Source organism: Pleionea sediminis (genome assembly GCF_007570825.1).
Classification (GTDB): domain Bacteria; phylum Pseudomonadota; class Gammaproteobacteria; order Enterobacterales; family Kangiellaceae; genus Pleionea; species Pleionea sediminis.
In genome coordinates, this window is record NZ_SUNB01000006.1 from 172,352 (window position 1) to 221,012 (window position 48,661).

The window sequence follows — 48,661 nt, forward strand, 5'->3', positions numbered from 1 at the left end:
AGCTTAACCATTAAACCCTTTTTGAGATGGGATTCAATGGACAGCGAACGAACGCACTTTGACCTTCGAGAATTTAATTTTCAAACGGTTGGTGATGGCTGGTCGTTAAATATCGGTATTAACAAGGTGTTTTGGGGAGTTGCTGAAACACAACATCTGGTTGACATTATTAATCAAACGGATGCGATCGAAAATATAGATGGCGAAGACAAATTAGGTCAGCCGATGATTAATTTTAATTTTGAAGAGTCGTGGGGAACCTTAAGTCTATTTGCGCTACCTGGATTTCGAGAGCGAACATTTCCTGGCGAAGACGGCCGGCTTCGATTGCTGTTTCCTATCAACACAGATGATGCACTCTACGAATCTTCTGAGGAAGACAGTCGAACAGATTTTGCGGTTCGTTATTCTACATATGTCAGTTTTTGGGATATTGGTGTTGCTCACTTTCGTGGTACGAGCCGTGACCCGTTGTTTGTTTTAAGTCCCATAACGTTTGAATTAACTCCTTACTACCCAACGATAACGCAAACCAGTTTGGACGCTCAGGCAACAATCGATGCCTGGTTACTTAAATTAGAAATGATTTACCGCACTGATTTCGGTTTTGAGAATGATACCAACAAAGATTATGTTGCTGCGGTGACTGGCTTTGAATACACCAGTTACGGTGTTTTTGAAAGTGCCATGGATATCGGCTGGATCCTCGAATATCAATACGATGAACGAGATACGTTTGGCAACGCATTGTTCTCAGTCGAAGTGAGTGACCTAGTACTTGGTGGCGCTCGTTTAACCTTTAACGATGTTGATTCGACGGACTTGTTATTAGGCATTGGTGCTGAAACGGACAATGACGTTCAGTTTTTCTCTATCGAAGGTTCTCGGCGAATTGGTAACGATATGAAGTTAACGATTGAAGGACGAGTCTTCACTGGAATAGATGAAAATGAACCGTCATCAACATTACTTTATTCCTATCGAAATGACGATTTCATCCAATTAACGTTTGAAAAGTTTTTCTAAAAACAGAGTGGCTGGTCACTTAGCGGCAAGTTTCATTATTTTTTAATCGCCATCGTGACCAGTTCTTCGAAATAATTATCATCATTACCTAACAATGAATTGTATATTTGTTGATACGCTAGCACATTTTTAATGTAAGAACGTGTCTCTTTATAGGGCACAACTTCAATCCAAATATCGGCGGGTAATTCGTTGGCATCGGGCAACCATTTGGCGACTTTATGGCGACCTGCATTGTACGAAGCTGTCGCTAGTACTCGGTTTCCATTGTGATAATCCAATAAATATTTAAGGTAGCGAGTGCCTAACTGTAAATTGGTATTGGGATCGCGTAGACGGCTCGATTTGGGAGCTGGCAAATTAGACTTCTTAGCAATGTACTTAGCGGTATAAGGCATTAGTTGCATGAGTCCAACCGCCCCAACCGAAGAGCGTGCGTCGGGCATAAAGGCACTTTCTTTACGTGCAACAGCAAGGCTTAGCGAAAGATCCAGATTGGCTTCTTTGGAGGCTTTTTCCATCAAATTAGGAAAAGCAATTGGGAATCGCATGTCGACGGCATCGTATAAACCTAATTCAGACAACGAATAAATAACTTGTTCATGCCATCCCCATTGATGAGCAACGACCGCTAAATGTTGGCGCTCTCTCTCGTTGCTGCGTGCTTTAAAATAATTCCATTCTCTACGGGCGGAATAATTTTTATTTAACTTCCAAAGCTCAAAGGCACGTAATGCTTCGGGACGCGTTTGTAAGTAATCGATGAGTTTTTGATCGAAAGGAAAATTTATTTTTGCCAAACTGGGGCGCTTATTTAAATGGGCGCTGGCGAGAAAACCATAGTAACTTCGCTTTTCAGACAGCTTTTCCAGTCGCTCGATGCCTGCGGTTTCGTTGCCAAGAGCAAGATCTGCACGAGCTAACCAGTAATTCCAGTCGTTTTCAGCATGATCGGGTGCTGGTGTTTGACTCAGAAAATGTTTGAGCTCTTGCCAGTTTTTATTGCGCAGTTCATGAGCCAATTTCCAACGCAGTAATAATTCGTCCCGTTCATCGTTGGCAATATTGTTAAGCCATTCTGAGGCTCGAGGGTGATTGGATGACGCTAAGGCCAGAGAAACCGCACGTGCGAGTTCGCGTTTTTGTTGATAAGTGAATTGAAAATGTTTAGAGGCTTTATCGATAATTTTCAGCGTCTCACTGGAATTACGCCAGATGTGTTTAACTAGAACGGCATTAGCGACATCGGCGACTTTCTGTTGTTCAAGACCAGCAGGCGGTTTTCTCATCAGGCGGTGTGGATATCGCATCATTTCGTGTGCATAACGACCGTTTGCCTGGACGGATGAAGGCAGCAAGCGAGTTAAGTAACTTACGAGAGAACTTTTTCGGCTTTTAACGGATAAAATTAGCCGTCGCCACACTAAATCTTCAGTTAAGGCATGATCACTTTTCATATGATTGAAAACAGGATTGCACGCATCGGGTCGCGATTTTCCGGCAAGCCAAATCTTCTCTGCCTGATGATAAATGTCTGAGCGATTCTCATCCGTCTTCAACCGAAACTTCAGCCAATGGCATTGCAAAGTGATGCTGTATTGCGGCCGATAATAGGAAAGAAACAAATTGGTTTGATTGTGACGAGCGAGTAACCAAAGAAATTCAGTACGAACACGAGAGGAGACCGGTTCATTGTCGTAACGGTCTAAAAAGCTTTGGATTGCGTGTCGATTCGCCAACGAAATATTTGTCATTAAGTATTCACGCTCAAGATAGGGCGCTAATACATAATCGTGTAATTGAGATTGCAGTTGTTTAAACTGGCTTTTCTTTCCTTGCTTAAGTGCCTTAATGGCATCTTGATAGAGTTTTCTCTGCTCCGCTGTTGCGGTTTGAGTGTCGATCCAGTCTGTTGTGCCGACAGATTCACCAGTAATGGTGTCTAGGCTGAGTGTGTTTGAATCTGCGCGAACCAAACTCAACGAGCTTGCGACGAGTAAAATCCCCAATAATAATCGTGTACTTGCAATACACCTAAATTTCATAGAACACCTACTATCTATGCTGAAAAGGGTAGCCTTCCTGGCGAATAAGAAACTAATTCATTGGAACATATCCAAACTAATTAGTTCCCCTTTATAATATAGCGGATTTGAAACAAAAATTAATACGACTTAGGAAAAAATTAAATGATGATTATACGCGGGGACAAGGTTTCTTTGAGCTTTGGCACCCACATTTTACTTGACCAGGCTTCATTTTCGTTGAATGCCGGTGAAAAGGTCGCAATTGTTGGACGAAATGGCGCGGGAAAATCATCGTTGCTAAAACTGGTTGCTCAGGTCAATGAGCCAGACAGCGGAGTCATTCAACGGCAAAAAAGTGCTCGAGTGAGATATTTAGCACAAGCATTACCTGAACCAACGAACGAAACTATTTTTGAATATGTTTCTCGCGGAGTCTCTGATATTAAAGAAGCGCTCGAGCGTTATCAGTCATTACTGGAAACGGGCGGATCAGAAAGTGAAATAAACGATCTGCACGATCTACTGGATCGCTGTGATGGTTGGCATTGGCAGCAAAAAGTCGAGCAAGTGCTCAGCCGGCTTGAGCTTGACGGCAGTTTATTACTCAATACGTTGTCGGGCGGCTGGCGTCGCCGAGTGTCACTCGCTGAGTGTTTGGCTGCTGAACCGGATCTATTACTTCTAGACGAGCCCACAAACCACCTGGATCTGGAAACTATTGAGTGGTTGGAAACGTCACTTAAGATGTATCGTGGTGCGATGTTGCTTATTTCCCACGACCGACAATTTATTGATGCTGTTGTTGATCAGATCTGGGAAATTGATCGTGGTCATCTCAGTATGTTTCCGGCGCCTTATCAAGCTTACGTGGAATCGAAAGAGAAAAAGCTAGCAGAAGAAGAAAAGGTTAACTCGGAGTTTGATAAAAAACTGGCTCAGGAAGAAAAATGGATTCGACAAGGAATCAAAGCGCGTCGCACGCGTAATGAAGGTCGAGTACGAGCTCTTAAGGCAATGCGGATGAAACACGCCGATCGACGCACTCGCCAGTCAACCGCGCAGCTTGATATTAAAAGTGGCAGTAAATCTGGAAAGTTAGTTGCTGTGATTGAAAACGTGACGTTAACACGTGGTGATAAAACGCTTTTCCACGATTTTTCGACCACCATCTTAAAGGGCGACAAAATCGGTATATTGGGAGCCAATGGTTGCGGAAAGAGTTCCTTGATCAAAATGATTCTTGGCGAACTCAAGGCCGATACCGGCCTTGTTGAGCTGGGAACCCAACTGGATATTGCTTACTTCGATCAAATGCGTTCGTTAATTAATCCCGAGTTGACGATTTTCGATAATGTCGGTGAAGGGCGGGACTTTCTTGAAGTTAATGGCGAGCGCCGTCATGTGATTAGTTACCTGGCCGATTATGGGTTTGGACCTGAGCGAATGAAAACGCCTGCCAGCTCTTTGTCCGGTGGTGAAGTCAGTCGTTTAGTTTTAGCCAAACTGTTTACCCATTCAGCGAATCTTTTGATATTGGATGAGCCGACGAACGATCTTGATATTGAGACACTGGAGTTATTGGAGTCACAACTGGTTAATTTTGCGGGCACGGTGATTGTCATCAGCCATGACAGACGCTTTCTCGATAATGTTGCTGCGGCACTGCTGGTATTCGATCAAACCGATGGAATTGTCGAAATTGAAGGTGGATTTCAGGATTATGATCGTTATCGTAAAGCTAAGGCCACGCAGCTTGCTGCTGCACGAAAAGAAGTATCTTCTGGAAATACGGCAACGGCTAGCAGTCACGGCCAAGCGTCAAATAAAAGTGCTGCAAAACCGCAGAGTGCTAAGAGTAAGCTATCGTACAAGTACCAACGAGAACTGGATGCTTTACCGGCAGAATTGGAAGAGCTAGAAACGCAAATAGAGTCTCTTGAGCAAGAGACTCAAACTGAAAAGTTTTTAACGTCTTCGCCTGATGATATGCAAGTTGTATTTCAGCAACTGGCTGATTTGCAAGGAAAACTTGAAGAGAAGATGGACCGTTGGGAAGAGTTGGAATCGATGAAAGAGGGCAACTGATCCGATGTGTTTGCCGTTGATTTGGAACGACTTCGCTTGCGAAGCCCCCATCAAACGCGGGATAATACAACCCTATTGAAAAGAATAAGAATAAAGGCTTATCCCCATTTTGATCCTGTTTTTCAAGGTGTTAGGTGGTCGAGTGAGCGACATGAAGCAAATTTTAAGAGGTTGATAAGTTTATGGCGAAAGGTACTAAGTACGTAGCGCGGGAAGCCGATGAAAATGGCTTTATACATTACACGGATGAAGAACACTCTGTTTGGGGTGAATTGTTCGATCGTCAAATGAAAGTATTGCCCGGACGAGCATGTAATCAGTATTTGGAAGGTATCGATAAACTGGGATTGTCTCGAGACCGCATTCCTCAGTTAGAAGACGTTAACAAAGTGCTTCGTAAAGAAACGGGGTGGGAAGTGGCTTGGGTTCCGGCATTAATTCCATTCACGAAATTTTTTAATCTGTTAGCCAACAAGAAATTCCCTTGTGCGACATTTATTCGTACTCGTGAGGAAATGGATTACCTGCAAGAGCCTGATGTTTTCCATGAAATCTTTGGCCACTGCGCCATGCTCACCGATCCTTACTTTGCTGAGTTCACTCATACCTATGGTAAGCTTGGAGATGCCGCTGACAAGCAATACCATGTTTGGTTAGCGCGTTTGTACTGGTTTACGGTTGAATTTGGTTTAATGAATACACCAGAAGGGCAACGCATCTATGGCGGAGGTATTTTATCGTCAATTGGCGAAACTCAATATGCTCTAACAAACGAACCGGAGCATCGACCTTTTGATATTATGACAGTGTTAAGAACACCGTACCGAATTGATATTATGCAACCAATTTACTACGTGATTGATGATATGAAGCAACTGTTTGATATTGCTCAAATGGATATCATGTCTTACGTAAAGGAAGCTAAGCAGTTAGGCCTATTTGAACCGACTTTTCCTCCAAAAGAAGAAGAGAGGGCAGCCAGTTAATTTTTAGCTACTGTATGTTAAAAAAGGCGCTTATTGCGCCTTTTTTAATGCCTATCAAGAAGCGAGTTTAATGTCGATGTTCTTTACCGTTATGTTTGTGTTTCTTATCACTTGTTAAACTTTGATAAACTTGGCGAATCATTTTCTCTGTGGTAATAAACTGCCAGTTCCATTTATCGTGATACTGCTTTAGCGGATTTGCGTTAACAGCTTCGTCTTCTGATTTTCCGTCTTTGATCAATTTCTTAATAATTTTCCGTACATCTTTAACCATGGCTAGTGTGTTTTCTAAATCTTTCTTGTTGGCAAGAGGTCCATGGCCGGGAATGATTTTTGTCTTATCATTTGCGAGCGAAATGACGTGCTCTTGTGCTTTAATATAGCCATCAACACTACCGCCGCTTGCGACATCAATGTAGGGATACATCCCATTAAAAAATACATCTCCGGCATGAATGACATTGGCTTTTTTAAAATGAATAATTGCATCACCGTCAGTATGGGCATGCGGTGTATGAATTAAGTTTGCTTCATCACCATTAAGATGGAAACTCATTGAATGAGTGAACGTAATTACAGGTAGAAAAGACTCCGGTGCTTTTTGCATTTTTCCGTTGCCTGTCGGTATCCCTTTTTTGATTAGATGTTCTCGCAAATTTTTATGGGCAACGATGTGTGCGCCATCGTTTGCCATACTCGAATTATTTCCGGTGTGATCGCCATGAACGTGCGTATTAATCAAAAAGTTGACGGGCTTAGTTGTCACTGACTCGATCGCTTTTTTCATGTTATCGAGCATCGGTGGCATTGAATCGTCGATCATGACGACGCCATCTTCTCCAATTGAAAGTCCGATATTTCCGCCAGTAAAGCCACCAACTCCCGATAACATATGAATTCCAGGAGCAACTTCGGTTGCCTTAAAAGTTGGCGTGCTTTCTTCTGCAAATGACGGTGTACCAATTATCATGGCACTAGCGAGAGCGGCTGTGATAAGGCGCTTCATAGTTATTTTCTCCTATTATTCATTAAATTATTGTATACAGTTCTTTCTTTTCCCAACCGCTTGTCATCTAACGCAAGCGGTTTACGGTAGTTACTGTGATGGTGCAGCATGTTTTGGATTTTCCAAAAAGTTTTTGTCTGTCAAAGAACGCAGAAATTCAATGAGATCCGCTTTTTCTTGTTCTGAAATTTCAAATCCTTTCACAAAGGGGCTTTTGTGTGGATTAGCTCTGCCATCACCCTGATTTGGACCGTCTGATATTAGTTGGCCTCCAGCGGCATAAAAATCAATGACTTCTTCAAGTGTTTTGATGGAGCCGTCATGCATGTAAGGGGCGGTAACTTCTATGTTACGTAATGTGGGCGCGCGAAATCTTCCATGATCGGCCGGATCGAGGGTTATTTCAAATAAACCATTGTCTCGCTCAGGGTATGCACCTTGAGCATTAACGTTATACATTCCTGTATTGTGAAATGGTCGGCGATCAATTTGTTGTTTTTCGTGAAATGTAGATTGGGTGAAATTAAATCCACCATGGCAATGGTGACACTCAAACTTTTCTGAAAAGAATAAATTCATACCTCGAATTGCAGATTCTGAAAGCGCATTATCATCTCCGTCATAAGCATAACGATCAAACGGCGAGTTCAGGGAAATTAAACTCCGAACAAAACTTGCGAGGGCTTTATTAATCGTGTTGAAATTTATTTCCTGACCCGGAAATGCATCCTCAAATAATTCTTTATAGTGTTCGGTTTTAAATCGTTCAATGATTGTATCTTCATTTCCTGTGATGCCTAACTCAATGGGGGACTCACCAAACATAGGAATAAGAAGCTGAGTTTCAATGTCTTTAATACCATTGTGCGCCCATGTTAAGGTTTTGTTGTAAGCAACGTTCACTAAAGCAAGAGAGTTTCTTTGAGTAGCTTCCCCAGTTGTACCGAGTGAAAATACTCTGGGATCCGAGAACGCGAGTTCTTGAAAGTGACAATCAGCACAAGCTTGTTTTTGATTGAAAGATAAATTGCGGTCGTAAAATAGATGTCGACCGAGCTCTACTTTCTCTACTGTCATGGGATTCGTTTGTGGAATGGTAGGTTTAGGGAAGCCTTCCCGCAATTGCCAGTCATAGTTTTCTTTGTTTGTATTTTCGGAACAGGCCGCCAACAAACTTAGACAAATCAAAAAGAAAAAATATTTCATAAAGATTTAAATATGGTTGAATTAGAGTTAAGACCCGTTCTTTCGAGTAGGTGTTTGCATAATTCATTTGCAGGTTCTGATTTACAGCTGGATTCGCTGTTTAAATCGATACCTTCGAATAATGGTTTGATATCGATACCAATTGTCTTCAGCTCATTAACGTCAATACGTACGGTGGCAACATTTGGATTTTTACAAGCCTTTGCCGGAGCCCGCACTGCCGATTCAGAATGACATCCAGTGGATCCCAAATGATAAATCCAGTCATTTGTTTCGGATGTTAACTCAAGCCGTAAAAACTTATGACCGGTTTGCCAAACCCAGAACATGTCTGACTGATTTAGTGGACTTTTTTGAGTAAGAGGATTGTTGTGATTAAGTTCGAAAGGAACGCCAATTTTAAATTGAACTGCATCGATATTTTTAGGTGCAACGGGACTCTTGACAGTCATTTTCCAATCAAAATTGGAGTTACAAACTCCACCAATTAATTTTACATGAGGGTCATTATTTTCAGGTACCTCAAAGGTGGCTGGAACCCATTGGCCTTGTGACCGAAATTGCAGGGCATGAATATAGAACTGAAATTGCGATAGTTGCCAGGATTGACCATTAATCTGCATTGCAGTGCCACAAGATATAGAATTTTCACCGTACATTAATTTGAATTGAATGTCGTGAATAACGGGTTCATCAGCGCAACTGGTCAGTAACGCAGAGAACAGACTTATAATCAAAATTCGGATATACATCGCTTTTTTACAATAATTCATTATGACGAGATAGTGCTATAAATTTGCGCCAAGTATCAACTTATTCTGAAATGTTTCGTTAAAATAGCTACCTATGTAACTATTTACGCTTGATTTAAACTCAAAAATAATACACAACGTATAATCAAGTCTAATGATTTAATTTAGGAATCTCGTATGACGAATGTCCGTTACTTCAAAGCATTGGCGCTCACTGCTGCAGTAATTTCTTCTACTGCGGTGCTGTCTCACTCCGAACCAACAAAGCCACGCTTTGTCTCTGAACAGGGTAAAGACACGGGCGACTGTTCGAGTCCTGTACGACCTTGTCAGTCAATTGGCTACGCTATCAAGCAAGCTAATAAGGGTGACCAGGTGTTGGTGAGTAGCGGAACCTATGAAGTTAAGAGCACCGAAGAAGTTTTCTTCTTGAAGAGTCAGGCGGTGCCGGTTTCGGCGGGATACAACCGGTTCGACCATTTTCAGGTACAAAGTCCGGAGCTCAATAAAGTCTATTTGAAGGGTGTTCCCAGCGAGTTTGCCGCTGATTTGAGAAAGTTGGGTTTTAACGTCATTAACGACGGAAAAAGTCGTCTCGATCGTAAGAAGCTCGATAATTTACTCAAATCCTATGAGGCGATTGGTAAGTTTCAGGCTGAAGTGCCGTGTGAAAACGGACAGGCGGGAAGCTTTGCGTGTAACAACATTGATTTAGTGGCTCACGTGCCTTTGTCCAGTTTTAGTTCTAACCCGGCCGATGGTAATGATATTTGGGGACATGTTGATCTCAATACGGGGAACGAATACGCCATCATGGGCGTTCGAAATGGGGCAACTGTATTTGACATTTCAACGCCTGAAAGTCCTGTTGAGGTAGGAACTATCTCTGGTGCCAGTTCTTTGTGGCGAGATATTAAGGTCTATCAACACTATGATAGCGAGAGTGATAGTTGGAAAGCCTACGCTTACGTCACCAATGAAAGCTCAGGTGGAGTGGCGATCATCGATTTGAATGATTTGCCGAACAGTATCTCTTTAGTCACTAATGATTCAAATGTCGATACCGGTCATAATGTTTACATATCCAATGTCGACCATGCGTTAAACATTAAATTAGATGGTACCAACCCTAATCTTCAATTGCTCGGTGCAAATCGATTTAGTGGTTCATTTCACTCCTATTCTCTTGGCAATCCTGAAGCGCTAAATGTTGAGGCCAATCAATCAAGTTTTAATGGCTACACCCATGATGGAGCTTCTGTCACCATTACTGATGCGCGTAAAGATTCCGATTGTTTCAATGGCACTGAGTTCTGCTCAATATTTGTCGATTTTAACGAAAAAGAAATGTTGCTCTGGGACATTACCAATCCCGCTGATACTCGAGAATTGTCTAATGTAACTTACAATGATGTATCCAACTCAGCTAAATACGTACATTCAGGTTGGGTAACAGAAGATAAAAACTTTGTGCTTTTGCATGATGAGTTTGATGAGCAACGTGCTGGTTTAAATTCAACCGTGCGTATTTTCGATATCACTGACCTGAGAAGTCCAACTCAAGTGGGTCAGTGGACTGGGCCAACTCGAGCGATTGATCATAACGGGTTCGTTCGTGGTAATCGCTATTACATGTCGAACTACACACGCGGTTTGACGATTCTTGATATTACCGATCCTGCAAATCCCGTTGAAGTCGGATTTTTTGATACATACAGTCCATCGAACAATGATTCGTTTTTCGGGGCCTGGGGGACTTATCCTTATTTGCCTTCGGGATTAATATTGGTGAGTGATATCGATGGTGGTTTGTATATTTTAAGAGACAACACAAAAACTCAAGTGAGTGGTAGTGCGAGCTTTGCGCAAAGTAATTTAACACTCGGTGGTGGAACTTCAAGCATTGTTGTTGAGAGAGCGGGTATGTCATTTGGCGGAGCTGCTGCAACAGTAGAGTACGAAGTCATAAGCGGTAAAGCCCAACAGGGTAATGACTTCACCTTAGCAAGTGGCACGTTATCTTGGGCGGCAAACGATGATTCCGACAAGTTAATTTCTTTATCAACAATTGGTGCGGTGCCCGCAGACTCAACTAATAATACATTTTACGTTCGACTCTTTAATCCTACTGGTGGAATGACAATTGGCGACAATGGCTATTTAACCGTTAACTTGTCTGGTCCAAGTCAAACCGGTTTTTTGCAGTTTGATAAATCGTCTTATGACATATCTGAAAGCGTGACTGCACTTGAACTCACCGTTCACCGTGTTGGTGGCAGCAGTGGTGCGGCGAGCATTGATTACTCGACGGTCGCTGACAGCGCGACAGCTGGAGAGGACTTTCAAGCAACTTCTGGAACGCTTAACTGGGCTGATGGCGAACTTGATTCCAAAACGGTTCAAATCACTTTAATTGACGATTCCATCGATGAGTCGACAGAATCCTTCTCCATTAATTTGTCTTCTGCATCAGGGGCTTCGTTAGGTGACAAGTCTTCCGTTTTGGTGTCGCTAGGGGATGATGATTCAAACTCGGCGCCTACGTTGACACTAAATGCGACTCAGCAAGCCAGTGTTGGTGAGACAGTTAACCTGGATTCAACCGCCAGCGATGCTGACGGCGATGCGATATCTTTTCAGTGGGAGCAGTTATCTGGCACATCGGTGGCATTGTCGAGCGCTACTGCCGAAGATATATCGTTTACGGCTCCTGATACGGCAGGTCAATTAACCTTCGAATTGACAGTAACCGACATTAAAGGTGCCAGTACTTCTGCTCAAGTCGTGGTAACAGTCGTTGCCGAAGACAGTGGCAATGATGGTGATGATAGTGACAGTGGTGGCAGCATGACATTGCTAACTCTGTTGTTGGTATCTTTAGCGGCTTTCAGAAGACGATATTTTTAGCAGAAGATATTATTAGCGGAACGTTATCCCAAGATAAAAAAATACCCAGGCCCGTACAAGGTCACCTGGGTTAGGGGAATTTGGAAACTGTTACAGTAAAATTAGAACATCGTCTGAGAAATGCAAGCCGAGATAGAAAATTAATCACCAATTGTGAAATTTTCATCATCATTGGCCATTAATCCGTCTTTATTCCAGGGCAGGTCACGGTAATGTGCCTTGTCTGACTCGCCCCAAAAAGGAAATTTAAGAATCTTAAAATAAGGAGAGTAGTCAAAGTCAGCGGGAGTGAAGAGTTTTGCATTACGTTTTATTAATTCAACGCGATCTTTGCCGACTTTCTTAAATTTGGGTAGTACAGGGTAATCAACGGCATTGAAGGCTTCGGCCAGCATCGAAGAGCAGACAGTTCGTGTTGGTTCTCCAGCGCTACTGCGAAATAGGGAAGAGCGCCAGCGTCTTGGGATAATCACCCAAGGGAATAAAAGGCGTGCTAAGTCAACCATTTGGCGAAAGTTATAAGGTGTTCCTAAATGGTTGATGGCGTATTCGATGACGCTGTTGGCATCACCGTGGGAAAGTGCTGAAGGGCGGCAAATGCGAAGATTGTCATTCGAATAATCACTCAATTTGCTCAAAATAGTGCCTTGGCCCAATAATCCCTCAATTAATAGTTGCTCGGAGGGGTCGAAGGAAGAAATTTCAGCAAGTCGTTCTTTAATCTCGGGCTCCTCGATGTCGTGTATACGACCGATGTACAGAGCAGCGTGAGACCAACGACTTTGAGTGATCAGTTTAATAACTTCGGAAACACGCGTACGACCTTCGACCAAAACCACGTCACCAGGTCGTAAGCCATAACGAAGTCGCTCAAAATCAGTAAGCGGAAATGGCGGTGGCGGGCTCTCTCGATTGAGCCAGTTTTCGGTCCATGTTTTTATCTTTTTGAGCATAAATTCATCGAAAAAACAGAGTGTTACTCATACTATAGTTAAACGAATTTGAAAAGAAAGGGGTTTATTACTTGATAATGTAATGAATTCTTGCAAACTATTAGTTGAAGAGGCATAAAGAAGTCTGCTTTATTTACAATTATGAACCTTCAAAGGTATGTTAGGTCAAAGGCTTAGGATACGGAATTCTCTTTTGCCAGAATGATATCGTATTGTTCAAATTTAAAACGAATGTTCGAAATTTTCGTGCAAACAAATTGGGTAGTATATGACTAAAGATTGGTTGAAAAATATCTATGGCTTCAAGTCTGTTGTGGCTACGGTACTTGTTGCTTTTCCACTCGCATTATCGGCGCAAGACGAACCACAGAAACACAATAATTCAGATAAAGCACTTATCGAGGCGCCGATAACACAATCCGAGGATAAAGTATCTCAACTTGATCCGGCGGAGTTGATGCCAAAACCGAGTCATGGAATTGCCAGTCGATACATAGCTAGAATATTTTCTGACCTTCATTATTCGCAACCGAGTATCCGCAATAACGATAATTTATCGGCAGAAATTCTAGAGAAGTACATCGACATTCTCGATAGCAACAAAAGCTATTTCACGCAGAAGGACATCAATGAATTTAACCGTTATCGCACAATGATCGATAACAATATCATTAGTGGGCAACTTAAGCCGGCATATGACATTTACCGAATTTTTCAATCGCGTTGGCAAGAACGTTATGACTACGCGTTGAGTTTATTAGATAAGCCCTTTGATTTCGAAAAAGATGAGACTTACACCTTTGATCGTGAAGATAAAGCATGGCCACAAAATGAGAAAGAGTTAAATGAATTATGGCGCAAACGGGTAAAGGCCGATGCATTAAGTTTAATTTTAGCTGACAAAAGCTGGGACGAAACAAAAGAAGTTCTGACCAAACGTTACAAAATGGCCGAGCGTCGTATGGCACAGAATAAATCAGAAGATGTGTTTGAGTATTTTATGAATGCGTTCGCTTTGACCATTGAACCTCATGCGACTTACTTTTCTCCTCGTGAAGCGGAAAACTTTGATATTGAAATGAAGCTTTCTCTTGAAGGTATCGGAGCGGTGCTTCAGGTGGATGATGTTTACACCAAAATAAATAAACTCGTGACAGGTGCTCCTGCGGCGAAATCTAAGCAGTTAAAAGTGGGCGATAGAATTGTAGGCGTTGGCCAAGAAGACAGTAAGATACAAGATGTGATTGGTTGGCGTTTGGACGATGTAGTCGATCTCATCCGTGGCGAAGCCGGAAGTAAAGTTCGATTACAAATTTTGCCGAAAGAAGAAGTGATTGCCGGTGAAACGAAAGAAGTGGTATTAACTCGTGAAAAAGTAAAACTAGAAGAATTGTCTGCCAAGTCAAAGACGATTGAAATTAACCAGGATGGTAAGACATTAACCTTTGGCGTAATCGATATTCCAAAGTTTTACGTTGATTGGGATGCGAAGTACAACAAGCAGTTACCTGATTACAAAAGCACATCGAAAGACGTTGCCAAATTTATAAGAGAGTTTGATAAGCAAAACCTTGATGGTTTGATCATTGATTTACGAAATAATGGTGGTGGCGCGCTTGATGAAGCGATTGAATTAACGGGACTCTTTATTGACCACGGACCAGTGGTATTGCAGCGAGATTCAAGAAACCGTGTTCGAGTTCACCCTGACGTTGAGCACGGTACAGTCTACGATGGTCCATTGGCGGTTCTGGTTAATGGTGGAAGTGCTTCTGCGTCTGAAATATTTGCTGGGGCAATTCAAGATTATGGCCGCGGATTAATTATAGGCGAGCAAACCTTTGGTAAAGGAACGGTTCAGACGTTGCGTGATCTCAACCATTTTCGAGGATTGCTCGATTCAGAGTTAGGGCAACTTAAATTAACCACATCCAAATTTTATCGAGTATCAGGCGAAACAACTCAGCATCGAGGAGTTGTTCCTGATATCGACTATCCATCTGCTTTTTCTCGCGAAGATTTCGGAGAGAGCAGTTACGATAATGCTTTACCTTGGGATACGATTAAACAAGCTAACTTTACACCGGTAAATGAAGTCAATGGCTTTGTCGAAGCTCTGCGTCAAAAGCATCTGCAACGGCGACAAAAAAGCAAAGAGTTTGAGTATCTTGAAGAAGACATTCAGGTATACATGGATAAGAAAAATGACAAGTCGATTTCTTTGAACAAGAAAAAACGTAAAGCAGAAATTGAAAAGAATAAAGCAAAACGTTTGGCACGAATCAATCAGCGATTAAAAGATCGCGGAATGGAGCCAGTCAAAGACTTGAAAGATTTTGATGAGACCATTTTTGAAGATGATGACTTTAAGTTGGATGAAACGGGTAATATTCTTGCCGACTTCATTAAACTTAAAAACAGCAAAAAGCTTGCTGAGCATAATCAAAAATAAATTTTGTCATTTTATCGATTCATGAAAAAGCTCGCTTGCGAGCTTTTTTTGTGTGGTGAATAATATTTTATATTAACTTATTATTAAAGATGTTTAAGGCATGTTCCGTTTAGGTTTATTGAATTTCTGTTGTGTTCTTTCTGGTTTGTTTTTCTCATTAACTGTCGCTTCGGAAACCTTGGTAAAGCTACAGACAAACTATGGTGATATTTATCTCGAGCTATATGATGAAAAATCACCCATTACCGTAAAAAACTTTTTACGGTATGTTGAAGGCCGCCATTTTGATGGAACTGTGTTTCACCGCATAGCGCCTGATTTTGTTATTCAAGGAGGCGGATTCGATAAAATCTATCAAGCAATCGATACTTTCGAGCCTATTAAAAATGAGGCGACGAATGGACTTAAAAACTTGGAAGGAACTATTGCGATGGCTCGGCATAATGAAAAGCATAGTGCTGATAGTCAATTTTTCATTAATCTAAAGCATAACGATCACCTCGACCGTCGAAATGAAACTAATCGAGGTTATGGCTATGCGGTTTTTGGTAAAGTCGTTCGTGGACTCGATGTAGCTCGTAAAATATCCAATTTACCCAGGGGGAGTATCGAGCATATAGGTGATGAAGTGCCCGCGTATCCAGTCATTTTACAACAAGCCGCTGTGGTTGAAGCTCTACCTTCAGGAAATAAGGATTAGAGCTAATCTGAAGGTGATTTAGCGAGTTCTTCCACCTTTTCCCAGTCAGTTACTTTCTCGGTGAATGACCATGCACTACTTAGGCGTAAATACCACCCTAAGTCCTGAGCGAGTGCTCCAAGCAATACTCCTCCGGCGAGTAAAGCAAAGCTCGCATGTTCACCCCCAGACACTACGGCAGAACCGCACAGTCCAATGAGCACTAAGCGTATAAAAATAAGGACGCCACTCTTTTTCAGCATTTTAGGAAAGGTTAATCCTGATTTACGAGTTTCGAGAAGCTCCTGGCTTCGATATTGGTCATTCATAAATATCTCAAAATATCAGTGTTAATAGAAGGTTGGGGGCCGCTAGGGCGGTGGTCGAGATAGTACCATTTAACTCGGTGAACTCAAGACTGGTTGTTTCAATTTATGTTTTGAATCTCTATACTCAAAACTAATAAAAAGACGAATAGAGTTTAATTATGTTATTTCCAATTGCTGCATTGTACGGCTCCCTTTGTGGAGTTTTGATTTTGGTGTTGGCGTTTCAGGTAGTGCGTCTCAGGCGTCGGCTGAAAGTGGGTATTGGTGATGGTAGCGATCACCAGTTGAAACGCTCGATTCGAGTTCATTCGAATGCTGTAGAGTACATTCCGACAGCTTTGGTGCTATTAGCCTTTTTCGAAGCAAATGGCGGTTTTAAATATTTGGCACACGTCGCGGGAATGCTTTTAGTCCTCGGCAGGGTATTACACGCTCAAGGTTTAGGTAGTAGTCACGGAACCTCTTTTGGTCGTTTTTGGGGAACTTGTTTCACCTGGTTGTCCATTCTTATTTTATCAATTGCTAATTTGGTGATGTTTTTTTAATGGGTAGCGTATTGAACTGCCAAAAGCTTGTATTATGTGAACTGAATCTTCCAATATTTCTTTCATTGGCATGCGCCGTTATTGAGCGGTAGAGGAGGCTGATTGATCGTAAAAACAAATGAAGAAGTAGAGCACCTAAAACACATTGGACAAATCGTCGCTGAATGTGTCCATTATATGGGGCGTCAATTACAACCAGGCATCACCACAAAAGAATTGGATGAGCTAGGAGCTGAGTTTTTACGATCGAAAGGTGCTCTTTCGGCACCTCAGGTGATGTACAATTTTCCGGGTTATACATGTATCAGTGTTAATGAGGAAGCCGCGCATGGTGTGCCTGGAAGTCGAAAATTAAAAGCTGGTGATGTTGTAAACATTGATGTGTCTGCTGAGAAAAATGGTTATTTTGGTGACACGGGTTTTACTTTTTTAATGACGCCTGTTGATCCTAAAAAACAGCACTTGGTTGATTCAACAATGAATGCCTTAAACGAAGCAATTAAAGTTGCAAAGGCTGGCAATAAAATAAACCTAATTGGAAAAACAATTGAAAAAGTCGCGACAAAGTCTGGATATAAAACTCTAAGAGACCTTGCCAGTCATGGTATAGGTAAGTCATTACACGAATACCCCAAATGCATTCCTAATTATTTTGATAAAAACGATACTCGGGTTTTGGAAGAGGGAATGGTAATCACTATAGAGCCTTTTTTGTCAACTCGATCTCAATACACCGAAGCTGCAAGCGATGGTTGGACTTTGGTGTCGGGCAATGGTAATTGGTCTGCACAATTCGAACACACTATGATCATTCGTAAAGAGGGTGCCCAAATATTAACAAAGGTTGAACACTAAGCAGAGAATTGAGTTATGCTCACTGCATTGCTTTTTATATATTTTAATAAACTCGGTGAAAAATGAAAAAGTTAAAAAATGAAAAAGAACTACTGAAAAAGGCATTGGTTGTTGGTGAACGTTATGCACAAAACCGTGGTTATAAAAGCTTTTCTTCAACCATGTCACTCAATCAAAAAATAGAAAGTATTTATCGCTTACTTGTACACGATAACTTAATTCAACCGATGCCGGAAAAAGAAGAAAGCTTGGGAGCGTTTAAGCATCGTCTAGCGGTATGGATATTTAACAAACTTCCGAAGGACGATCCTTTGGCACAGTAGAGTGCAACTCTTTGATATTTAAGCGTATTTTATTTGATGGTTCTAGCTGATAAGGAGCGGCGACTAAGGCAGATTTTTTACTGATCCTTTTTATAAGGTAATTCCGAGAAGCTCAGATATTGATTTTTTATTGGGAGCTTCAACGATATTGTTGAACATGTTACTACTATTCCTTTTTATAAAATGCATGATTTTATGAGTATAACTGGATTCGTTATTTTTATTATTGAAGTTATTTACTTAAAAAGAATAGATTCTTTAAAAGATGTTTTTTATCTATCTGTAAGTTTCCATTGTTAATAGTGATTCTTTTTAATGATTGCCATTCGTTAGCTTCTGTTAATTAAATTAGTTGTATTATCGAATAATTTCTTGTTTTTTCTTTATCGCTTGGATCACTTTAAAGCGCATTCTTTTTCCTATTTAAACTTTAAAGTCGAACTATATGAACTGGGCCAGGTCTATCTCTAGCTTTACTTGAAAGGGTGTTTTTATTTCCTAACTGATTATTGCATATTAGGTTTTTGATAAAAACGTAATTTGATAACTGGTTGAGCCTGTAATGAAAACGTCATAAACCGATTACGGGCCTAGTCAATAGAAAATTTCAGTAAATATTTTAGTTATAAGAGGAGGATAAAAAACTCGAGCTTGGAATCATTCTCAGTAAAACTTCAATTGCTTCTGTTGCATTCTTAACGATTGATATTAACTCCCCCTCCTAACCTATTGACTTTCCTGTATCGAGATATTGGGTTGTTAATACAAGTAGGGAATGGCTTACAGTGTTTTTCGATTATTTCGTGTTGCACTTTGCCGGTTGTCAGACTAAAAATAAAGAGTGGTTCAAAAAAATTACTGGAACGACTAATAATCACTTAGGAAGATTAGGTTTAGGGGTGGTGCATGAATAATTTGATTTCTCCGAAAAATTTGGAATTGTTTCGCCAAAAGCTTACGGAGCGCGAGGAAAAATTTCGTAACCAGTTGCAGCAGCGACTTACAGTATCGAATCGCCCCTCATTTAAGATATTAGCAGATGCTATTATTGAAAATGGCACAATTGATTTTGCTTATTATCTTAATGATGAAGAATACAAGCCCATCAGTTACTTTCTCGAAGAGTTAACATCCATTCGTGCAGCTTTGAATAGAATGGATTTAGATCATTATGGTCGTTGCTTAGATTGCTATGGTGACATAGATGTAACCAGACTCTCTGTTTATCCGACTGTCACGCGTTGTGACGATTGTGAAATGCGACACAATCAAATGGAAAAAAGAGAGGCTTCTGCGTATCTCTAGACGTGGGCTTGTTCTATTGAAATTGTCGGCTCGTTAACCAGTTCTAAATTGAGAAGGCACCAATCTCTGACCGAAAAAGTCCTTTTCATTCCACAAGGGTATTTCACTAACACTCCAGTCAATCGACAAGTCAAAACCTCAAACGTCAAGTCGGAATCTTCGATTCGGTATAGGCGACCTTCTATTGGTTTGAATACTGTCATGTCACTGGCTCCACTGACTTCTCAGATCTAATACGCTTGGTTATAGAGAATAGAGCATGTGTGTTTCGATATATCTAAATATTATTAAAAGGATTTTTTAGATATTTATGCTGGGTAGCTATAGATTATTGGTATGAGATGTTAGCTATTTGGCTAGTGACAGTAAGCTACATATGTCTATACAACTATGTTGATATTGAAGAGATTGTTCAGGTAATCGAGTTCTTCGTCATAAGCGACTTGCTTAAAGCGCTGCATGGCTTTTTTCGAACCGTACCTTAAGCCTTCTTCGTCGCGTGTGAGAAAATTGGAAGCTTCGTGAAGTCGTTCGATTGAATGATAAGGCACGACATAGCTGGCCTGTTGCAAATTGGACTGTGCTTTTTCACCGCGACTTGTCGAGCGAACCCGATAAGTGTTGCGTCTACTTGGTCGATAAACTGTAAATTCTGACTTAATGTCCATAAGCAATGACAAGAATAATCCGTTGAACAAAATACGCTAAATTAGTGGGGAATTTTCTCATGACAATCAAAATATGACAGTGAACTATTCACAAGGAAATCAGCTAATTTGTTGAATGCCTTCGCACTTTTGTCAATCCATGCAACTTTCGCTCACTAAATAAACAGGGTTTAATCAATCAAGATTGATTGTACTCGGTCTAGATAGGTAGATTCATTTTGCACGGTAAAATTAACCGTGTTTCATTAGCTCAAGTGAAGAAGTTTTACACATCGATTGTTTGAATTGAATTTATGAGTAATGTTTATTTAACAGTTCGGTTATAATTACGCGCTTTCATGATCTGTTGTTTCGAGTTTCGCTGTGTCATACGTCATTCTTACCCTTATCGTTTTAGGATTTTTGTCCATTGTTGTTGAAGATATCGTTCATATCAACAAAGCAAAAACGACATTATTTTTTGGCTCTCTCGTTTGGTTACTCTATTACGTGGCTTTACCTCATGGTCATGATGTAAACACCGCGAGTGAAGCTTTAAATGAAAACCTACTGGATATAGCGACTTTATGGTTATTTTTGATGGCAGCCATGACTTTTGTCGCGTATCTATCGAGCAAAGGAATTATCGATGGCGTAATTCAAAGATTATTACCGGAAAAAATGAGTGAGAAAACGTTAATGTTTCTTACTGGATTTTTCGCATTTTTATTCTCTTCGTTGGCTGACAATATCACCTCAACACTTGTATGTGTGAGTATTCTATTAAGTTTGAAACTAGAAACAGCCAAGTTAATTCGCTTTCTTGTTTTGGTTATATTTTCAGTTAATGCCGGTGGGGCTGCACTGATTACTGGCGACGTGACGACCCTGATGATATTTTTAGCAGGTAAAGTTCAAATCATGCATTTGTTTTTGATTGTTTTACCTGCATTAATCGCCGTGTTGTCTCTAGCCACATTATTGTCTTGGTCAATGACAGGTGAGGTTATAGTTTCGAAAACTGAGAGTAACGTGAGTTCTGGTGATAAAATTATCGGTGTCTTATTTTTCTGTACTATCGTGGCGACTTTGGTATTAAACATTTTATTTTCCATCCCACCCGTATTGGTTTTTCTATTTGGTTTATCAACGATGTTTTTAGTCGTGCAGTTTCTTAATCGAGATGAACCGGTATTGGATTATGTCCGTCGAATAGAGTTTGATACATTGCTCTTTTTCCTGGGCGTTTTATTACTCGTCGGTATGATGAAAGAGCAGGGAGTACTTAACTATTTTCCAGAATTGTATCAACATATTCCAGCATTAGGCGCTAATTATGTTATCGGTTTGTTGTCAGCGATGTTCGATAATGTGCCACTTACAGCAGCTTTGTTGAAGTCAGGTGTTGCAATGAGCCTTTCTGAGTGGCTAGTTCTAACCTATTCTGTAGGTGTTGGTGGAGCATTATTGGTCATTGGTTCTGCCGCCGGTGTCGTTGCCATGAGTAAAGTAGAAGGTTTAACATTCATAACTTATCTTAAATTCTTTGGGTATTTACTCATTGCATATTCCATCGGTTTTCTGTTAGTTGTTGTTTTTTCGAGCTTTTTGAACTAGCGGAGAGGTCAAGAAGAGGCCTTTTTTAAAAGTTCACACAAAGATGATGATTAACTAATATGCTGAATTCTTAAAATGTTATCTCACTTTTAACATTTTTTTACACTCTGATATGTAACGACTGACGTAATATGATGACTAGCTCGTTAATATGCAAGAACGCTAAGTAAAAATAGGTGAAAAAATGAAAATAGGATTTAAACCCTTCACGATTGGGATTTTATTGGGATTAGGGCTCGTATCGGGCTGCGGCAATATGGCAACATCTTACGAGGTGACACAATTGACGGATGCTCAAATAAATAAAAGCCCTAACGACGAACGAGCCTACGAATATTTTGTGCTCGATAATGGATTAAGAGCATTAGTTATTTCCGATCCTTCAACCGATAAATCGGCCGCCGCGTTAGACGTTCATGTTGGGCATATGGCCGATCCCAAAGATCGATTAGGATTGGCACATTATCTTGAACATATGCTTTTTCTGGGAACTCAAAAATATCCAGAGGTGGGTGAATACAGTGAGTTTATTAAAAAACATGGTGGAATGAATAACGCAGGAACAGGGCAGCAACACACCACTTACTTTTTTGATATTAAACCTGACTATTTGGAACCCGCTCTCGATCGATTTGCACAATTTTTTATTGCGCCCCTGTTTGACCCTCAATATGTTGAGCGTGAAAAAAATGCGGTCCATTCTGAGTACAAGTTAAAAATAAAAGAAGAAGGTCGTCGCATTCGTGAAGTTTTAAAAGCAACGTCTAATCCAGAGCATCCTGCTTCACAATTTTCAGTAGGCAATCTGGACACTTTGGCAGAGCGAGATGGCGATCCTATTTTACCTGACTTAAAAGCTTTTTATGCAGAACATTATTCCGCTAGCCGCATGACAGTGACTGTTTTGGGCAAAGAGTCGATTGATGAATTAAAGGCATACGTTAAGTCAAAGTTTTCTGATATTAAAAACAATGGCAGTCAACCGCAAAACGTAAAGACACAATTATTTAAAGATGATCAACTGGGTGTTCGAATCAATATTACACCATTGAAAGACGCTCACACGTTATCTTTGCAATTTCCAATGCCATCATCCACGCCCTATTATAAAAAGAAGCCTTTGGGGTATTTGTCCAATCTAATTCGGAATGAGGCAAAAGGAAGCTTATACGACCAGCTAAAGTCGAAAGGTTGGATTGAGTCAATAGCAGCCTACAATTATGGTCCCGATGATACCGAAATATTTTTTATTGAATATGCTTTAACAAAAGAAGGCATGAATCATATCGATTCAATTACTGACGAAACATTCGTATATATCGAAAAAATTCGTCAAGAGGGGATTGAGCAACAACGATTTTTAGAGCGTAAAAAAATTGCAGAGTTAAATTTTCAATTTAAAGAAAAATCGACTCCTGCATCCGAGGTTTCCTCTCTAGCAACGACCATGCAATATGTTGAGCCGCAACACATTTTAAACTACGGATATCTATATAAGGATTTTGATAACGATTTAATTGCTGAGTATGCAAATTACTTGACGCCCTCTAATTTGAGACAAGTTGTGATTGCTCAGGGATTAAGTACTGACAAAGTAGAGCCTCTTTATCAAACGCCTTATAGTATGCAAAAACTGGACGGTGAGCTTTTGAGCGAATGGTCAAAAGTTGACAGTTTAGCGTCTTATAAATTACCTGGTGAAAATAAGTTTATTGCTGAGAATCCAACAGTTAAGTCGGTAAAGCAGGAACAAGAGATACCTGAGTTACATACGGATAAACCCGGTTTCAAACTCTACTATAAGCAAGATAATGAGTTTAAATTGCCAAAAGCGGATGTATTTGTGTCTGTTTATTCTCAGTTGGCTGGAGATGATTCTAGCAATCGCGCGAAGATGCAACTCTACACGGCATTGTTAAATGATAGCTTGGAAAGCTATGCTTATGCAGCTAGAGAAGCCGGGTTGCGATATTCACTTTGGTCAAACAGCCGAGGTTTAACTTATGCGGTGTACGGATACGATCAAAAGCAAGATATGCTAATGAAAGTATTAAATGAGCGTATTATGAACTTGGCGATTGACCCAGAGCGATTTAATATTCATAAAGATCGTTTAATTCGGGCTTGGAAAAACAGTAAGTTTAATCGACCTATTAGTCAGGTTTTTGGTGGTGTTAATCAAACTTTGTTAGAGCGTAGTTATGCACCAGAAGTTCTTGCAGGCTCTCTTAAAAATGTGACTGTTTCAGATATGGAAAGTTACATTAAAGCATTCCACAAAGCTGGTAGTGTTGAGGTTCTCGCTCATGGTAACGTTGATCGACAATATGCAAATCAGTTATCGGCTTTTTTACAAAAAGAATTGATGAAAAGCAAAAGCATTGCAGAAAAGCCTGAAAGTCGAGTCTACGAATTAACTTCTGGTAAGAACATTCTGGAACTTGACATTGATCATAATGATTCAGCGATCGTCGTTCTTTTTCAAGGTGATAAGCCTGATCTAAAATTGACGGCGAAATATCGATTGGCAACTCAGGTTATGTCACAGAGTTATTACAAAACGATGAGAACGGATCAGCAGCTTGGTTATGTTGTGGGTGTGACTTCAAACGAGTTGGCAAAGGTCCCTAACATTTCGTTTTTCGTTCAATCGCCAAAAGTTGGGCCGATTGAATTGGAAAAAAGAATCGATACTTTCGTTCGCCAATTTGTTGAAGAGTTGGACCAAATGAGTGATGTAGATTTTGTTGCTCATAAAGAAGGTTTGATCAACGACATAAAGAAAAATGAGACGCGAATGGTGATGCGTTCAGTTCGATATAACAATGAACTTAGTGAAGGTTACACCGATTTCAATAAGCGGGATCAATTGGTTGAAACCATCCAAAAAGCGTCAAAAGAGGACATAAAAACGTTGATTGTGAATGATATTCTACAAGCCGATCGACGATTTGTTTCTCGAAATGTCGGTCAGGCACACAGAGACAATGACTATCAGTCAGCAAGTAAAGGAAAAAATTTGTGTGGTTCGCCAGAATGTATGGCCAGTAAACTAACAAAGTTTAAATAATCATACCTTGCATACTGAAAAGCCGGACGATAGTTCGGCTTTTTTCTTTAATCAGGACTAACACAATCTCTATAATGTTATAGGATGATTTCAGCTCAGGTTATCGCTATTAAGCTTAAGCTGAATCAGAATTCCTCATGGCAATTTAATGCAATTCCTGTCGTCATCGCAATCTTTGTTAATAAATCTTTACTGGTTACTGAGGTAATCAAACTCTCGAGAACTAGCTATCTTCTTGAATTTTAAATTTAATTTAGTCGGTGCAGCAGAACTTCAGAATTTGCGTTGTAGAATATCTCGTCCTATTCTTTAAGGTATTGATAATTAAATGAAAATGTCCGAGAGGTTAAGTTGGACAAGATTAATATTGCGGATTATGGCTTGAAAGTTGGTTCTAAACTGCCGCTGTCTCTTTATGACCGCAAAGGTAAGCTATTGTATAAACAAGGTCAGGAGATTACTGCTGAAGCTCAAATTGAACGTTTGAAGCGAATGGATCTGTATGGTGTTGCTGAGTCTGCCGGCCGATACTCTGCACAAAGGAAGAGAACCGCCGCTGTTACTGAACAGATTCACCCCTTTGCTCAACTGTCCGCGATAGAGCTTAAGTTGCGCAATATTATGAATGGATTAGATGAGGGGAAAGCTTCAACTAAAGGCTTATTAGAAAAACTATCTAAGGAAGTTTACAGCGTAATAAAGTCTCACCCGGATATTGCGTTAGGATATTGTCACTGGCCATATAACGATAGAGCTGGATTACATCAGGCAATCATTTGTAGCTTGCTCGCTGCTTCTGCTGCTGTAGCGTTAGGAATTGAATCCCAGAAAATTCTTTCCATGATCAGTGGCTCTATGATGCAGAATGCCTCCTCGTGGGACTATCAACTTCAATTAAATGGCTTGAAAGGCCCATTGACTGAAGGACAAAAGAAGGTTTTGCATAAGCACCCTATTGAGTCGGCTGAAAAGCTACAGGCTGCGGGTATTGAAGATCAAGACTTAATTGATACTGTTAAATATCATCATGAACGAATTGATGGTTCGGGTTATCCCTTTGGTTTGGAGGGTGATGATATTCCCACTTTGGCTAAATTAGTGGGAGTTGCCGATACCTACGTGGCGATGACAACAGAGCGAGCTTACCGAGAGCTATTGCCTTCTAAAGTAGCACTGCGTGAAATCTTTATGATGAACAAAGATCCTGACGCGGGTTTGTACGGCAGTTTTATTAAAGCAATGGGAATTTATCCTCCAGGGACTTTTGTACTTTTAAACAATGGAGAAACTGCGGTAGTCGTTGAAAGAAACTTGGAAAGCTCGGTGAAACCCATCGTCAAAGCTGTGGTATCACCAAAAGGAGCTCGATACCCACATCCTCTAAAAAGAAAATTAGCGGAAACCACTGTTGAAGTTTTTCGACCATTAACAATGGGAGAAATTGTCTCTGCGAATTGGTATGAGCTGTGGGATATGAAATGAAACAGCTAATATAATACTGATAATAGGCAAATAAAAAAGCCCCAATGAAGGGGCTTTAATTTAACACATGACTCAAGAGTATTATCGAACAATATCCATTTCTTCAATCAGGTTTTCTGCACCATCGATATGCTTCATAACCCATAACATGTAGCGAGAATCAACATGGATAGAACGGTTTAAAGAAGGATCGTAATCCCAGTCGCCGATAATACTTTCATAAACACCGTCGAACACAAGGCCAACTAATTCGGCTTTGTTGTTCAATGTTGGAGAGCCTGAGTTACCACCTGTAATATCTAGTGTGCCTAAATAATTAACCGGTACCGAACCAATTTTTTTGTCGTAGTATTTGCCATACTTTTTCTCTTCAATCAGTTCTAACTGCTTTTTCGGAGAGTTGAAAGGCCATACACCGGTGTCTTTTTGCGTGATACCTTCAAGAGTCGTGAAAGGAAGTGCTTTAATACCATCGGCAGGTTCATAGCCTTTTACGTTGCCATAAGTGATTCGTAAGGTGCTATTAGCATCAGCATACACAGGGAGCTTTTTCGATTTATTGTAGGCGATAATCGCTTCCATGTACTTGGGTCGTACCGCATTAAACTGACCCGCCTCCTCTTTACTTTGATCTTCAAGAGCTTTGCGAGCTTTAAATGTTTTTACCGCATACTGAATGAAAGGATCATTACTTTTTTCAAAGTCTTCAACTGACTTTTCCATCCAGGCAAGTCGAACTGCTTCATCGTTTAAATCTGTTTTGCTGTACATTTCAGCTAGTTTTGCCTTCAGAGCTTCTGGCTTGTAACCGTCATCTAAACCGAAGAAACGATCGATTGCCGGGACACGTTGTTCTTCTGGTAGGTTGGCATAACGATTCATTAAGTTAAATACCATTGCTTGCTCAACTTTTGGATCGTATCGACGGTTAATGCGTTTCATGCCTTGAGTAAACCGGTTCATGTCGCGTTCTTGGTAACCACGTTCACGGTCCATATCATCTTTTTGCTTTTCAATAGCGAGTCGATGTAAACGAGAGGCAGTTGTCATCATTTGTGACGCCCAACCTGTGTAACCAAGTAAGGTATCGCGAACGGAAGTTTTTTGCGATTGTTTTACCAAAGCATCTAGTTGCTCGATGGCATCGCCAAACTTTTCTTTGCGTTTTTTACTATCGTTTACCCAGTCTCTCAAGTCTTGGCTAAGCTTTACTTTACGTGCTTCTGTGGTGCCTTTATGGTAACTCTCCATCATGCTGCCACGATTTTTTTCATAGTTCGCTAAGCCGGCTAGCATGCTTTCATATTTAATGCGCGCATCGCTGCCTTCCGCTGAGTTGTCTTTGATGTTTTCTATCATCGAACCCATCAACTCTTTCGATAATGGATAGCTTTGTGTAAAGGTGTAAATAACTTCTGATGCAGTTCGATATCGATTGGTGCTTCCTGGATAGCCAAGAACCATGATGTAATCGCCTTCATCAACGCCTTTAGCGTTTACTTTCAAATGGTGCTTAGGCTCGTAAGGAACATTGTCTTCGCTGTAGTCAGCGGGCTTTCCATCTTTACCAACATAGGCACGATAAAATGCATAATCACCAGTATGACGTGGCCACATCCAGTTATCGATATCTCCGCCGTATTTACCAATGCTTTTCGCGGGCGCATGAGCAAGACGCACATCGCGGATGGTGAGTTGCTTGAATAGGTAATATTCTAATCCGCCGTGAAAATTAACTACAGAACAACGATAAGCTTTGTCGCTTTCACACTCGGCGACCAGCTTTTTCGATTGTGTATCAATATGTTGATAACGATCGTTACCCGACATGGAGTCGGTTAAACCTGATTTGATTTGGTTGGTAACATTACTGATGCTTTCTGTCACATAAATACGACTGCCTGGCGCTGCTGGTACTTCCTCATCGTATTTTTTAGCCAGAAATCCTTTTTCAAGCAAATTGTTGTCTTCGGTTGAGTTATATTGAATTGAACCATAAGCGCAGTGGTGGTTGGTCACAACGAGGCCTTTGTCTGAGACAAAAGATGCTGTACAACCGCCTAGAGATACAATGGCTCCCATTGGAAATCCAGTTAAGTCTGTAAGATCTTCAGGATCCAGTTTTAAACCGGCTTTTTTCAATTGTTTGGCAATGGTGGGTAATTGGTGTGGTTGCCACATGCCTTCGTCTGCAATTGCGAGCGACAGAGTCGCTGCAGCAAAGAGTGAGAGTAGTTTTTTCATAGTTGCTTCTTTTTTCTGTCTAACATTTAAGTGAGTAGTAAAAAAAGCAATCGTTTATACGACTGCTTTTAATTAATTTTGTCGTTATAGTGCCATCTCTGGAACATCGCCTTCGACGATCAACTTTCCTGCTGTCTTTTCTTTAATTTCTTCGACTGAAACACCGGGAGCGCGTTCAACCAGATGAAAAGCACCATCTTTGACTTCAAGTACCGCTAAATCGGTGACGATTTTATTAATACAATTAACACCGGTTAAGGGAAGGGTGCACTTTTCTAATATTTTTGATTCGCCATGTTTATTGGCGTGCGTCATGGTGACGATAATATTTTGTGCTCCAGCTACTAAGTCCATCGCACCGCCCATGCCTTTGACCAATTTTCCGGGGATCATGTAACTCGCGATATTTCCTTCTTGATCGACTTCAAAAGCACCAAGTACGGTTAAGTCAACATGCCCACCGCGAATCATGGCAAAGCTTTCCGCTGAATTAAAAATAGCGGCACCAGTAACCGCGGTAACGGTCTCTTTACCGGCATTGATCATATCAGCATCAACTTCATCTTTTGTTGGATAACGCCCCATACCGAGTAAGCCATTTTCCGATTGCAACATGACGGCTCTGCCATCAGGAATGTAATTAGCGCAAAGCGTTGGAATACCGATACCAAGATTAACGTAGTAACCATCTTCCATTTCTTGAGCGACGCGTTTTGCAATTTGTTCTCGCGTTAAAGCCATGGTTTCGTCTCCTTATTCATCACGTAATGTCAGGCGTTCGATGCGTTTCTCGAAAGAACCCTGAATAACTCGTTGAACATAAATGCCGGGTGTATGAATTTCGGTTGGATTCAACTCACCTGGCTCGACGATTTCTTCTGCTTCAACAACGGTAATTTTTCCTGCTGTTGCTGCCATTGGATTAAAGTTCATAGCGGTATCGCGATAAATACAGTTGCCATAACGGTCGGCTTTCCAAGCGCGCACGATAGCAAATTCACCCGTGATTGATTCCTCAAGAACGTAACCACGACCATTAAACTCTCGCGTTTCTTTGCCTTCTGCTACAGGCGTGCCATAGCCGGTTGCTGTGAAAAACGCAGGTATACCTGCGCCACCAGCCCGCATTTTCTCAGCTAATGTACCTTGAGGAGTCAGTTCAACTTCGAGCTCACCGGCTAAAAACTGTCTCTCAAACTCTGCGTTTTCGCCTACATAAGACGACACCATTTTTTTTATTTGCTTGCCTTGCAATAAAATGCCAAGACCAAAGTCGTCAACACCGCAGTTGTTAGAAACAAAAGTTAAATCTTTGGTTTTCATTTTTTGAATTTGGGCAATGAGCCCTTCGGGTATTCCACACAATCCGAAGCCACCGGCGATGACGGTCATACCATCTTCGAGTCCAGCCATTGCTTCTTCATAGGTTTTAACCACTTTGTCAAAACCAGACATATCTGCTCCTTGTACTTTCAGTTATTTAATTATTAAGCACTGAGTGCATTCGTTACTTTTGAAATGGGCGTACGCCCCAGCTTTTTAGAGATAAATTGTCCTACCGAAACCAGCTTGTTCAGGTCGATTCCCGTATCAATTCCCATTCCGTGCAACATATAAACGACATCTTCGGTTGCAACATTTCCAGAAGCGCCTTTAGCATAAGGACAACCGCCCAATCCTGCAACAGAGCTATCAATGGTCTGAACACCCAGCTGTAGGCAAGCCAAGATATTACTCAGGGCCTGTCCGTAGGTGTCATGAAAATGAATCGCTAAATGATCAATGGAAACTTTTTCTGCGACTGTTGCTATCATGGCTTGCGCTTTTAGTGGCGTTCCTACACCAATGGTGTCGCCTAACGAGATTTCATAACAGCCCATATCAAATAATATTTTAGCCACATCAGCCACTGTGTGAGGATCAATCGCTCCTTCATAAGGGCAACCTAAGACGCAAGAAACATAACCGCGAACTTTTATATCGTGTTTAGCCGCTTCGGCCATAATTGGTTCAAAGCGCTTGAGACTGTCTTCGATTGAGCAGTTAATATTTTTTTGTGAAAAAGACTCTGAGGCAGCGCCAAATACCGCAACTTCTTCTGCTCCGGATTCGAGTGCTGCTTCGAACCCCTTCATATTAGGCGTTAAAACAGGGTAGTTTATGCCTGCTTGGCGATTGATACCATTCATCACTTCTCGATTATCGGCCATTTGTGGTACCCACTTGGGAGAGACAAAACTGGTCGCTTCGATAACCGATAAGCCTGTTTCTGATAACTGATTGATCAGCTCAATTTTGTCAGCAGTTTCAATCAGCGATTTTTCATTTTGTAATCCATCGCGTGGACCTACTTCGACAATTTTAACCTGCTCTGGATACTGGATCATAAATCACTCCGCTTCAAACAGAACTAATTCGGCACCTTCATCTACTAAGTCGCCTGTTTGATAAAAGAGTTCCGTGACAATACCATCAGCAGGAGCCTTAATGGTGTGCTCCATTTTCATGGCTTCCATCACTAAAATAGGTTGGCCTGCTTCAACTTTATCTCCGGCATCAACCGCTACCGAAATAATGGTGCCTGGCATTGGTGCAGTCAGGTTAGCATTGGCATCAGTATCATCAGCAGATAGTCCTTCTTGCTTCAATTCCAACTGAAACTCATGACCTTTAATAAATAAACTGAGTAAATGATCTTTTTCGATAACCGTTGCAGTAAATCGTTCACCCTCTAAATTTACTCTGAGTTGATTTTCGGAAAGTTCACCTGAGATTAAGTGTTCGCCGTTTTCCTGTTCAACTAAAAAGGCGCTGTCACGAAAATGAACGGTTGTTAAATATTCCAGCTTACTATTGTTATCAACAAAAGTGACCCGATGGAAGTTGTCTTCATTTAGCCGCCAACCATCAACTTTATCCCAGGGAGAATAAGGGTCGGCTAAGTCTGCGGTATGATGATTGCCATAGTCTTGTTGCTTTAACATCGTATAAAGTGCAGCAACACTAATCACCTGATCGTTAATTGCTGGCTTTTCAACAAAGAGTTCGTCTTGAAAGCGAGCGATAAAGTTTGTATCTAAGTCAGCATTATTGAATCCGTCATGACTGGCCAGCTGAAAAAGAAAATCAAGGTTCGTTTTGAGTCCAACGACCTGATACTCCGACAGTGCGCCACGCAGTCGAGCAAGTGCAGAAGCTCGGTCTTTGTCCCAAACGATTAATTTAGCAATCATGGGATCATAATGAACCGATACTTCGTCATTTTGTTCGATGCCCGTATCAATGCGAACATGTCGATGCGTCGAAGGTGTTGCCAGATGATTAAGGCGGCCAGTTGATGGTAGAAAATCGTTATCGGGATCTTCTGCATAGACACGCGCTTCAAAGGCATGGCCATTGATCAATAATTCGTCTTGAGAGCAGGGTAGAGGTTCGCCATTAGCGACGCGTAATTGCCACTCAACGAGATCTTGTCCGGTGATCATTTCAGTAACCGGATGCTCTACCTGTAAACGTGTATTCATTTCCATAAAGTAAAATGAACCGTCTTCATCTAATAAAAACTCAACGGTTCCTGCGCCTTGGTACCCAATGGCTTTCGCTGCGTTGATAGCAACTTGCCCCATACTATTTCTTAACTCTTCGGTCATTCCTGGAGCTGGGGCTTCTTCAATGACTTTTTGGTGTCTTCTTTGCACGGAGCAATCGCGTTCAAATAAATGGACTGCATTGCTTTGACTGTCAGCAAAAACTTGAATTTCAACATGACGTGGCTTTGTTAAATATTTTTCAATTAATACTTCATCGCTACCAAATGACGATAGGGCTTCTCTTTTGCAAGAGGATAATGCTTCATCGAAATCGTCATGAGACTCGACAATACGCATGCCTTTTCCGCCGCCACCAGCGGTAGCTTTAATTAAAACGGGATAACCAATGCCATAAGCTTGTGTTTTTAAATAATCTGCTTCTTGATGATCGCCGTGATAACCTGGTACCAATGGGACATCAGCCTTTTTCATAATATCTTTGGCCGCACTTTTTGAGCCCATCGCATCAATAGCAGAAGCTGGTGGGCCAATAAAAACGATGTGGTTTTCTTCACACGCTTTAGCAAACGCGGTGTTTTCTGACAAAAAGCCGTAGCCGGGATGTACGGCTTTTGCGCCTGACTTCTTGGCAATATCTATGATCAACTCAGCTTTTAAGTAACTTTCTTTCGCTGGTGCCGGACCCAAGTGCCATGCTTCATCGGCCATTTTTACATGCATAGCGTTTTTGTCGGCATCTGAATAAACCGCGACAGTTTTTACGCCCATTTTGCGTGCTGAACGAATAACACGACAAGCGATTTCACCACGGTTTGCAATTAATATTTTATCAAACATAATGTTCCCAAAGCTTATTGTTCTTGTTGTGTTTTAGTTGCGGCAATCCAATTAGGAGTGCGTTTTTCTAAAAACGCGCTGACGCCTTCTTTTCCTTCTTTCGATGCACGAATGTCAGAAATTTTTTGCGCTGTTTCGCGAATCATTTCTTCTCCGTAAGTATTTTCATCAATAAAGGAAATTAAGTTCTTAGCCGCTTGAATGGCTTCCGGCCCATTTTGTAATGTTGTTTTAATGACTTCGTCGCAATAACTTTCAAAGTTATCGGCAGGAACACATTGTTGAACCAATCCAATCCGAGCAGCCGTTTCTGCATCGAATCTTTCAGCCGTAATAAAGTAACGATTTGCCTGACGTTTACCCATGGCAGCGATAACATAAGGGCTAATAACTGCTGGAATTAAACCCAGTTTTACTTCTGACAAACAAAACTTGGCTTGGTCGCTGGCAATGGCTATGTCACAACATGCAACTAAACCAACACCACCACCAAAAGCAGCGCCTTGAATTAAGCCAATGGTTGGCTTTTTAAATTGATACAGCTTTTGCATTAGAGAGGCGAGGGCTAAAGAGTCTTGATAGTTTTCTGACCAACTGTAGTCGGCCATACGACGCATCCAGTTTAAATCGGCACCGGCAGAAAAACTTTTGCCTTCTGCTTTTAAAACTAACACGCGTACTTTGTCGTGTTGTTCCATTTTTTCGAGTGCTCGAATTAAATCTTTAATGAGTTGATCGTCAAAAGCATTATGAACATCAGGACGATTCATTGTAATGACACCCGCGCCGTCGGCGGTGACTTCGAGTTTCAGCGATTTTGTTTCACTCATAACAATCTCCTTCGACTTACATTCGGAACACACCGAACTGGGTGTCTTCTTGTTCTTTATTTAATGAGACGGATAAACCTAACCCAAGTACCGTTCGTGTATCTGCTGGATCAATAATTCCGTCATCCCATAAACGAGCTGATGCATAGTAAGGATGCCCTTGAGTTTCATATTGCTCCTCAATGGGCGCTTTAAATTTCTTTTCTTCTTCTTCTGACCACTCAATCCCTTTACGATCGAAGTTGTCTCGTTTTACCTGAGCTAAAACATTCGCTGCTTGTTCGCCGCCCATAACGGAGATTCTTGAGTTGGGCCACATCCACAAAAAGCGGGGACTGTAAGCGCGCCCACACATTCCATAATTTCCGGCACCAAAACTGCCACCAACAATGACAGTAAACTTAGGCACTTTGGCACAGGCAACGGCTGTCACCATTTTCGCACCATTTTTCGCAATGCCTGAATTCTCGTATTTTCTACCTACCATAAAGCCAGTGATATTTTGCAAAAACACGAGTGGAATATTGCGTTGGCAACATAATTCGATAAAGTGCGCACCCTTGAGCGCGGACTCGCTAAAAAGAATGCCGTTGTTTGCAATAATGCCAACCGGATAACCCCAAATTTTTGCGAAGCCACAAATTAAGGTGTTGCCATATAAAGGTTTAAATTCATCGAGCTCAGAGTCGTCAACAACGCGAGCAATGATTTCTCGAATATCAAATGGTTTGCGAGAATCTTTCGGCACAACACCGTAGATATCTTCGACAGGGTAGGCGGGTGCTTTGGGTTGACTGATTGCCCATTGCGGCTTTTTCTTATGATTTAAGTTTTTGACCACTTGGCGGCAAATTTTTAATGCATGTTCATCGTCGTTGGCAAAGTGATCGGTAACGCCTGACGTTCGGCAATGAACATCGGCTCCACCTAACTCTTCGGCGGTGACTACTTCACCGGTTGCTGCTTTTACAAGAGGTGGGCCACCAAGGAAGATTGTTCCTTGTTCTTTGACAATAATGCTTTCATCAGCCATCGCTGGAACGTAAGCACCACCGGCAGTACAACTCCCCATCACAACCGCAATTTGCGGAATGCCTTTGGCAGACATATTGGCTTGATTAAAGAAAATTCTTCCGAAATGCTCTTTGTCGGGAAACACTTGATCTTGTTGGGGCAAGTTGGCGCCACCAGAATCTACCAGATAAATACACGGTAAGTGATTTTGCTCAGCAACTTCTTGTGCGCGTAAATGTTTTTTAATGGTTTCGGGGAAATAAGTTCCGCCTTTAACGGTAGCGTCGTTAGCAACGATCATACATTCGATGCCATTGACTCGACCAATACCGGTGATGATTCCTGCGGCAGGAACTTCATTGTCGTACATGTCGTAAGCTGCGAATTGTGACAGTTCGAGAAAAGGTGAACCAACATCCAATAATTTTCTGACGCGGTCGCGTGGTAATAATTTGCCTCGACTTAAATGTTTTTGATTTCTTTCTTCACCACCACCTTGAGCTATGACAGCCATCTTATCTCGCACGTCATCAACAAGACTGGTCATGTATTCGTGGTTAATTTTGAACTCTTCACTTCGAGCATTAATGCTGGATTTTATTCGCGACATGACATTTCCAATTGTTATGTTACTTATTCAGTCATGCCAGATAATCTTGTGCGCATTATCTGGCGAGTCATTGAAATTTATAATTGTTTTAAAATACGATTCACTGAAAAATTGTATTTTTTTGAAAGAGCGTTGTTATTCGTTTTCGAGTGCTCTGGCAATAACCAGCTTTTGTACTTCACTGGTTCCCTCATAAATTTGACAAACACGAACGTCTCTATAATATTTTTCGACTGGGAAATCGGTTAAATATCCGTAACCACCGTGAATTTGAATGGCGTCGGAACAGATTCTTTCCGCAACTTCAGAAGCAAATAATTTTGCCATTGATGCTTCTTTCAAACAGGGTTGTCCTAAATCTTTAAGTTGTGCTGCATGTAACACCATTTGGCGAGCGGCTTCTAATTGTGTTGCCATATCTGCCAATTTAAAAGCAACGGCTTGATGCTTGTTGATTGCTTTGCCGAAAGATGTTCTATCTTTGGAAAATTCATTTGCCGCCTCGAGTGCTGCTCGAGCAATGCCAACACATTGAGCAGCGATGCCAATTCGTCCACCTTCTAAATTGGATAAAGCAATTTTGTAACCTTGTCCCAACTCGCCCAAAAGATTATCTTCTGGAATACGGCAGTCTTCTAGAATTATTTGGCAGGTATCCGATGCGTGTTGTCCCATTTTGTCTTCAACTTTTGCGACGATGTAACCTTTAGTGTCTGTAGGAACGATAAAGGCACTGATTCCTTTTTTTCCTGCATCAGGATCCGTTACGGCAAACACAATGGCAGTATTCGCATTTTTACCTGAAGTAATGTATTGCTTTACGCCATTGAGTATCCATTCATTACCATCTTTCACTGCTTTGGTTTTTAGATCCGAGGCATCGCTTCCGGCATGGGGTTCTGTTAAACAGAATGCACCGAGGTGTTTACCTGAAGCTAAAGGCTTTAAATATTTTTCTTTTTGCGCATCATTTCCAAATTGATAGATGGGCATACTTGCTACAGAGTTGGTGACACTCACAATGGTTGAGCAAGCAGCATCACCTGCTGCAATTTCCTCAAGCACTAACGCAGCCGATGTATAACCAATATCGCAACCGCCAAATTCTTCGGGAATCAACATGCCATAAAAACCTAAATCAGCTAGACCTTGTAAGGCTTCTTTGGGAAATGTTTTTTCCTGATCCCACTTCATGTGATCGGGTTTTATTACATCTTGAACGTATTGTCGCGCGGCGTCGCGGATCATATTTTGTTCTTCGGTTAGTATCATGCGCGTAAACCTGTTTATTGATCAGTTTCTAAATCAAAATAATCTAACAATTACTTTTGCTAAATAGCTTCGGGTTGTCTTAACAACAACCCGATAAAACGATGTTATTTTAACGTTTTGCTTGTTTCGTTTTTATATCAGCTCAATGGCCATAGCCGTTGCTTCTCCACCGCCAATACATAACGATGCTACACCACGTTTTTTACCGTGACGTTTTAGAGCTTCAATTAACGTAACGACGATACGTGTGCCAGAACAACCAATAGGATGGCCGAGTGCACAAGCACCACCATGAACATTCACTTTATCATGATCGAGTTCCAGTTCTTTAATGGCTGCCATCGTGACTACGGCAAATGCTTCATTAATTTCGAACAAATCAACGTCGCTTGAAGACCAACCTGTTTTTTCAAACAACGCTTTCATTGCACCAACAGGAGCCGTTGTAAACTCAGCAGGCGTTCGAGCGTGTGTAGTATGGCCCAAAATTTTGGCAATAGGTTTTAAACCGCGCTTTTCGGCTTCCGATTGACGCATTAACACAGTCGCCGCTGCACCATCAGAAATTGAGCTGGCATTGGCTGCTGTTACCGTACCGTCTTTTTTGAAAGCCGGGCGCAATTGCGGAATCTTATCGAATTTGGCCTTTTGTGGTTGTTCATCGGTATCGATGGCGATGTCACCTTTGCGAGTTTTAATCACAACTGGAGAAATTTCATCTTTGAAAGCGCCATCTTCAATTGCTTTTTGTGCGCGTTTTAGTGAGGTAATTGCGAACTCATCTTGAGCTTCTCGAGTGAAGCCGTATTTTTCCGCTGTATCTTCAGCATAAACACCCATCGCTTGGCCTTCGTAAGCGTCTTCCAGGCCGTCAAATGCCATATGGTCGATCACTTTGCCGTGACCAAATCGATAGCCTGTTCTTGCCTTATCAAGCATGTAAGGCGCATTGGTCATACTTTCCATTCCGCCAGCAACCATGATTTTATTGGTACCTGCGACCAGAAGGTCGTGTGCTAACATCATGGTTTTCATTCCTGAACCACAGACTTTATTGACCGTCGTACAACCAGTAGATTTAGGAATTCCTGCGCCAAGTGCTGCTTGTCGAGCAGGCGCCTGGCCGACTCCGGCAGGAAGAACACAACCCATAATGACTTCTTGTACATCTTCTGTTTTTAGGCCTGCTCGCTCAACAGCGGCAGCGATTGCATTAGCACCAAGCTCAGTCGATTTTACGTCCGACAGTGAACCCATAAATCCGCCCATTGGCGTTCGGGCTGCACCTACGATAACTATTGGATCGTCGTTGCTCATTGTTTATGTCCTTTCAGTTGTCCGTCGATTAAACGACGTGATTCGTTATAGTGATTAATACTGCCATTTGAACATAGCAATATTTTGCAATGCATCAAATCGGATGTTTCACTTTTATCTCAAGTTTTTAAGCGGTTTCGTTAAACAGCTCGCGTCCGATTAACATCCGGCGAATTTCTGAGGTTCCGGCACCAATTTCGTACAGTTTTGCATCACGTAAAAGGCGACCAGTAGGGTATTCGTTGATATAACCATTACCGCCGAGTAATTGGATAGCATCTAATGCCATTTGTGTTGCTTTTTCCGCAGTGTATAGAATAACGCCAGCCGCATCTTTACGGGTTGTTTCACCTCGGTCGCAAGCTTTCGCAACGGTATAAACGTAAGCTTTTGAAGCATTGAGCGTGGTATACATGTCGGCGACTTTACCTTGTACTAATTGAAATTCACCAATGGCTTGGCCGAATTGTTTGCGTTCATGAATGTAAGGAACGACCACGTCCATACACGACTGCATAATTCCGATTGGTCCAGCGGATAGAACAAGGCGTTCAAAGTCGAGTCCGCTCATTAAAACACGAACGCCTTTGTTAAGTTCGCCCAGAATATTTTCTTTTGGCACTTTACAATCTTCAAAAACGAGCTCACAGGTATTTGAGCCTCGCATCCCTAACTTGTCGAGTTTCTGAGCCGTTGAGAAACCAGGGAAATCTTTCTCGATGATAAAAGCAGTAATTCCCTTAGAGCCGCCCTCGGGATCCGTTTTGGCGTAAACGATTAAGACGTCAGCATCGGGTCCGTTGGTGATCCACATTTTATTACCGTTAAGCAAAAAATGATCGCCTTTGTCTTCTGCTTTTAGTCGCATACTAACAACATCGGAGCCTGCATTCGGCTCGCTCATGGCGAGTGCACCGATGAATTCTCCTGAGCAGAGTTTGGGCAAGTATTTTAGTTTTTGCTCGTGAGTTCCGTTTTTACGAAGTTGGTTAACGCAAAGATTGGAATGTGCGCCGTAAGATAAACCGATAGAAGCTGATGCGCGGGAAATCTCTTCCATGGCCACAACGTGCTCGAGGTATCCCATGCCGGAACCACCATATTCTTCTTCGACGGTTAAGCCAAGGAGACCAAGCGCACCAAATTTTGGCCAGAGCTCATTTGGAAAAGCGTTTTCCTGGTCAACTTTTTCGGCAATCGGAGCGATGTGTTTGTCGCAGAAACTTTTAACGGTTTCGCGGAGCATATCTGCTGTTTCGCCCAGATCGTAATTTAAACTTGGGAACATGGTTTTTATCCTCTAAAACTAAAACTGTCGTAACTTTCGACTCTATGTACTAAGTACTTGTGTTCGATGTGCTTGATTTTTTTTGTTGTGTAATTCGTTGTTCGAGATCATCAATTTCTTTCATCATTGAATGGATATCGTGCAATTGTTGTTTCAATTGTTGTCGACGCAACTCAATTTTATTTAATAGAAATTCAGTTTGCTTTTCTTCGCCATGAGGGAATTGGTACAAATCAATAATTTCTTTTATCTCAGCGAGAGAAAAGCCAATTCGCTTGCCGCGAAGGATCAATTGCAGACGAGTTCTATTTTTGTGCGAGTAAACTCGATAAGTACCCTGACGTTTGGGTTGAATTAACCCGTACTCTTCGTAATGGCGAATAGCACGAGTGGTGGTGTCGAATTCTTTCGCCAACTCACTGATGCTGTATGTTTTTTCTTCAACGATTTCGTTCATAAAATTATTGTGCCATAACCTTTACGTTAACGTAAGGGTTGGTGAGTTCAAAACCTAACTGGCTAGACCAGTGGTATTGAACACTCTTTAAACGTTCTAGTCGATTCTGTGCTTGGTGCGTCGCGAAAAAAATCATCTCGAATGCAAAAGATGCCCAATAATGAGAATACTTATGGTTATAAATAAATTTGTGCTTTGTAGGTTGTTGAAATACTAGAAAATATAACTATTTGGGGGTTGGTGGTTGCTAAAATAGGTCAAAGATTAGAATGTTTGAATAAACAAGATATTTTTAAAAGTTATTTGAATTAAATAATTGATAATTATAAATTTAAAGATCTAGTGAAAAGCACTAAACCAATAGTGAATAGACATGTTCCGTGTGACTTATAAAACTTTTATAGCGAATTTTTATTGGAACTGTTGGTCAATAACCTCTAGGTTCATAACATATGTGGATGTAAGGAACGTCAAGCCTCCAAGATTAATGGGAATGAACGAGCCTACTAATCGAGAATTGACCCTTGCATCCGCACCATTCGAACCTAAGCGGTTGTTATGGGTTCAATTTACCACCGACAAAAAAGGGGAAGCCTATCTATGAAAAGACAAAAGCGTAATCGTCTTGAAAGAGCTCATTCTCGCGGATATCAAGCAGGCATAGGAGGTAAAACCAGAGAAGATTGTCCATACGGGACTCTCAAAGCAAAAGAGGAGTGGTTAGGCGGTTGGCGTGAAGCAAGAACAGACGTTGTTCAAGGGCTATACAATAACATTCGTTTCTGAAGCAGTTTTCAAATAGATTTCATTTCATCACACTCGGTGTGACTATAGTGGCTCAGGCAGCCACACAACCCCGCAAAAAGCGGGGTTTTTTATTGGGTTTAAACTCTACCAGTGAGAAAGGTATAATACTCGGATTGAACTGTGATTGGGATAATCGTTGATGAGTGTTGTTTTACCCAAATTTGAAATAGATGTACCTTTACCCGTCCCCCCTAAGCCCGTAGCTGAAGCGGATAAACTCAAGTATCGAACCAAGATAATTGATGCTCTAAAAGCACACAATGCGGTTTTAATAGCGCATTATTATACGGACCCTGAAATTCAGGCGTTAGCTGAAGAAACAGGTGGATTTGTCGGAGACTCTCTTGAAATGGCAAAGTTTGGAGCGCGTCACGATGCGCAAACGTTGATCATTGCGGGTGTAAAGTTTATGGGTGAAACAGCCAAAATATTAAGCCCTGAAAAACGAGTTATTATGCCGACGTTGGAGGCGACTTGTTCGCTTGACTTAGGCTGTCCAGCAAAAGAGTTTTCTGAATTTTGCGATCAATATCCCGATCGTACCGTCGTTGTGTATGCCAATACTTCGGCTGCTGTTAAGGCTCGGGCTGACTGGGTGATTACCAGTTCCATTGCTGTTGATGTTGTAGAGCATCTCGATAAACAGGGTGAAAAACTGATTTGGGCGCCTGACCGTCATTTGGGGCAATATATTAAAAACAAAACAGGTGCTGACATGCTTCTTTGGCAAGGCCACTGTATCGTGCATGATGAATTTAAATTTAAAGCTCTTGAGCAAACCATTGCTTTGCATCCTGATGCGGCTGTTTTAGTTCATCCTGAATCTCCCGACTCTGTGATCCAACTGGCTGATGTTGTTGGTTCAACCTCTCAATTAATTAAAGCTGCTCGAGAACTTGAGCAACAGAAGCTTATTATTGCGACGGATAAAGGTATTTTTTACAAGATGCAGCAAGCTGCGCCTGACAAAGAACTTATCATTGCGCCAACGGCAGGAGAGGGAGCAACTTGTCGAAGTTGTGCGCATTGCCCCTGGATGAAAATGAACGTGTTGGAAAATCTATCAAGCATTTTCGAACGTAAAGGAGTAGATGTTTCAGTTGATCCAGCCATTGCTGAGAAGGCACTTGTGCCACTAAGAAAAATGGTGGAGTTTGTTAATTCATAAAAGCTCGCTTAAGGAAAAATAAAATGAATAATCTAAGCAAAGTTTTACTTGTACTAGGTGTTGTTTCATCGTCTCTGGTTTATTCTGGACCGATTGATAAAGCGATTGAGGGTGATCATCGTTCTGAAGAAAATAAGCAGCGTGATGAGTATCGGAATCCAAAAGAAACGCTTGAGTTTTTTGGTTTTAAACCAGACATGACCGTCGTTGAAATATGGCCAGGTGGTGGTTGGTATACGGAAATTCTTGCTCCAGTACTAAAAGAGAAAGGCCAATATATCGCTGGAAATTTCGATCCGGAGTCTGATGTAAAATACTACACAGACAGTTTAGCGAAGTTTAAAAAGAATTTTGTTTCGGAGAAAAGTCGGTATGGCAATGTAAAGCTGTCCGTTTTTGCTCCACCTGGAAAAGTTGAAATAGCAGAACCTGGAACAGCTGACATGGTGTTAACGTTTCGGAACGTTCACAATTGGTACATGCGCGGTGGAGAAGAAGGTTTAACTGCGGCTTTTGAAGGTTTTTACAAAGCGTTGAAACCTGGTGGTGTGTTGGGTGTTGTTGAGCATCGGTTGCCAAAAGGTAGTGACCCAGAAAAACAAGCATCTTCTGGATATATGCTGGAAAGTTGGGTAATAAAATGGGCCGAAAAAGCTGGATTTGAATTGGCAGCAAGCTCTGACATTAATGCAAATCCTAAGGATACGGCTGACCACCCGAAAGGTGTTTGGACTTTGCCTCCGAGATTACGTTTGGGTGAAAAAGACAAAGAAAAGTATCTGTCGATTGGTGAAAGCGATCGGATGACATTGAAGTTTGTAAAACCAATAGCAAAATAATTACTAGATTAAATGAGATCTAAAAAAGCCGCTTTTAAAGCGGCTTTTTTATTAAACAGTCGATATTGAGTTTTATAATTTCGTCTTAAAACTCGGTCCATCGTCATCAGGTTTTTTCTTTTGCCCCTGAGCTGGAGCTGCAGATTTTTTACCACTTTCTGCCAAACGCATCTTAAGGTTAAGATCGGTTTTCGATTCAGCAAAGTGTAGGGCATCTTCTCGTGTAATAACCTTTTGCCGATAAAGTTTAAATAAGCATTGATCGAATGACATCATACCTTCGGAGTGGTGATTTTCGATGGCTTTTTTAAGAGATTCTAGTGAACCTTCTTGGATTATTTCCACAATATCGGGGGCATTCATCAATATTTCATGTGCCGCGACGCGCGAGCCGGTTCGGCTTTTTACCAGTCGCTGAGAAACAATGCCATTTAGCACGCTTGAGAGTTCTTTCATAACATTAGCGCGCATGTCCGATGGGAATAGGTTGCGAATTCGCTCTAAGACCTGTTTAGAATTATTTCCGTGTATTGTTGCTAAGCAAAGGTGACCTGTTTGAGCATAAGAGAGAGCGTATTCCATCGCTTCTTGATCTCGAATTTCACCAATGAGAATCACGTCTGGAGCTTCACGCATCGCGTTTTTAAGAGCGTTGTGATAGTTTTTTGTGTCCACTCCAATTTCCCGCTGGTCGATGATGCAGCTCTTGTGTGGGTGTAAAAACTCAATCGGATCTTCGATGGTGAGAATGTGACTCGTATCGCGTCGATTACGGTGATCGATCATAGCGGCTAGAGAGGTTGATTTACCAGATCCGGTCGGGCCACAGACAAGCACAAGGCCACTCCGTCCCATGACCAGTTCTTTAAGAGGATTTGGGAGTTTTAAATCTTCGATTGAGGGAATGTCCGATTTGATATGGCGCATCACCATGCCAACTTCACCGCGTTGCATGAAGACATTGACACGAAACCGGCCGATATCTTCTACTGAAATAGCAAAGTTAAGCTCCCATTCCTCTTCAAATTCACGTATTTGCTGTTCATCCATCAGCTCATAGGCAATTTCTTTTATTGCTCCCTGAGGAAGCGCGCCTTGGCCCATGGGCGTTGAAACACCCTCAATCTTCATGTGAGGGGGGGCGCCAGTACTGAAAAACAAATCGGAAGCAGAACGTTCCGCCATCAGTCGTAGTAAAAGTTTTATATCCACGAGTGTAGTCCTGAGTATTTATTATCTGATAGAAGAATTTAATTTTATCATTATCAGTTTAGCTAAAGCCGAGCAAGAACCAAATAAAAATCAATTAAATATGAGAAATAAGGCGTTTTTCGATTGTAAATTTAGAGCGAATTGAATATAGTTACGGCCCTCAAAATCTTGGCGCAAACTTCGTTTAATATTTGAGTCGTTGTGACTCAGAGATGTTGCCAGATTGAAAGGTGAGATGGCCGAGTGGTTGAAGGCGCACGCCTGGAAAGCGTGTATACGTTAATAGCGTATCGAGGGTTCGAATCCCTCTCTCACCGCCATATTAAGTTCTTGGTTTTAAAAGAGAAACAGCTTTATTTTCTACCTCCTGTGACAAATTTGTGACAAATCTGGGTGTTTTCGCATTCTCTGAGTTCGTTTTAAATCCTAGTAAATTTGAAACGATGCCTGCCATGCTGGGTGTGTCACCAGGAATTATTTTTCCGTAGTGTTTTTTAATCATACTGGTATCCGTATGACCAAGTTGTCTCGCCACCCATTCAAGGGGAACGTAGTTTGTGATCATTTTTGAAGCAAAAGTATGTCGACATTGATTGGGTCCTCGGTGGCGAACTTTCGCCTTTTTTAAATGCGACTCAAACCAGCGTGCAAAGCTTGCGGGCGAGTAGGGGAGATCGTTGTAACGATTAAAGAAAACAAAGCGGATATTTTGTTTTTCTTTGCGAACGTTATCCCTTTGAAAAACATAAATTTCATTTGGATCTAGCATATAAGTGTATTCGAGCTGTTTTTTTAACCAGTATTTGGCTGGTTCAATCAACTCAATGGTTCTTACTCGTGATTTTTCTTTAGGAACTTTATAATGATCTTCGACTCGCGCACGTGATATTTTGATTGTCCAGTTGACTGTATCAACATCTTCCCATGCAAGTGCTGCAAGTTCACTAACTGAAAGACCCGTCCAGCAATTAAACATAATCATGTTTACATCTTCGATTCGGTGGGTATTTGCACCAGCAATTCTTTCGAGCTCGTCATTAGTGAATGGATCCGGTTCGTTGTCGCTTTCAATGGGTATATTTTCAATTCGCTCTGGCAAGTTTGATTTAATAATGTCATCGTAAAAAGCATCACTCCAAATGCCGCGTACAATTATAAAAATATCATTGACGGTTTTTGGTTGGAGTTTTTTAAGGAGTTTTGCTTGGAATAATAGGATGTCGCTTTTCGTAATATTTCTTATGGGGCGATCACCCCATTCATTGACGACATGTTTTGATTTATGAACATAATTCCGATAAGTTGATTTTGCTTTGGTTACTTTTTTTACATTTAACCAAATATGAACAGCTTTTCTAACAGAGCGATTTAATTCAGGTCCATTGTATCCTGTGATTTGAATATCTTTTTTCGAGTTTGGAAAATGTTTTGAATAGTCAAACCGGCCTTCCTTAATTTCGACCAAGATTGAGTTACGTTTATTCACTGCATATTGGATAGTAGATTTATTGATCTTTCCTATGCCGGATAAAGGTTCTCTGCATCGAGTGCCTTGGTATTGAAAATCAATTAATATTTGGTCTCCATGCAAGCGAATTCCTGTCGGTAGTTTTTGAATTCCAGCTGGTAATTTAGTCATGCTGATAATCCCTAGTAGCGATCGTAGTCTTCTTCGATTGCTTTCCAGTTATAGAGGTATCCTTCTCTAATCACTTTTTTGAAGTGCTTTCCCTCGAGCCAAATTCCTTTTTCTCTTTTTTTACGAGCTGCATCAATTGTTATACCGAATAAAGGTTGAAGCATAGCTGGCTTAACCCAGCGGGCTGGAACTATAGGGTAGGTATCACGAATAGTTTGAATGCTCACTTTTTGTCTCCTTAATGGAAATAATTTAAAACCTATTGGTTAGTTCTATTTTTTTTGACTGGATTAAATCTTCATTTATTCCAAGTTAATTAATGAATATCTCAAGTTAATTTAGTGAATGTTAAAGCCATTAAAGTCGATCAATTCGAACTCACCTGTTTGGGGATTTTGTCGATAGATTTCATCACAAACAGAATGCTCCAAATGTTCAGTCCAATCTTTGTTGTTCACCCAACCAAAAAAATGCGTCTGTATTCTAAATCCACTTTTGTCATATATGATTTGTTTCAACATTTACTCATCCTAGAATTTTTTATTGAGATATTTTGGGTTTTGTTATCGCAAATCAATGTTAATCACTTACACCATTTTGGTGTGAAGTTGTGAAAATCACGTGCTTCATAAATAAGTGTTGGCTACTCCTGTTGCCTAACTTCTCATGTGTGTGTTTAATGATTACTAACGTCTCATTTATCACGAAGATAGAACTACTAGTATTTTATTAACCATATCTTAAATGAGTAAAAAGGTGTAAAAAGGAGTATATACACCATATGTGTTATAGATACACCTAAAAAGTGTTGATGTCAAACTTTGTTTGATATAAGCTCCCAACCGAACTGGAAAATTGGTAATATTGATTTCGTTCACTTTGTGGCCACAAACTGGAGCGGAAGATATATGAACTTGTTCTTATGGTTATTCTTGTTGATAACGGATCCCGAGTCTGATCAACAAGCTGTCATAGATGAATGTCAATCTCAGGAATCAAGTTGTGAAGTGTATAGACTCGAAGGAGGAAGCAATGGCGATCGTCCACCCGACGGACCTGTTGGAGATAAAGAGGAGCACGACTCGAGCGAAGGATAATAAATCTTTTTGGAGATCGTCTCGATGACGACCTCTGAAGTCCTTGCCTATTTTAAAGATTTTTTAATTCTAGCGATGGTTATTGCGATTTTTATTAATCGTAAGAATAGACCTTTGCTGGTTTTATCTTTCGCTGTTTTAGTTCATCATATAATAGGTTTACTCGTTTACGACTTCATTTACAATTTGGGTTCAAGTAAAACGACATGGAATCTTTCATGGGTTGTACTTGAGTTACCATTTTTTGCCTTTATCTATGGGAAAATTATTTTTTCTAACCAATACAAAAAAATTGGTCTTGGTGGCGAATGTAAAAGAGATTTGGATGTTTTAATCTTAAGCTTTTTATATGTTTCTGCTCACGCTATTGAGTTTGCTGATTGGAATTCGACAAACTCATTTATGATGCAAGCAATGTTATACATTACTCCCACAATTAACTGTTTAATTGTTGCGGCGATATTGACTGATAGCTTTAAAAATACACTCGATAAGTTGTTTAAGCGAATTAATAAAGTTGTTAATTCTTATAATTCGAAAGTTGATAATAAACATCGAGTGATTAGATAAAAAGAGTCTAGGGGAAAGGAGCAAAGTGTGGACTTTATTATTGCAGCAATAATAATAACGACTGTTGTGATAGCGGTGGGTCTAATGTTATTTCATGCCGTAGTACGAAGTAAATATTCTAAATTAAAAGCTCGCCAAGATTCTAATGAGCAACATGTCGAATCTCACATGCTAGTGATGGAGCTCGGGGATGTTATAGATCAAGGTAGAAATCCAGCAATTGATCTATATACAGTAGGAAGAGAGAAGCAGAGAATACTTCAAGATATGTATATCCATTATAAAAGCTGTGGTGTTGAGTACGAGCAAAAGGAATCTGAGGAGTTATCTAAGGTTAAAGAATAAAAATATGTCTATCAGTTAAGGTTTAGAATATTCAAATCATGATGGACTGAAATTTATCCATATTTCATAAGTTGCCAGGATAATTATTTAAGAGTTGTGATCTTTATGTATCACTGTCAATTAGCTTTCTTAGCTCATCCGAAGTTTTTACATTTTCTAGTAGAGAAACTCTCAAAGCTTTTGCCATCGTCAGAGTTGGGGCATTTGCTAATAATTCTAATTTTGCAGAATCTGAAATTTTGGGATTAGTTGTTACAAAGGCGTCCAAGGTGATTTGAATAGCGTGTGCAATTTTCTCAATTGCCTCTAGGTTGTATTCACCCTCTGTCGCGAAGTTGATCCAGCTTGGTGGGTTTTTACCAAAAGCTATCCACTCTTCTGCGACTTTCAATTCCTTTGCAAACAGAGCTGTATCAAATTGCTTTACTTTTTTAGACTCGATACGAGACATGTGCTGTTGAGAAATACCAACTTTCTCAGCTAGTTCACCTTGCGATAGGCCTGCATATTCACGAGCTTTTCTAACTCTGTCGTGCGGAGATATCATAAAGAAAAGGAGTCATTACACTTAAACGGTGAATATACACAGAAAGGGTGTATCAATCAACTTGATCTGATGAGTAAATACTCTTAATATGGAGTAAATACACCTAAATAGAGTTGATACACCTATGAAAGTCCACCTAAAAATAAAAGTAAAGAACTCTGTGGAAAAATGCATCTCTCTCGCAGGCTCCAAACAAGTTAGCTTGGCCCATTTGCTTGGTGACAACTATAAGCAACAAACGATCTCTCGTTGGAAAAAACAAGGTTATATCCCCCCTAAGCATTTCCCAAAGTTATTGGAGCTATTTGATCATAGTTTAACTGAGCAAGAGTTATTGTACGATTTTTATCAAGCGCAAAAGAAAAAACAAAACAAACAAAAAACTAAATAGGTGGCGTCATGAGTGCAAAAGCAACCTTTTGGGCGCGAGAAGTAGGGCGTTTATTAGAGCTAACCGCAGCGCAACGTTCGGTGTTACGTGAATTAGCCGATTGTCATAATCAAGAGACAGGGCAGTGCAATCCATCAGTGGCACACATTGCGGAGTATTCCGGTTTAAATCGTAAAACGGTGATGGCGGGAATCGCTGAATTAGAGCAGCACCGTTTGATATCCGTGGTGAAAAGAAAAGGCGTTCGCACGAATTATAAATTTAATTTTTTACGTTATAAAATTTCGACGAGTCCCAAAAACGGTACCACTCATTTTAAGGCATCGCTGCAGCCCTTTGATAGCAAGGGCAAAAGCAGTCCCGAAAACGGTACC

General features: G+C 41.0%; 45 protein-coding genes and 1 tRNA gene (1 of these 46 only partly in view). 22 read left to right on the plus strand and 24 right to left on the minus strand.

Going from position 1 to position 48,661, the window contains the following annotated elements:
• A protein-coding gene (locus FAX86_RS18745; RefSeq protein ID WP_144395016.1) for a hypothetical protein crosses the window boundary here: on the plus strand, positions 1-1,026 show its 3' portion. 189 nt of this gene lie to the left of the window's left edge; only the last 1,026 of its 1,215 coding nucleotides appear in the window; its start codon lies off the left edge, out of view; its stop codon occupies positions 1,024-1,026.
• A gap of 35 nt (positions 1,027-1,061) precedes the next feature.
• Here the strand turns inward: FAX86_RS18745 and FAX86_RS18750 are convergent, their stop codons facing one another.
• Positions 1,062-3,071 carry a transglycosylase SLT domain-containing protein gene (locus tag FAX86_RS18750; protein WP_144395017.1) on the minus strand — a complete coding sequence of 670 codons (2,010 nt, stop codon included), beginning with the start codon at positions 3,069-3,071 and terminating at the stop codon, positions 1,062-1,064.
• Positions 3,072-3,215: 144 nt separating this feature from the next.
• On the opposite strand from FAX86_RS18750, the gene FAX86_RS18755 reads away from it, so the two are divergent.
• Together FAX86_RS18755 and phhA are read left to right on the plus strand one after the other, a co-directional pair.
• Positions 3,216-5,138 carry an ATP-binding cassette domain-containing protein gene (locus FAX86_RS18755; RefSeq protein WP_144395018.1) on the plus strand — a complete coding sequence of 641 codons (1,923 nt, stop codon included), beginning with the start codon at positions 3,216-3,218 and terminating at the stop codon, positions 5,136-5,138.
• 182 nt (positions 5,139-5,320) lie between these two features.
• Positions 5,321-6,124, plus strand: a complete 804-nt coding sequence (gene phhA, locus FAX86_RS18760; RefSeq protein ID WP_144395019.1) for a phenylalanine 4-monooxygenase — start codon at positions 5,321-5,323, stop codon at positions 6,122-6,124.
• Positions 6,125-6,191: 67 nt separating this feature from the next.
• Here phhA and FAX86_RS18765 read toward each other — a convergent pair whose 3' ends face one another.
• The 3 genes from FAX86_RS18765 to FAX86_RS18775 form a co-directional block, all read right to left on the minus strand.
• Positions 6,192-7,130 (minus strand): MBL fold metallo-hydrolase, encoded by a 939-nt coding sequence (locus FAX86_RS18765; RefSeq protein ID WP_144395020.1) that lies wholly within the window; start codon positions 7,128-7,130, stop codon positions 6,192-6,194.
• A 90-nt stretch (positions 7,131-7,220) separates the two neighbouring features.
• On the minus strand, positions 7,221-8,336 hold the full coding sequence (locus FAX86_RS18770; protein ID WP_144395021.1) for a methanobactin export MATE transporter MbnM: 1,116 nt from the start codon (positions 8,334-8,336) through the stop codon (positions 7,221-7,223).
• Positions 8,333-9,088 carry an MbnP family copper-binding protein gene (locus FAX86_RS18775; RefSeq protein WP_205859255.1) on the minus strand — a complete coding sequence of 252 codons (756 nt, stop codon included), beginning with the start codon at positions 9,086-9,088 and terminating at the stop codon, positions 8,333-8,335. Before FAX86_RS18775 ends, FAX86_RS18770 begins: the two co-directional genes overlap by 4 nt.
• A 177-nt stretch (positions 9,089-9,265) precedes the next feature.
• On the opposite strand from FAX86_RS18775, the gene FAX86_RS18780 reads away from it, so the two are divergent.
• Entirely contained in the window at positions 9,266-11,995 is a 2,730-nt protein-coding gene (locus FAX86_RS18780) for a choice-of-anchor B family protein (RefSeq protein ID WP_144395023.1), read from the plus strand.
• Positions 11,996-12,135: 140 nt separating this feature from the next.
• Here FAX86_RS18780 and FAX86_RS18785 read toward each other — a convergent pair whose 3' ends face one another.
• The gene (locus tag FAX86_RS18785; protein ID WP_144395024.1) at positions 12,136-12,948 is read right to left on the minus strand and encodes a YiiX/YebB-like N1pC/P60 family cysteine hydrolase; all 813 of its coding nucleotides are present in this window, start codon (positions 12,946-12,948) and stop codon (positions 12,136-12,138) included.
• 268 nt (positions 12,949-13,216) lie between these two features.
• Here FAX86_RS18785 and FAX86_RS18790 point away from each other — a divergent pair, with 268 nt between their 5' ends.
• Complete coding sequence (locus FAX86_RS18790) at positions 13,217-15,400, plus strand: carboxy terminal-processing peptidase (protein ID WP_144395025.1); 2,184 nt, start codon at positions 13,217-13,219, stop codon at positions 15,398-15,400.
• A 100-nt stretch (positions 15,401-15,500) separates the two neighbouring features.
• Positions 15,501-16,100, plus strand: a complete 600-nt coding sequence (locus FAX86_RS18795; RefSeq protein WP_205859256.1) for a peptidylprolyl isomerase — start codon at positions 15,501-15,503, stop codon at positions 16,098-16,100.
• A 2-nt stretch (positions 16,101-16,102) separates the two neighbouring features.
• Here FAX86_RS18795 and FAX86_RS18800 read toward each other — a convergent pair whose 3' ends face one another.
• On the minus strand, positions 16,103-16,408 hold the full coding sequence (locus FAX86_RS18800) for a hypothetical protein (RefSeq protein WP_144395026.1): 306 nt from the start codon (positions 16,406-16,408) through the stop codon (positions 16,103-16,105).
• A 158-nt stretch (positions 16,409-16,566) separates the two neighbouring features.
• On the opposite strand from FAX86_RS18800, the gene FAX86_RS18805 reads away from it, so the two are divergent.
• The 4 genes from FAX86_RS18805 (at position 16,567) to FAX86_RS18820 (ending at position 19,436) form a co-directional block, all read left to right on the plus strand.
• Complete coding sequence (locus FAX86_RS18805; protein ID WP_144395027.1) at positions 16,567-16,953, plus strand: MAPEG family protein; 387 nt, start codon at positions 16,567-16,569, stop codon at positions 16,951-16,953.
• 102 nt (positions 16,954-17,055) lie between these two features.
• Positions 17,056-17,808: a type I methionyl aminopeptidase gene (gene map / locus FAX86_RS18810; RefSeq protein WP_144395028.1), complete on the plus strand. Its 753-nt coding sequence runs from the start codon at positions 17,056-17,058 to the stop codon at positions 17,806-17,808.
• Between the two features lie 62 nt (positions 17,809-17,870).
• On the plus strand, positions 17,871-18,131 hold the full coding sequence (locus tag FAX86_RS18815; RefSeq protein WP_144395029.1) for a DUF5062 family protein: 261 nt from the start codon (positions 17,871-17,873) through the stop codon (positions 18,129-18,131).
• A gap of 906 nt (positions 18,132-19,037) precedes the next feature.
• On the plus strand, positions 19,038-19,436 hold the full coding sequence (locus tag FAX86_RS18820; protein WP_144395030.1) for a TraR/DksA family transcriptional regulator: 399 nt from the start codon (positions 19,038-19,040) through the stop codon (positions 19,434-19,436).
• Here FAX86_RS18820 and FAX86_RS18825 read toward each other — a convergent pair.
• Together FAX86_RS18825 and FAX86_RS18830 are read right to left on the minus strand one after the other, a co-directional pair.
• Positions 19,433-19,639: a hypothetical protein gene (locus FAX86_RS18825; protein WP_144395031.1), complete on the minus strand. Its 207-nt coding sequence runs from the start codon at positions 19,637-19,639 to the stop codon at positions 19,433-19,435. The two genes, FAX86_RS18820 and FAX86_RS18825, sit on opposite strands and share 4 nt — an antisense overlap.
• 177 nt (positions 19,640-19,816) lie before the next feature.
• On the minus strand, positions 19,817-20,104 hold the full coding sequence (locus FAX86_RS18830) for a hypothetical protein (RefSeq protein WP_164503673.1): 288 nt from the start codon (positions 20,102-20,104) through the stop codon (positions 19,817-19,819).
• Between the two features lie 363 nt (positions 20,105-20,467).
• Here FAX86_RS18830 and nhaD point away from each other — a divergent pair, with 363 nt between their 5' ends.
• The 3 genes from nhaD (at position 20,468) to FAX86_RS18845 (ending at position 26,252) form a co-directional block, all read left to right on the plus strand.
• A complete protein-coding gene (gene nhaD, locus FAX86_RS18835) occupies positions 20,468-21,700 on the plus strand; it encodes a sodium:proton antiporter NhaD (protein WP_144395033.1) in 1,233 nt (410 codons plus the stop codon).
• 184 nt (positions 21,701-21,884) lie between these two features.
• Complete coding sequence (locus FAX86_RS18840; RefSeq protein ID WP_144395034.1) at positions 21,885-24,770, plus strand: insulinase family protein; 2,886 nt, start codon at positions 21,885-21,887, stop codon at positions 24,768-24,770.
• 351 nt (positions 24,771-25,121) lie between these two features.
• Positions 25,122-26,252 carry an HD-GYP domain-containing protein gene (locus FAX86_RS18845; RefSeq protein ID WP_144395035.1) on the plus strand — a complete coding sequence of 377 codons (1,131 nt, stop codon included), beginning with the start codon at positions 25,122-25,124 and terminating at the stop codon, positions 26,250-26,252.
• Positions 26,253-26,333: 81 nt separating this feature from the next.
• On the opposite strand, the gene FAX86_RS18850 is transcribed toward FAX86_RS18845, so the two are convergent.
• The 11 genes from FAX86_RS18850 to FAX86_RS18900 all read right to left on the minus strand — a co-directional run bounded on the left by FAX86_RS18850 (position 26,334) and on the right by FAX86_RS18900 (position 39,672).
• On the minus strand, positions 26,334-28,496 hold the full coding sequence (locus FAX86_RS18850; RefSeq protein ID WP_144395036.1) for a S46 family peptidase: 2,163 nt from the start codon (positions 28,494-28,496) through the stop codon (positions 26,334-26,336).
• Positions 28,497-28,580: 84 nt separating this feature from the next.
• Complete coding sequence (locus FAX86_RS18855) at positions 28,581-29,237, minus strand: CoA transferase subunit B (RefSeq protein WP_144395037.1); 657 nt, start codon at positions 29,235-29,237, stop codon at positions 28,581-28,583.
• Positions 29,238-29,249: 12 nt separating this feature from the next.
• On the minus strand, positions 29,250-29,951 hold the full coding sequence (locus FAX86_RS18860) for a CoA transferase subunit A (RefSeq protein WP_144395038.1): 702 nt from the start codon (positions 29,949-29,951) through the stop codon (positions 29,250-29,252).
• 32 nt (positions 29,952-29,983) lie between these two features.
• On the minus strand, positions 29,984-30,880 hold the full coding sequence (locus FAX86_RS18865) for a hydroxymethylglutaryl-CoA lyase (RefSeq protein ID WP_144395067.1): 897 nt from the start codon (positions 30,878-30,880) through the stop codon (positions 29,984-29,986).
• Positions 30,881-30,886: 6 nt separating this feature from the next.
• Positions 30,887-32,884 (minus strand): acetyl/propionyl/methylcrotonyl-CoA carboxylase subunit alpha, encoded by a 1,998-nt coding sequence (locus tag FAX86_RS18870; protein WP_144395039.1) that lies wholly within the window; start codon positions 32,882-32,884, stop codon positions 30,887-30,889.
• Positions 32,885-32,898: 14 nt separating this feature from the next.
• Complete coding sequence (locus FAX86_RS18875; RefSeq protein ID WP_144395040.1) at positions 32,899-33,714, minus strand: enoyl-CoA hydratase/isomerase family protein; 816 nt, start codon at positions 33,712-33,714, stop codon at positions 32,899-32,901.
• Positions 33,715-33,730: 16 nt separating this feature from the next.
• On the minus strand, positions 33,731-35,338 hold the full coding sequence (locus FAX86_RS18880; RefSeq protein WP_144395041.1) for a carboxyl transferase domain-containing protein: 1,608 nt from the start codon (positions 35,336-35,338) through the stop codon (positions 33,731-33,733).
• Positions 35,339-35,473: 135 nt separating this feature from the next.
• Positions 35,474-36,610 (minus strand): acyl-CoA dehydrogenase family protein, encoded by a 1,137-nt coding sequence (locus tag FAX86_RS18885; protein WP_144395042.1) that lies wholly within the window; start codon positions 36,608-36,610, stop codon positions 35,474-35,476.
• 132 nt (positions 36,611-36,742) lie between these two features.
• Positions 36,743-37,927 carry an acetyl-CoA C-acyltransferase gene (locus FAX86_RS18890; RefSeq protein ID WP_144395043.1) on the minus strand — a complete coding sequence of 395 codons (1,185 nt, stop codon included), beginning with the start codon at positions 37,925-37,927 and terminating at the stop codon, positions 36,743-36,745.
• Positions 37,928-38,054: 127 nt separating this feature from the next.
• Positions 38,055-39,215 (minus strand): isovaleryl-CoA dehydrogenase, encoded by a 1,161-nt coding sequence (locus FAX86_RS18895; protein ID WP_144395044.1) that lies wholly within the window; start codon positions 39,213-39,215, stop codon positions 38,055-38,057.
• A gap of 49 nt (positions 39,216-39,264) precedes the next feature.
• A complete protein-coding gene (locus FAX86_RS18900) occupies positions 39,265-39,672 on the minus strand; it encodes a MerR family transcriptional regulator (RefSeq protein ID WP_144395045.1) in 408 nt (135 codons plus the stop codon).
• Positions 39,673-40,272: 600 nt separating this feature from the next.
• Between FAX86_RS18900 and rmf the strand changes: the two genes are divergently transcribed.
• From rmf to FAX86_RS18915, 3 genes are all read left to right on the plus strand, one after another.
• On the plus strand, positions 40,273-40,458 hold the full coding sequence (rmf, locus tag FAX86_RS18905) for a ribosome modulation factor (RefSeq protein WP_144395046.1): 186 nt from the start codon (positions 40,273-40,275) through the stop codon (positions 40,456-40,458).
• Between the two features lie 160 nt (positions 40,459-40,618).
• Positions 40,619-41,647, plus strand: coding sequence for a quinolinate synthase NadA (gene nadA / locus FAX86_RS18910; RefSeq protein ID WP_144395047.1), 1,029 nt, complete (start codon positions 40,619-40,621; stop codon positions 41,645-41,647).
• Positions 41,648-41,670: 23 nt separating this feature from the next.
• Positions 41,671-42,486, plus strand: a complete 816-nt coding sequence (locus FAX86_RS18915; protein WP_144395048.1) for a class I SAM-dependent methyltransferase — start codon at positions 41,671-41,673, stop codon at positions 42,484-42,486.
• 72 nt (positions 42,487-42,558) lie between these two features.
• Here the strand turns inward: FAX86_RS18915 and FAX86_RS18920 are convergent, their stop codons facing one another.
• Positions 42,559-43,698 (minus strand): PilT/PilU family type 4a pilus ATPase, encoded by a 1,140-nt coding sequence (locus FAX86_RS18920; protein ID WP_144395049.1) that lies wholly within the window; start codon positions 43,696-43,698, stop codon positions 42,559-42,561.
• A gap of 229 nt (positions 43,699-43,927) precedes the next feature.
• Here FAX86_RS18920 and FAX86_RS18925 point away from each other — a divergent pair.
• Positions 43,928-44,018: transfer RNA gene (locus FAX86_RS18925), tRNA-Ser, on the plus strand.
• A 2-nt stretch (positions 44,019-44,020) separates the two neighbouring features.
• On the opposite strand, the gene FAX86_RS18930 is transcribed toward FAX86_RS18925, so the two are convergent.
• The 3 genes from FAX86_RS18930 to FAX86_RS18940 form a co-directional block, all read right to left on the minus strand.
• Positions 44,021-45,337, minus strand: coding sequence for a tyrosine-type recombinase/integrase (locus FAX86_RS18930; RefSeq protein ID WP_144395050.1), 1,317 nt, complete (start codon positions 45,335-45,337; stop codon positions 44,021-44,023).
• Positions 45,338-45,348: 11 nt separating this feature from the next.
• Positions 45,349-45,564 (minus strand): excisionase family protein, encoded by a 216-nt coding sequence (gene xisR, locus FAX86_RS18935; protein ID WP_205859257.1) that lies wholly within the window; start codon positions 45,562-45,564, stop codon positions 45,349-45,351.
• Between the two features lie 111 nt (positions 45,565-45,675).
• Positions 45,676-45,858: a hypothetical protein gene (locus FAX86_RS18940; RefSeq protein WP_144395051.1), complete on the minus strand. Its 183-nt coding sequence runs from the start codon at positions 45,856-45,858 to the stop codon at positions 45,676-45,678.
• A gap of 387 nt (positions 45,859-46,245) precedes the next feature.
• Here FAX86_RS18940 and FAX86_RS18945 point away from each other — a divergent pair, with 387 nt between their 5' ends.
• From FAX86_RS18945 to FAX86_RS18955, 3 genes are read left to right on the plus strand one after another with little or no spacing between them, the layout of a single operon-like run.
• Positions 46,246-46,434 carry a hypothetical protein gene (locus FAX86_RS18945; RefSeq protein ID WP_144395052.1) on the plus strand — a complete coding sequence of 63 codons (189 nt, stop codon included), beginning with the start codon at positions 46,246-46,248 and terminating at the stop codon, positions 46,432-46,434.
• Positions 46,435-46,458: 24 nt separating this feature from the next.
• Positions 46,459-47,004, plus strand: coding sequence for a hypothetical protein (locus FAX86_RS18950; RefSeq protein WP_144395053.1), 546 nt, complete (start codon positions 46,459-46,461; stop codon positions 47,002-47,004).
• Positions 47,005-47,031: 27 nt separating this feature from the next.
• Entirely contained in the window at positions 47,032-47,349 is a 318-nt protein-coding gene (locus FAX86_RS18955) for a hypothetical protein (RefSeq protein ID WP_144395054.1), read from the plus strand.
• 103 nt (positions 47,350-47,452) lie between these two features.
• Here the strand turns inward: FAX86_RS18955 and FAX86_RS18960 are convergent, their stop codons facing one another.
• Positions 47,453-47,896 carry a helix-turn-helix domain-containing protein gene (locus FAX86_RS18960; RefSeq protein WP_144395055.1) on the minus strand — a complete coding sequence of 148 codons (444 nt, stop codon included), beginning with the start codon at positions 47,894-47,896 and terminating at the stop codon, positions 47,453-47,455.
• Between the two features lie 124 nt (positions 47,897-48,020).
• Here FAX86_RS18960 and FAX86_RS18965 point away from each other — a divergent pair, with 124 nt between their 5' ends.
• Together FAX86_RS18965 and FAX86_RS18970 are read left to right on the plus strand one after the other, a co-directional pair.
• Positions 48,021-48,287 (plus strand): helix-turn-helix domain-containing protein, encoded by a 267-nt coding sequence (locus FAX86_RS18965; protein ID WP_144395056.1) that lies wholly within the window; start codon positions 48,021-48,023, stop codon positions 48,285-48,287.
• An 8-nt stretch (positions 48,288-48,295) separates the two neighbouring features.
• On the plus strand, positions 48,296-48,661 hold a 366-nt coding region (locus FAX86_RS18970), incomplete at its 3' end, for a helix-turn-helix domain-containing protein (RefSeq protein WP_144395057.1).

Coding starts and splice junctions, on each gene's coding strand:
- FAX86_RS18750 (WP_144395017.1), bottom strand. CDS start 3,071: ATGAAATTTAGGTGTATTGCAAGTACACGATTATTATTGGGGATTTTA.
- FAX86_RS18755 (WP_144395018.1), top strand. CDS start 3,216: ATGATGATTATACGCGGGGACAAGGTTTCTTTGAGCTTTGGCACCCAC.
- phhA (WP_144395019.1), top strand. CDS start 5,321: ATGGCGAAAGGTACTAAGTACGTAGCGCGGGAAGCCGATGAAAATGGC.
- FAX86_RS18765 (WP_144395020.1), bottom strand. CDS start 7,130: ATGAAGCGCCTTATCACAGCCGCTCTCGCTAGTGCCATGATAATTGGT.
- FAX86_RS18770 (WP_144395021.1), bottom strand. CDS start 8,336: ATGAAATATTTTTTCTTTTTGATTTGTCTAAGTTTGTTGGCGGCCTGT.
- FAX86_RS18775 (WP_205859255.1), bottom strand. CDS start 9,088: ATGTATATCCGAATTTTGATTATAAGTCTGTTCTCTGCGTTACTGACC.
- FAX86_RS18780 (WP_144395023.1), top strand. CDS start 9,266: ATGACGAATGTCCGTTACTTCAAAGCATTGGCGCTCACTGCTGCAGTA.
- FAX86_RS18785 (WP_144395024.1), bottom strand. CDS start 12,948: ATGCTCAAAAAGATAAAAACATGGACCGAAAACTGGCTCAATCGAGAG.
- FAX86_RS18790 (WP_144395025.1), top strand. CDS start 13,217: ATGACTAAAGATTGGTTGAAAAATATCTATGGCTTCAAGTCTGTTGTG.
- FAX86_RS18795 (WP_205859256.1), top strand. CDS start 15,501: ATGTTCCGTTTAGGTTTATTGAATTTCTGTTGTGTTCTTTCTGGTTTG.
- FAX86_RS18800 (WP_144395026.1), bottom strand. CDS start 16,408: ATGAATGACCAATATCGAAGCCAGGAGCTTCTCGAAACTCGTAAATCA.
- FAX86_RS18805 (WP_144395027.1), top strand. CDS start 16,567: ATGTTATTTCCAATTGCTGCATTGTACGGCTCCCTTTGTGGAGTTTTG.
- FAX86_RS18815 (WP_144395029.1), top strand. CDS start 17,871: ATGAAAAAGTTAAAAAATGAAAAAGAACTACTGAAAAAGGCATTGGTT.
- FAX86_RS18820 (WP_144395030.1), top strand. CDS start 19,038: ATGAATAATTTGATTTCTCCGAAAAATTTGGAATTGTTTCGCCAAAAG.
- FAX86_RS18825 (WP_144395031.1), bottom strand. CDS start 19,639: ATGACAGTATTCAAACCAATAGAAGGTCGCCTATACCGAATCGAAGAT.
- FAX86_RS18830 (WP_164503673.1), bottom strand. CDS start 20,104: ATGGACATTAAGTCAGAATTTACAGTTTATCGACCAAGTAGACGCAAC.
- FAX86_RS18840 (WP_144395034.1), top strand. CDS start 21,885: ATGAAAATAGGATTTAAACCCTTCACGATTGGGATTTTATTGGGATTA.
- FAX86_RS18850 (WP_144395036.1), bottom strand. CDS start 28,496: ATGAAAAAACTACTCTCACTCTTTGCTGCAGCGACTCTGTCGCTCGCA.
- FAX86_RS18855 (WP_144395037.1), bottom strand. CDS start 29,237: ATGGCTTTAACGCGAGAACAAATTGCAAAACGCGTCGCTCAAGAAATG.
- FAX86_RS18860 (WP_144395038.1), bottom strand. CDS start 29,951: ATGTCTGGTTTTGACAAAGTGGTTAAAACCTATGAAGAAGCAATGGCT.
- FAX86_RS18870 (WP_144395039.1), bottom strand. CDS start 32,884: ATGTTTGATAAAATATTAATTGCAAACCGTGGTGAAATCGCTTGTCGT.
- FAX86_RS18875 (WP_144395040.1), bottom strand. CDS start 33,714: ATGAGTGAAACAAAATCGCTGAAACTCGAAGTCACCGCCGACGGCGCG.
- FAX86_RS18880 (WP_144395041.1), bottom strand. CDS start 35,338: ATGTCGCGAATAAAATCCAGCATTAATGCTCGAAGTGAAGAGTTCAAA.
- FAX86_RS18885 (WP_144395042.1), bottom strand. CDS start 36,610: ATGATACTAACCGAAGAACAAAATATGATCCGCGACGCCGCGCGACAA.
- FAX86_RS18890 (WP_144395043.1), bottom strand. CDS start 37,927: ATGAGCAACGACGATCCAATAGTTATCGTAGGTGCAGCCCGAACGCCA.
- FAX86_RS18895 (WP_144395044.1), bottom strand. CDS start 39,215: ATGTTCCCAAGTTTAAATTACGATCTGGGCGAAACAGCAGATATGCTC.
- FAX86_RS18900 (WP_144395045.1), bottom strand. CDS start 39,672: ATGAACGAAATCGTTGAAGAAAAAACATACAGCATCAGTGAGTTGGCG.
- rmf (WP_144395046.1), top strand. CDS start 40,273: ATGAAAAGACAAAAGCGTAATCGTCTTGAAAGAGCTCATTCTCGCGGA.
- nadA (WP_144395047.1), top strand. CDS start 40,619: ATGAGTGTTGTTTTACCCAAATTTGAAATAGATGTACCTTTACCCGTC.
- FAX86_RS18915 (WP_144395048.1), top strand. CDS start 41,671: ATGAATAATCTAAGCAAAGTTTTACTTGTACTAGGTGTTGTTTCATCG.
- FAX86_RS18930 (WP_144395050.1), bottom strand. CDS start 45,337: ATGACTAAATTACCAGCTGGAATTCAAAAACTACCGACAGGAATTCGC.
- FAX86_RS18940 (WP_144395051.1), bottom strand. CDS start 45,858: ATGTTGAAACAAATCATATATGACAAAAGTGGATTTAGAATACAGACG.
- FAX86_RS18945 (WP_144395052.1), top strand. CDS start 46,246: ATGAACTTGTTCTTATGGTTATTCTTGTTGATAACGGATCCCGAGTCT.
- FAX86_RS18950 (WP_144395053.1), top strand. CDS start 46,459: ATGACGACCTCTGAAGTCCTTGCCTATTTTAAAGATTTTTTAATTCTA.
- FAX86_RS18960 (WP_144395055.1), bottom strand. CDS start 47,896: ATGATATCTCCGCACGACAGAGTTAGAAAAGCTCGTGAATATGCAGGC.
- FAX86_RS18965 (WP_144395056.1), top strand. CDS start 48,021: ATGAAAGTCCACCTAAAAATAAAAGTAAAGAACTCTGTGGAAAAATGC.